Genomic DNA, 56,100 nt, shown 5'->3' on the forward strand with positions numbered 1-56,100 from the left:
AGCTCGCCTGCACTACCGCGCTCGAGCAGCCTCAGGATGCACTCCAGCAGGCCGCGATGGGCCTCGCCATGAGCGGCCAGGCAGAACAGGCCGTTGACCGTCTCGTCGGCCTGCTTCAATGGGTGCTCGGGTGTGGCCAGGGCCAGTGCGGGAACCTCGACGCTGCTTCCGCTCGAAGCCAGCCATAGCCCCTGTCCCAGGTGCAGTGGGGCGTGCTCGGCGATGGCGGCGATGAAGCCGTCGCCCACGCAGCCGAGCTGGCGCAGGCGGGCGGCACCGGCCAGGGCCAGCTCACGGGCATCGCGGGCGGGAAAGCCGAGGCACAGGGTGTCGCCGTCGAGGCGCGCATCCACGACCGCCTTCGACAGCAGGGCGGCGATCTCGTTACCCGAGCCTGCCGCGGCGAGTCGCTCGGCTACGCTGTCATCGTCGAGGACATGGGTAAGCTGGCGCAGGATGTCCAGGTGTTCGTCGCTTCTTGCGGCGATGGCCACCAGCACGTGGACGCGCTGGCCGTCGTGCCAGTCGACCCCGGCCGGGAATTGCAGTACCCGTACCCCGGTGTCCTGCACGTGTTCGCGGCTTTGTGGCGTACCGTGGGGGATGGCGATGGCGTTGCCCAGATAGGTAGAGGACTGGGCCTCTCGGGCGAACAATCCTTCACGGTAGCCGGGCGAGGTGAGCCCAGCCCGATGCAGCGCCTCGGCGGCCTGCTCCAGTGCGCCACGCCAGTCTTCGGCATGGCAGGCGAGCAGTACATCGTCCTGATGAAGGGTCAACATGGATGGCCTCCCGATAGATTTCGCGGCGACGCGACTGCCACCGAATTGGTGGTTTCAGGCTTGGCTGAATCGTGTCACCTGGTGATTTTCATGCTGGAACGATTCATACTGTTTGGCAAGGTTCTATTTCTACGACTTTGGCAGGGGTAGGGTTCCTTCGGCACTCACAGTGAGGATGTTCATGACACTCGTCGAAATCGCCCGGCTGGCCGGTGTGTCGCGTACCACGGCCAGCTACGTGATCAACGGCAAGGCCGCGGAGCGGCGCATCAGCCAGGATACCGTCGACCGGGTCATGGCCGTGGTGAGAGAGCACCGCTACCAGGTCGATGCCCAGGCGGCGGCACTACGCCGTGGCTCGAGTCGCACGCTTGGCTTGATCATTCCCGACCTGGAGAACGTCAGCTACGCGCGACTCGCCAAGCGACTGGAGCGCGGCGCGCGAGAGCAGGGCTACCAGCTGCTGATTGCAGGCTCCGAAGACCAGCCGGAGAGCGAACGCGACCTGGCACTGGCATTGCGCGCCCAGCGCTGTGAGGTACTGATCACCGCCAGTTGCCTGCCCATGGACGACCCTTTCTACGCCGAGCTGATGGCTGAAGGACTGCCGGTGGTTGCCGTGGACCGTGGCTTCGATCCCCAGCGCTTCGCCTGCGTGGTGAGCAACGACCGGGACGCCGCCGAGCGGCTGACGCGCTCGGTGCTGGGCGGTGACGTGGCCAGCGTGGCCTGGTTGGACGCGGTACCGGGACTGACGATCACGCACGAGCGCCGCGCCGGTTTCCAGCAGGCGCTATCGGGCAGCGGCGCCGCCGTGTTTGCCTGTTGCGCGGAGCGCTACGAGCGCGACGAGGGAGCCAGGCTGATGCGCGACCTGCTCGCCGAGCGTGGCCTCCCCGACGCCCTGGTCACCGCCTCCTATACGCTGCTGGATGGCGTCTTCGATGTGCTGCTGGAAGAGGGCGGGCTGCCGCCGTCGCTGCGCATGGCGACCTTCGGTGACAACCGGCTCCTCGACTTCCTGCCGCTGCCGGTCAATTCGGCGGTGCAGGACCACGACCGCATCGCTGCCGCGACACTGACCGCCGCTCTGGCCGCCGCCAGGGGCGACTATCGTCCTGGCCAGCAGATGGTTTCGCGCACCCTGCGCTGGCGCCTGCCGGAGCGGCTGCCGCTTGGCTGAGTGGTCAGCGGCGACATGAGCCAGTCGGTGCGGCTTTCTTCAGCGACGAACTTATTGCCGCAGATGTGCCAGATCTCCTCGATCAGGCAGCGCGGCATAGGCACCGGGGCGTGTCACGGCGTGGGCGCCGCAGCGACAGGCGAACTCGACGGTGCGCATGAGGAAGGCGTCGTCCTGGTGCCAGTCACCTTCGATACCCCGCTCGGCCAGTTCCGCCAGCAGGCCGCCGATGAAGGCGTCGCCCCCGGCGGTGGTATCCACGGCCTGCACCCTGGGCGGGTCGACCCGGAAGTCCCTGCCGACCCCCAATGTGCGTACCGGGCCCGCTCCATCGGTGATCACGATCAGCTTCACGCCGGCGGCGAGCCGCTCGGCCAGCCAGGCTTCCACCGGGTGATCGCCACGCAGATAGTCGAGTTCATCGGTTGAGAGCTTGACCAGCCCGGCCTGGTCGAGCAGGCGGTTGGTCAGGGTGATGTCGGCGACACCGCTCTCCCAGAGGTTGTGCCGGAGGTTGGCATCCACGCTGACCAGGCAGCCGGCACGATTGGCCATGTCGGCCATGGCCAGGGTGGTCTCGCCAATATCGGATTCGGTCAGGCTGTTGGTACAGAAGTGCACGATGGCGGGGTGGGCGAAGATCCCTGCCGGCAGGTGTTCGAGCCGATACAGCAGATCGGCGGCGGGCGGCCGGTAGAAGTCGAAGGTGCGCTCGCCCGCCGCGTCGCGGGAGACGAAGGCCAGTGCCGTGCGCGCCTCTCGGGTACGTGCCGTGCCCGAGAGGTCGACACCGTGTGCCGCAAGCTCCGCGGCGATGAAATCGCCAAAGTAGTCATCACCCAGCATGCCGAGAAAACGGCTCGGAACCCCCAGTCGGGCGCAGGCCACGGCTACGTTGGCCGGGGCGCCGCCGGCATAGGGTGTGAAGGTCTCGGGGCCCTCGGTGGCGTCGCCGAGGCGGCTGGAGAGCATGTCGACGAGGGCCTCGCCGAAGGCGATCACTGGGGTCATGGTGGTGTCCTCGATAGTGGTTCGTGGCGTCACGGTCTGGTGGTGCTGTAATTTTGGTGCGGCCGAGTCAGGCGACGTCGTGGCCCCGGGCGGCTTCGAGCAGGGCAAACCAGGCCGGGCGGTCGAGCGCGAGGCCGGCGTCCGCGGCAAGCGCCGTGAGGCGCTCGGGCTTGAGGCTGCCGACCACCGGCACAGGGCGGCCGGGGAGGGCGCGCAGCCAGGCCAGGGCCAGGCCAGCGGGGGGCACGCCGTACTCTCCGGCCAGCCTCAGTAGCAGCGGGCGCGCCGGGCCCTGGAGCACCCGGCCGCCGCCCAGGGGGGACCAGATCATCGGTGCCAGGCCGTCGGCCACCAGGGCATCGAAACTGCCGTCGAACAGCGGGGCGGAGTGATCCAGCGAGAGCTGCAGCTGGTGGGCCGCCAGGCGCCGATGCATGGCTCCCTGCAGGCGGCGCCACTGCTCAGGCAGGAAATTGGAGACCCCGGCGGCGCCGATCTTGCCCGCGGCGATGGCGTCGTCCAGCACCCGGCCGGTGGCCTCGACATCCATCAGTGGGTCGGGGCGATGGAGCAGAAAGTGGTCGAGCCGTGCTACGCCGAGCCGCGCCAGCGAGCCATCGATGGCGCGCGCCAGATAGGCCGGCGAGCTGTCGTAGTGCTTGACCCGATGAGGGGAGGTGTCGCGCTCCGGGGTGACGATGCTCGCCTTGGTAACCACCTTCACCCGGTTTGCGAGTCCGGGGCGGGCACCCAGGGCGGCGCCGAACAGCGCCTCGCCCTGGCGGTCGCCATAGATGTCGGCGTGGTCGAACCAGTCGTGCCCCTCGTCGAGGCGGGCCTCGATCCAGTCGGCCAGCCGCGCCGGGGGATGCAGGGCCGGTTCCTCGTGCAGCCGCATCATGCCCAGCAGGAAGGGCACCTCGAAGGTGGCGGCGGTGCTCATGCGTCGGACTCGCGGGCGCCCTCATCCAGAGAGAGCGTGGTTCCCAGCAGGTGCTGGGCACCGGGTACCAGCCACACCGGGTCCAGGCGGGTATTGGCCGATTCCACGCAGAGGAAGCGGCGCGAGGCTCCGGCCGGCGTATCGTCGGGTGGTGCCTCGCCCGGATGCCAGACCACGGCGGAGTCGCTGCCCTGGCGGGCGACCCGCAGGCGCCGGTTGCCATCGTCGAGAGTCAGCTCGGCATTGGTGTGGTAGATGCGGTCGAGGCCGCCACGCACGGCCAGTTCGCCCTGCTGGTCGCGCTCGGCGAAGCCGGCCAGCTTGTCCAGATAGCGGGCCCCGGCCAGCCCCTCCAGGCGACAGGCGAAGCTGTCGGTCACGGCGAGGTAGGTATGCAAGGCGCCGCTCAGCTTGACCGGGGTCTCGCCGACATGCTCGGTGATCAGCTCCACGTGCAGGCGGCGGGCGTTGGCCTGTATCACCGCACGGGGAGCCAGCTGGGTGTGCAGGGGCTCGGCGGGAGATAGGTGCAGCTCGATGCCGTCTTCGTGTTCATCCACGGCGTCCAGCCGCCAATCGGCCTTGCGTGCAGGGCCGTGGAAGGGCCCCGACCGGTCCGGCGTCTCGTCGGCGCCCCTGTCATCGGCAAACCAGGGCCAGCACAGCGGGATGCCGCCGCGAATGGCGCCGGGCAGCGGTTGCGGCGTTGGCGTCACCCACAGCCAGCCGCCGGGCACCAGCGCCTCTTCTTGCTCGACCGGGCCGGCAGCGTCGGTGTCATTGCGCGTGTCGTCGGACGCGCTAAAGAGCGGCGCCGGTAAAGAGCCCTCAGCCCGCGTGGCTTCGGACGCGTAAGGATGATAGTGAAGCACCTGGGCGCCCTGCAGGCAGACGGCAAGTTCGCCCCAGCTTTCGCGAGCCAGCCACACGGGGCGGCCGGCCCATTCGCACTGACGCTGGCCATCGGTCTCGTCGAGCAGGGCTCGCAGGCGTGACGGGATCATTCGCTCTCCTAGTTTCAGGTCATTCCACTTCTTCGTTGCGCAGGGCCTCGGCGGCGCCCAGCAGTCCCGGCCAGGGGGCGGTGACCACGTGAACCGGGATGGCGCGGGTGTAGTCGCTCATGCGCCCCTTGGCGGTGAAGGCTTCCACAAAACGGCTCTGGGGAAGCCAGTCGAGCAGCCTCGGCAGGATGCCGCCGCAGAGATAGACCCCGCCGCGAGCGCCCATGACCAGGGCCGCATCGCCACTGACGTCGCCGAGGATCTTCAGGAAACGCAGTAGCGTATCACGCGCGATGCCGTCTCCGTGCGAAGCGGCCTCGGTCACTTCGGCAGGCGTGGCATGGCACGGCGGCGCCCCCTTCAGCGAGCAGTGGGCCAGGTAGAGGTCGAGCAGCCCCTGGCCACAGAGGATGCGTTCTACCGAGACCCGCCCATAGCGGTTGCGGAAATGGCGCAGCAGGTTCTGCTCGCGTTCGTCGGTGGGGGCGAAGGTGAAGTGGCCGCCCTCGGTGGGCAGCGGTATCCAGGCGTGGCGTCCCGGGAAGATGCCGGCCACACCCAGGCCGGTGCCGGGGCCGATCACCAGCTGGACGCTGTGCTCGCGGGCCTCTCCCGGCTGGACTTCAACCAGCTCGTCGGGACCCAGGTGGGGCACGCCCAGCGCCTGGGCGGTGAAGTCGTTGATCACCTTCAGTCGCGTCAGCCCGAGTGACGCCTGGGTCTCGCGCCGGGAAAAGGCCCAGTGATTGTTGGTCATGCGCACCCGGTCGCCCTCGATGGGGCAGGCAAAGGCGAGGCAGGCCTCTTCCGGTGCCTGGGCCCCGCTCTGCTCGACCTTCGCCAGATAGTCGCGCACGGCTTCCACCACGCCGGGATAGTCGGCGCAGGGCAGGGTCTGGATGTCATGGGGCTCGAAGGCCCCTGGCGCCACCAGCGCGAAGCGCGCGTTGGTGCCACCGATGTCTCCGATCAGCGCCGGTCGGGTCATTGATCCTCCTGCTCAATCGTCTCGAGCTGCCGTGCCAGTACCTCTGCCTCGAAGCCGCCGAACACCCCGGCTCCCTCTTCGGCCTTCGCGGCCAGGTGGCGGAAACCGCTGAACAGCTCGCGGCCCATGCCGAAGTGGCTATGTTCCAGATTGATGTCGGCGCAGGGACGGCCGTTGAACTCGGCGGCATCGAGTAGCACGCGCAGCTCGCCGCTATCGGCGTCCAGGCGCACCACGTCACCGTCGCGAAGCTTGGCCAGCGGGCCGCGATCGACCGCCTCGGGGGTCACATGGATGGCAGCCGGCACCTTCCCGGAAGCGCCCGACATGCGGCCGTCGGTGACCAATGCGACCCGATAGCCGCGATCCTGAAGCACGCCCAGGAAGGGGGTGAGCTTGTGCAGCTCCGGCATGCCGTTGGCCTTGGGGCCCTGGAAGCGAACCACCACCACCACATCGCGGTCGAGTTCCCCCGACTCGAACGCCGCCTTCACCTGATTCTGGTCATCGAACAGCTTGACCGGCGCCTCGATGACGCGGTGCTCCTGCTTGACCGCCGAGATCTTGATCACCCCGCGGCCGAGATTGCCGTCGAGCACCGTGAGGCCGCCGGTGGGAGAAAAGGGGTCGGCCACCGGCCGCAGCACATCGCGGTCATGGCTCTCCGTGGGGCCTTCGCGCCATACCAGCTTGCCCTCCTCGAGGAAGGGTTCCTGGGTATAGGCGTGCAGGTCGGTGCCGAACACCGTGGGAATATCGCCATGGATGAGGCCGGCATCGAGCAGCTCGCGAATCAGCAGGCTCATCCCGCCGGCGGCCTGGAAGTGATTCACGTCGGCCTGGCCGTTGGGATAGATGCGGGTCATGCTGGGGACCACCGCCGAGAGCTCGGTGAAGTCGTCCCAGTCGATGGTGATGCCCGCCGCGCCGGCCATGGCCACCAGGTGCAGGGTGTGGTTGGTGGAGCCACCCGAGGCAAGCAGGCCGACCATGGCATTGACGATGGCGCGTTCGTCGATCTGGCGGTAGAACGGACGGTAGTCGCCGCTCTGCTCGGTGTTGCGAATCGCCTGCTCCGTGGCGTAGCGGGTCAGGGCGTCACGCAGCGGCGTGCCGGGATTGACGAAGGAGGCGCCGGGAAGGTGCAGCCCCATCATCTCCATCATCAGCTGGTTGGAGTTGGCGGTGCCGTAGAAGGTACAGGTGCCGGGGCTGTGATAGGACTGGGACTCTGCCTCCAGCAGCTCGTCGCGACCCACCTTGCCCTCGGCATAGAGCTGCCTGATGCGCGCCTTCTCGTTATTGGGCAGGCCACTGGTCATGGGGCCGCCGGGCACGAACATGGCCGGCAGGTGGCCGAAGCGGGCTGCGCCGATGAACAGGCCAGGTACGATCTTGTCGCAGATCCCCAGATAGAGCGCGGCGTCGAACATGTTGTGGGAAAGCGCTACGGCAGTGGCCATGGCGATCACGTCGCGGGAGAAGAGCGACAGCTCCATTCCCGGCTGCCCTTGGGTCACGCCATCGCACATCGCCGGCACACCGCCGGCAAACTGCGCCGTGGAACCCATTCCGCGTGCCGCTTCCTTGATGGCGGCGGGGTAGTCCTCGAAGGGCTGGTGGGCGGAAAGCATGTCGTTATAGGACGAAACGATGCCCAGGTTGGCGCTGTTCGTCAGCTTTAGCCGGTCCTTGTCGGTGGCGACATCGCAGCCGGCGAAGCCGTGAGCCAGATTGCCGCAGGAGAGCTCGCCACGATGCACGCCCTGGCTGTGCTGGGCCGCCATGTGGGCTTCGTAGAGCTTGCGCCGCTCGTGTGAACGCTTGCGAATGCGCTCGGTAACCTGGTGGACGGTTGAATGAAGAGCTGCGGATGGGCGAGCCATGGGGTACCTCGCATCGTTGAGTGGTATTTGCGGTAAGTTTACAAATTATCGCGCATTTTTCCCCGTCATGATACGTGCCTTTCGGCTACTATGTAGTTTTATTACGTATTTTTCCTCAAAACCCCATCAGCCGGTAGAGCCAGTGTCGGTAGGGCGGGTTGAGCAGCCTCACGCTGCTGCGCCTGGCCTGAAGGAAGACGCTGCGCTGGTGGCTGAAGCGCAGGAAACCGGCCTCCCCCTGGTAACCACCCATGCCGCCGAACGGCAAGTTGGGTGCGGCGTTATGCCAGAGCGTATCGTTGAAGACGACGCCGCCGGAGTGGGTGTCCTCGAGGATGCGCCTGCGCCGCTCGGGGTCGTTGGTAAAGGCGTAGAGCGCCAGCGGGCGAGGCCGTTCGTGAACGAAGGCCAGGGCATGATCCAGGTCGCCGATGCCGATGATCGGCAGCCAGGGGCCGAATATCTCCTCACGCATGATGGCCAGCTCGCCATGCGGGTCGATCACCAGCGTCGGCGGCAGCTTGGCGCCCCGGCTGAGTTCGACCGTCTCGCCCAGCGGGATCACCCTGCAGCCGTGATCCCGCGCTTCCTCCAGCATGGCATCGAGTCGCTCGCGGTGCGATTCGCCGACGATGGCGCTGTAGTCGTCGCCGGCAGCGCCGTCGGGGTGAAAGCGCTTCACCACTTGGGTCAGGGCCGCCACGAAAGCGCTCAGATGCGGCTCATGCACCAGCACATAGTCCGGGGCGAGGCGGGTCTGCCCTGCGCTCAACCATTTACCGAAGGCGATGCGCTCGGCCGCCCGTTCCAGGTCGGCATCGACGCCGATGTACACCGGGGTCTTGCCGCCCAGTTCCAGCGTGACCGGGGTGAGGTTTGCGGCGGCGGCCAGGGCGACCTCCCGCCCGGCCCGGTCGTCGCCGGTGAACAGCAGGTGGTCGAAGGGCAGGGCGGCGAAGGCCCGCCCCGTTCCCGCGTCGCCGGTGATGACCTTGAGTTCCTGTGGGGAGAAGTAGTGTTCGGCCAGCCGTGCCATCAGGGCACTGGTCGTCGGCGATCTTTCGCTGGGCTTGATCATCACCCGGTTGCCGGCCGCCAGGGCATCCACCGCGGGCAGCAGGGCCAGGCTCCAGGGCGAGTGGCTGGGGGCGATGATGCCCACCGTGCCCAGGGGCTGCCGATGCACGCGGGCACGGGCCGGCCATAGCCGCCAGGGCACGGCCGCTCGGCTGGGCCGCATCCAGCGTTTGAGGTGTCGGCGAGCATGGCGTACGGCCTGAAGCACCCGAGCAATGTCCAGCAGCCGGGTCTCGGCCTCGGGGCGGTAGCCGAAGTCCTGACGAATCGCCTTGATGATGTCCTGGCGATGCTCCCGGGTCATGTCGCCCAGTCGTCTCAGGCGGTCGCGGCGCACGGCGAGGGTCGGGTAGCGCTCGGCATCGAAGGCCTGGCGCTGCGCGTCGAGGTGCGCCGACAGCTGGCTGGCGTCGGCCATTCGCGTCTCCCTGTATGAGGGTGATGGAAGGAGCGGGTGGGTCTGGGCACAATGTAGGCGGTTTGCCGGTCGCTTGTCAGCCGGCGGTATCGGTCATCACCGAAAAAGCAGGAGTCGCATGTCCGAGCTCGTCCTGAAAAAGCTCCCCGCCATCGAGGCAGTGACAGCCGATGCGTGGAACGCCCTGGTTGGCCACGATCATCCCTTCCTGCGCCATGAATTCCTCCATGCCCTGGAGGCCAGCGGATCGGTGGGAGCCGCCACGGGCTGGGAGCCGCGCCACCTGACGCTGTGGCAGGGCGAGGCACTGGTCGGGGCCATGCCGCATTACCACAAGTATCACTCCTACGGCGAGTATGTCTTCGACTGGAACTGGGCGGACGCCTGGGAGCGCGCCGGGGGGCGCTACTACCCCAAGGGGCTGACGGCGATTCCCTTCACGCCGGCGCCGGGCCCGCGGCTGGCGCTGGCGGAGGGAGTCGACCCGTTGGCTGCCCGTGACGTCCTCGCCGGTGCCTGGGAGAACGGCTCGCTATCGAGCTGGCATCTGCTGTTTGCCGAGCGGGAGGAGGTGGACGGCTGGCTTGCGGCCAGGCCGACGCTGGTGGTCCGCCACGGGGTCCAGTTCCAGTGGCAGGACCGGGGCTACGGCGATTTTGACGGCTTCCTGGCGGCCATGACCTCGAAACGGCGCAAGTCGATCCGCCGCGAGCGACGCCTGGTCGCCGAGCAGGGACTGACGCTGCACCGATTGGAGGGCGAAGCGATCGAGGCGGAGGACCTGGCGCACTTCTATCGCTGCTACGAGATCACCTATCTGGAGCGCGGCCGCCATGGCTATCTGAATCTCGATTTCTTTCAGCGGCTGCATCGCACGTTGCCCGCGGCGCTGGTACTGGTTCAGGCGCGCCTGGAAGGCAGGCCGGTGGCTGCGGCGCTCTGCCTGCAGGGAAGCCGCACGCTCTACGGGCGCTACTGGGGCAGCGAGGTGGAGGCCGATTCGCTCCACTTCGAGGCCTGCTACTACCAGGGTATCGAGCACTGTCTCGCTCGAGGCCTGACTCGCTTCGACCCCGGCACCCAGGGCGAGCACAAGCTGAGCCGGGGCTTCGCGCCGCATCGGTTGCGCTCGTTGCACTACCTGGCCGATCCGGGTCTGCGTGCCGCCGTGGCGCGCTTCTGTGCCGAGGAGGAGCGCCATGTGGCGGCCTATAGCCGGATGGCTGAGCAGGCCCTGCCGTTCAGGACGTGAGCCGGGGGGGCGAAGGTGGCATAATGGCGACCGTTTCGAATCAGTGAGGAAGGTTCCCGATGCTAAGGTGGCTCGCCATCGCCCTGCTTGTGATGCTGGCGATGCTGCAATACCGGCTGTGGCTCGGCGACAGCGGCGTGCAGGAGTTGCGCGAGATTCGCGAGCGGGTCGCCGTGCTGGATGCCGATAACAAGCCGCTACGCGATCGCAATGCGCGTCTTGGCGCCGAAGTGGTCGACCTCAAGACCGGGCTGGACGCCATCGAGGAGCGGGCCCGCAGCGATATCGGCATGGTTCGCACCGACGAGCACTTCTACTGGGTTCCGGGCGTGGTGATCGAGGGTAGCCTTGTGGAGGCGAACGCCGGTCTGGTGCGCCAGCCCTCCTCCACTTCAGGAGCCGCTGCCGATGAGTGAAGCGCTCTGGCTGGTGGTGCCTGCCGCAGGGCAGGGGCGCCGCATGGGCGCCCAGCGGCCCAAGCAGTATCTGGCTCTGGCTGGCCAGCCGGTCATGGCTCACACCCTGTCGCGCCTGCATCAGGCCTTTCCCGCGGCGCGGCTGTGTCTTTGCCTCGACCCGGACGACACCCTGTTCGACCCGGCCTGGGTGCCCTTTGCCCACTGGCAGCGGGTGGCCGGCGGTGCCGAGCGGGCCGACTCCGTGGCTCACGCCCTGGCGGCGCTGTCTGGCCAGGCCGGCGACGAGGAGATGGTATTGGTGCATGACGTGGCCAGGCCCTGTGTCACCGTCAATGACCTGGTGCGGCTGTACGAGGCCCTGAGCAACGATGCCGTGGGTGGGCTGCTTGCGGCCCCGGTGGCCGACACCATGAAGCGTGACGATGGCGCAGGGCGGGTGGCGGCCACCGAATCGCGACAGGGGCTGTGGCACGCCATGACCCCGCAGGGCTTTCGCTATGGCCTTCTGCGCCGTGCCCTGGCGGCTGCCCGGCAGCAAGGGCTGGTCGTGACCGACGAGGCATCCGCCGTGGAGGCGCTGGGCCTTCAACCGCGCTTGGTGGCCGGTCGGCGAGACAATCTCAAGATCACTCATCCGGAAGACCTGGCGCTGGCGGCACGGATACTCGCGGCACAGCACGCCGAGGGGCCGGGGCCCGCTGCTGCGTCTTGCAGGGAGAAACGCTAGATGTTCAGAATCGGCCATGGCTTCGATGTACACCGCTTCGGCGAAGGCGACCAGCTGATGATCGGCGGCGTCGCCATTCCGTTCGAGCATGGCTTCGTCGCCCACTCCGACGGCGATGTGCTGCTGCATGCCATCTGCGATGCCCTGCTGGGTGCCTGCGCCCTGGGTGATATCGGGCGTCACTTTCCCGATACCGAGGAGGCCTGGGCGGGCGCCGACAGCCGTACCTTGCTGCGACACGTGCACGGCCTGGTCTCTGATGCCGGCTACCGGGTCGGTAATGTGGATGCCACGGTCATCGCCCAGGCGCCCAGGCTGGCGCCGCACATCACCGCCATGGTGGCGTGTATTGCCGCCGACCTCGCCCTCGAGCCGGGTTCGGTCAACGTGAAGGCGACCACGACGGAACGGCTGGGCTTCACCGGTCGTGGCGAGGGCATCGCCGCCGAGGCGGTGGTTCTGCTGCTGGCCCATGATGAGCAGGCAGCGACAGCGGGGGCCTCCCGATGACCCTGGCCGCAAATGCCGAGCCCTGGCCCCGGGTGCTGGATGCCGATTTCGGTCCTCCGCCGGCCGGCGACTATCGCGCCACCCCGGAGGATTTCGTCGTCGAGGAGATCCTCGACTTCGCCCCGGAGGGGCAGGGGGAGCATCTCTGGCTCTGGATAGAGAAGCGGGGGCTTACCACCCTGGAGGCAGTGCGCCATCTGGCTCGCGCCTGTGAGGTGACGCAGCGCGCCGTGGGTTACTCCGGCATGAAGGATCGCGTCGCCGTGACCCGGCAGTGGCTATCGGTGCACCTGCCGGGCCGCGAAGCCCCCGGTGACCTGGCCGAGCGCCTGGCGACCCATGGCGTGGAGGTGCTCGAACAGGCGCGCCATCCCCGCAAGCTCAAGCGTGGCGTCCACCGCGGCAACCGCTTCTCGCTGGTCATTACCGGGGAGGCGGTGCAGACACCAGGCCTGGAGGCGCGCTGGGAGTGGCTCTGCCGGCATGGTGCGCCCAACGCCTTCGGCCCGCAGCGCTTCGGCCCCGATGGTCGAAACCTGGCCCGGGCCCGAGCGGTGCTGGCTCGCGGCTGGCGCAAGCGGGACGATCGGGAAGGCATGATGCTCTCCACCGCTCGCAGCTATCTGTTCAATGAACTGCTGGCGATGCGTCAGGGGGACGGCAACTGGGCCCGGCTGCTGCCAGGGGAGGTGGCGATGTTGGATGGTACCGCCAGCCAATTCGCTGTCGAAACCGTCGATGCGGAGCTGGCCGAGCGGGCCACCCGACTGGATCTGCACCCCAGCGGGGTGCTCTGGGGGGTCGGCACGTCAGTTACCGCAGGGGCCGCAGCGGAGTACGAGCAGGCCCTGCGCGAGCGTCATGGCCCGCTTTGCGATGGCCTGGAGCGGGCCGGTGTGAAGCTGGCCCGCCGGCCCCTGCGCATGCGCCTGGGCGAGCCCCGCCTCACCCGCGAGCCGGACGCCCTGCGGCTCGATTTCACGTTGCCGCGCGGTAGCTTTGCCACGGCGGTACTGCGCGAGCTGATCGAGCATCCGACGCTGAGTGCGCCATTGGCGCTCGCTTGAATTGAACCTGAGACCCCTTTGAGGGCTACGAGACCCTATCGATGCGCAGACTCTTGCTATCCAATGACGACGGCGTACACGCCCCGGGACTGCGCGCTCTGTACGACGCGCTGGACGCACACGCCCGCCTTCGGGTTGTGGCGCCCGACCGCGACCGCAGCGGTGCCAGCAACTCCTTGACGCTGAACCGGCCACTGTCGCTGACGGCGCTGGACAACGGCTTTCACTGCGTGGACGGCACGCCGGCAGACTGCGTCTACCTGGGCGTCAACGCCCTGTGGGACGAGAAGCCCGACCTGGTGATCTCGGGGATCAATCATGGCGGCAACCTGGGCGACGACGTGCTCTATTCCGGTACCGTGGCGGCGGCCATGGAGGGGCGCAACCTGGGCATGGCGGCCATCGCCATGTCGCTGGTGGGCTCTCGGCATTTCGATACCGCAGGCAGGGTGGCGGCGAGCCTGGTCGGCGCGGCGGACCAGCTGTCTTTGCCGCCGCGCAGCCTGCTCAACGTCAACGTGCCGGATCTCCCCTGGGACGAAATTCAGGGCTTCCGGGTAACCCGAATGGGCTATCGCGGGCCCGCCGAGCGACCCATGGAAGTTCGCGATCCGCGAGGCCGGCTGCGCTACTGGATTGCAGCCGTCGGCAGGAATGCCGATGATGGGCCGGATACCGACTTTGCCGCCGTCGAGGCGGGCTATGTGTCTATCACGCCGCTGCAGACCGATCTGACGCGTCATGCGGCCATCGAAGACGTGCAAGGCTGGCTGGATGCATTCACCTGAACAATTGCCCGAGCTGCTGCGCGGGGTTGGCATGACATCGCAGCGGACCCGAGACCGGATGGTCGCACGCCTGGCCGATCAGGGTATCAAGGACGAGCGGGTGCTCACTGCCATGGCCAGTGAGCCACGCCATCTGTTTCTCGATGAGGCGCTGTCGCATCGGGCCTACGAGGACACGTCGCTGCCCATCGGTCTGGGCCAGACGTTGTCCCAGCCCTGGATGGTGGCGCGGATGACCGAGCTGGTACTCAACGAGTCGCCCCTGCGCGTGCTGGAGATCGGCACCGGCTCCGGCTACCAAACGTTGATTCTCGCGCGGCTGGTGCCGGAACTCTGGTCCGTTGAGCGAATCAATGCCTTGCATCACCGAGCCGCTGAGCGCCTGCGGCTGCTCAAGGCACACAACGTCCGGCTGAGACTGGCGGACGGGGGGCACGGCTGGTCCGAAGCGGCACCCTTCGACGTCATCCTGCTGACCGCCTGTGCCCAGGAGTTGCCACACGTGCTGGTGTCCCAGCTCGCCGATGGCGGCGTCATGATTCTGCCGCTGGCCGATGCCGGGGGAGAGCAATGGCTGACCCGGGTGCATCGCGTCGGCAACCGACAAGAAGTCCAGCGGCTCGAGAAAGTACGTTTCGTGCCGCTGCTGCAAGGAGTGATTCGTTGAAGCGTCAACTCAGTGTATTCCTCAAGGGCGCCGGCATGGGAGCCGCGGATGCCGTTCCCGGGGTGTCCGGTGGCACCATTGCCTTCGTCACCGGCATCTACGAGGAGCTGATCCATACCATCAAGCAGTTCGGCCCCAGTGCCTTCATTGCCTGGCGTCGTGGCGGCCTTGCCTTGCTGGCCACCCACCTCAACCTGACGTTTGTGATTCCACTGCTGCTGGGTATCGTTGCCAGCCTGGTCACGGTGGCCCACCTGGTGGTGTGGCTGATGGAGGAGCACCCGCTGCTGCTCAACGGCTTCTTCTTCGGGCTGGTGGCCGCCTCGGCCATCGTGGTCAGTCGTCACCCCGCCGACTGGAAGCTGTGGCATCTGCTGCCTCTCGTCATTGGTCTGTTGCTGGCCCATGCGCTGCCTTCGCTGATGCCGGTCATCACCCTGCTGGGCAGTGAGGCATTGATGCTGATCGTGGGTGGCGCCATCGCCATCAGCGCACTGCTGCTGCCTGGAGTCTCCGGCAGCTTCCTGCTTCTGACCATGGGGCTCTACGGCACGGTGATGGAAGGCATTCGCGGTTTCGACCTGGAGCTGCTGTCGATCTTCGCGGTGGGCTGCCTGATCGGCCTGTTCGGCTTTTCGCGCCTGCTGTCGTGGCTGCTGCACCATCATCACACCGCCACGATGCAGTTGCTGATCGGTTTCATCGTCGGCTCGCTGCCGGTGCTCTGGCCCTGGCGGGAGCTGGTACGTTACCAGCTCGGCCCCCAAGGGCAGATGATTCCCCTCGACTATCGTTACCTGACCCCTGGAGACTACGCGAATCTGACGGGGGAACCCGGACTGATGTTGCTGGTACTGGCCACGATGCTGGTTGGTGCCGTGCTGGTACTGGCCCTGGCCGGCTATCATCGCGTGAGCTCTTCCGGCAAGGTAACGGCCGGCACTCAAACTGCGCCTGACAAGGAGGATGGCTCCAATGCGTAAGGTATTTCTGGTATCCGCCGTCGCCCTGGCGATGGCCGGCTGTGCCGCTCAACAGGACCAGTCCGCTCCGCAGGTTCGCGACCTCTCCGTGAGCCGCGAGCGTGCTTCTGCGAGCCACTACACCGTGGAGGCCGGCGACACGCTCTACGGCATCGCCTGGCGTCACGAGATGGACTACCGCGATCTGGCGCGCCTCAACCAGATCAGCCCACCCTACCGGATCGAGCCCGGACAGCAGTTGGAGCTGGGCGGGAGTGGTGCCGCACGGCCCCGCACCGAGGAGCCAAACGAGCAGCGAGATATGGCCGGCGCCACGGCTACGGCCACGGCCCTGGGCGGTACCGCCGAGGCTGGCGATACCGATTGGCTGTTGCCCGATGATGAGGCCATCGAGCGCAGCCGTCGTTTGACCGCCGAGCCATTGGAGAGCGGTGAGCCGAGCACGAGCCAGGCAGCGGTGGAGAGTGCCGCCCAGGTCGCCGGGACACAGGCCGCTGTTGAGCGTCAGCCGGAACCGGAACCGGAACCGGAGGCGGAACGCCAGCCCGATCCCACACCTGAGCCCGCCGTGGAGCCTGAAGTGGCCGAGGCGCCGACGCCTGCCGAGCAGCCGGAGCCGGATGCCGGCACCGAGGTGGCGGGTGCACCGGAACAACAGCCTGAGCGTGAAGGTCGAAGCTACACGCCGGTGGACGAGGTCGACTGGCGGTGGCCAGCCGATGGCGCCTTGATCGGTCGCTTCGGTGAAGGGGGAAGTATCACCGCCGGGATTGATATCGACGGGCAAAAGGGGCAACCTGTCAAAGCAGCCGGGCCAGGTATCGTGGTCTATGCGGGGAGCGGTGTGAGAGGCTACGGCAATCTCATCCTGCTCAAGCACAACGATCAATACCTTAGTGCCTACGCCCACAACGACAGCCTCAGGGTAAAGGAGAACGATGTGGTCGAGGCCGGTGAAGTCATCGCCACCATGGGCGATAGCGACGCCGAGAGTGTCAGGCTGCATTTCGAGGTGCGCAAGGATGGCCAGCCTCAGGACCCCCTGAACTATCTGCCGGAGCGATAGACCGTCGCTTCGGGCCATCTACCGGGCGGCACGGCGACGTTAGCGTCGCCGTGAATTACATAATAATAGAACGGTGCGTGCCGAAAGATGATGTCTGGTGTAAACCGGCACCTCAGGACGAAACAACGGGGTAGCAACCGATGAGCATGCTTGAACGGGACCTTCAGGACGTGAATCTAGAGGATGTCACCGAGGCCGAGCAGGAGCTCGAAGGCGGTGAAGCCAGTGAAGAGAGTGTTGCCAGGGATGAGGAGGCGTTCGAGAAGGCGCTGAGTCGAGAGGACAAACACTACCATCACAGCCTCGATGCCACTCAGATCTATCTCAATGAAATCGGCTTCTCGCCCCTGCTGACGCCGGAGGAGGAGGTCTATTTCGGCCGCCTTGCCCAGAAGGGCGACCCTGCCGGCCGATCGAGAATGATCGAATCCAACTTGCGCCTGGTGGTCAAGATCGCCCGGCGCTATCTCAATCGCGGTCTGACCCTGCTCGACCTGATCGAGGAGGGTAATCTCGGCCTGATTCGTGCCGTCGAGAAATTCGATCCCGAGCGCGGTTTCCGTTTTTCCACCTATGCCACCTGGTGGATTCGCCAGACCATCGAGCGGGCGCTGATGAACCAGACGCGCACCATTCGCTTGCCGATCCACGTGGTCAAGGAACTCAATATCTACCTGCGTGCGGCCCGCGAGCTGACCCAGAAGCTCGACCACGAGGCTACCGCCGAGGAGATCGCCGATCACCTCGACAAGCCGGTGGAGGCGGTCAAGAAGATGATGGGCCTCAATGAGCGCGTCTCGTCGGTGGACTACCCGATGGGGGGCGAGAGTGACAAGCCGCTGATCGAGACCCTCGCCGACGATAACGATCAGGGCCCCGAGTCGAGTCTGGTCGACGTCGATGTCAAGCAGCATGTCGACGACTGGCTGGCGGAACTGACCGAAAAGCAGACGGAGGTGGTGATCCGCCGTTTCGGCCTGCGCGGACACGAGGCCGCGACGCTGGAGGAAGTCGGTGATGAAATCGGGCTGACCCGTGAACGAGTCCGCCAGATACAGGTGGAGGCGCTCAAGAAACTGCGTCGGGTACTGGAGAAGCAGGGTCTGTCGATGGACTCCATCTTCGAATAGCGGCTACTCTCCTGGATGGGCCGCTGACTCGGCAAGACTGTCTGGCGGCCCCTCCGGTCAAGTGCGGTAAGTGGGTGCACTACAACGCATACCGTCGCGCCTTGGGGTTTCAAGGCGCGTTTTGTCGTCAAGGGAACAGTCAACATGTCTCGCCCAGCCTCATCACGTTGCTTACGCAAGCGCTGGATTGCCGCGTTTGTCTCTCTGATAATGGCCGGCAGTGCGCAAGGTGCCGACCTCTGGACCATTGCCCAGGACGCCCTACAGAACGATGCCGAACTGGCCTCCGCGCGTTCCGGTTTCCTGGCGACAGAGGCAGCCCGGGACGTGCAGCGCGGCACCTTGCTACCGCAGATTTCGGTTGGCGGTAATGTCAGTCATTCGCGTATCTATTCAAGCGGCCAGGAGCAGCCAGTACCTCAAGGCCAAATAGGGGCCACCCCGCAGGACGATACCATCAATAGCGTTGGGGTGAGCCTGGAGGCAGAGCAGGCGCTCTATGATCCAGCGCGGCAGGCCCAGCTCGCCCGGGCCGAGAGAGAGATCGACCGCGATGCCGTGTCACTGGATGTGGCCAGGCAGCAGCTGCTTTTCAACGTAGCCGATGCCTATTTCGAGATTCTGCGAGCCCACGACATTCTCAGCTCACGGCGGGCACAGGAAATTGCCATCAGTCGCCAGATGGAGCAGGCCCGCGAACGGTTCGAAGTCGGGCTTATCGCGATTACCGACGTGCATGAGGCCCAGGCCTCCTTCGATTTGGCGCGCGCTCAGCGCATCGCGGCGGAAAGCGCCATGCAGGTCAGCTTCGAGGCACTGGAGCGCCTGACCGGTCATCGCTATGACAGCATCGATGCCCTGGACGACGACATCCCCATCGTGCCGCCTGTACCGGGCGATCGCGAGGACTGGGTGACGCTCGCCATGGATAACAGTCCAATGGTGCTGATGGCTCAGGCCGGCATCGAGGTTGCCAGGAGTCAGGTGGACATTTCCCGGGCCGGCCAGCGGCCGGTGGTCTCGGCCTTCGCCACTTATGGCTGGTCCGAGAGCGATCGCACGGGGACGAACCACAATTCCGAAAGCCAGGTGGGGTTGCGTGCCAGTGTTCCGCTCTATACGGGAGGATCTACAGAGGCGCAGATCCGCCAGAGCGGGTTCCTGCTCGAGGCAACCCAATACGATTTCGAGGCGCAGCGGCGTGAGACCATCCAGCAGGTACGCTCGCTCTTTACCCGTGTCAACAATGATGTGGAGACCGTCGAGGCGCGACGCCAGGCGATCGTGTCCAACCAGAGCGCCCTGGAAGCGACACGTTCAGGATACGAGGTGGGCACGCGCAATATCGTCGACGTGCTCAATGCCGAGCAGAGCCTGTTCAATGCCATCGCCGACCATGCCGAAGCTCGCTATGACTATGTTCTGGGCCTGCTGCAGCTACAGTTGCAGGCGGGGCTGCTGGGGGCGGATTCCATTCAGGCCGTCAATGCCTGGCTCTCCGAGGAGGAGAGCGTCTCCCTTGAACTGCCGGACGAGGGAAGTGACAATCCGGTCATGAACATCGGCGAGCGTCCCCGGGCGCCTTCGTGACGACTGATCGGCATGAAGGAGGTCAGCATTAATACCGACTGACATTTTGTGGAATTATAGAATCATCCCTGGAGAACCACCGATAAATCGGTGGTTCTTTTCGTGATTATGACAACCATATAGAAGATAATTCGGCGTCATTGCTTTTCGTGTTGGAGGTTTTCATGGCAAGGCCCCTGGTCGCTGACATCGATCTTGACGCCCTGCGTCACAACTACTTGCTGGCTCGAGAGCTGGCGCCTCACAGCCAGGCGCTGGCGGTGATCAAGGCCGATGCCTACGGTCATGGCAGCGTGGCCTGTGCAGCGGCGCTGGAATCCCTGCCGGACGATGTCAGGCCTCCTGCCTTTGCGGTGGCCAGCATCGAGGAGGCCGAGGCGCTGCGCCAGGGGCACATCGAAGCCCCCATTGTTCTGCTCGAAGGTATCTTCGAGGCAGCCGAACTGGCCCGCGTCGAAGCGCTTGGCCTGTGGCTGGCGGTGCACAGCGAGTGGCAGGTCAATGCCTTGCTGGCGCACCGGCCGGCGAGGCCGATTCCGGTGTGGCTCAAGGTCGACTCCGGCATGCATCGCCTGGGGTTCACGCCCGAGGAGACCGTCGGTGTTTGGCAGCGGCTTGCTAAGAGCACCGAGTGCGTTACAGCGGTGCAGTTGATGAGCCACTTCGCCACCGCCGACGCCGTCGAGCCCGATTATTTTCGTCGGCAGCTCGCCTGCATGCGGCAGTTGGCCGAGCGTCTCGATGCGCCGCTCTGCCTGGCAAATTCTCCGGCGACCCTGGCCTGGCCCGAGTCGCATGGGGACTGGGTGCGCCCCGGGGTCATGCTCTACGGCAGCGACCCTCTGGAAGTTGCCAGCGATGCGACTCGACGCTTGAAGCCGGTCATGACGCTGCGCTCGAAGATCATCGCCATGCGCGACTTGAAGACCGGCGAGGCGGTCGGCTATGCCGGCCGCTGGCGAGCGCCGCGGCCGTCGCGTATCGCGGTAGTGGCCTGCGGCTATGGCGACGGCTACGACCGCCACGCCGTGGATGGTGCGCCTGTACTGGTAGGGGGGCAGCCAGCCACCATCGCCGGCAAGGTTTCCATGGACATGCTCACCGTGGATGTCACGGACATCCCCGAGGCCGGCATCGGCTCCGAGGTGGTGCTGTGGGGACGAGCAGCCAACGGTAAGGTTCTGTCGGTGGATGCCGTGGCGCGCCATTGCGACACCATCAGCTATACGCTGCTTACCGGTGTGCTTCCCAGGGTGCCGCGCCGCTATCTTGACCTCGGCGGCGAGAGACACCTTTGACCGCCTTGCGATGTCTCGCGGGCTCGGCTTCAGCGGCAGAAAAGGGTGCGGTATGATGCGCCTTTCGTCCGAGTGGAGCTTGCATGTCCAAGCGTAACTGGCCTTCCTCCTTTGCCCACCCGCGCTTCTGGCCCGCCTGGCTGGCCATTGGTTGCATGCGAATCGGAGCCTGGTTGCCCTGGCGGTTCAAGCTGGCGATTGGGCGCGGACTCGGTCTGCTGGCCTGGTGGGCGGTGCCGCGCCGCCGTCATATCGTCGATACCAATCTGCGCCTCTGCTTTCCAGAGCTCAGCGACACTCAGCGTGACAAGCTGGCGCTCGATACCTTCAAGGCCAACGGCATCGGTGTCCTCGAAACCGCGACGGGTTGGTGTCGGGACCCCAGGCATCTACGTCACCGGGTCACTTTCAAGGGCCGGGAGCATAGAGCCCGCCTTGAGGCCGAGGGTAGGGGCGCGTTGATCCTCGGCATACACTTCTCCACCCTTGATCTGGGTGCAGCACTGCACTCGCTGTTCTTTCGTGCCGATGCGGTCTACCGGCCTCATAACAACCCGCTCTTCGACCGTTTCATGGGCCAGGCACGCAAGGAATACTTCGATGCGACCCTGGATCGCCGTGATCTGAGAGGGGTCGTGCGACGAATCAAGGCGGGCCATGCCGTCTGGTACTCACCCGATCAAGACTTTGGATCAAAGGCCAGCGTCTTTGCTCCCTTCTTCGGTATCGATGCCGCCACGGTCAAGCTGACGGCCAAGATTGCCCGTATGACGGACGCACCGGTGATACCACTCATCTTCCATCGCAATCCTGACAATGCCACTTATACCCTGGAGTACCTGCCGCCCCTGGAGGACTTCCCCAGCGGAGACGAGGTGGCCGATGCCACCCGGGTTAACGCTGTGATCGAGGCAGCGATACGCCGTCATCCGGAGCAGTACCTCTGGCTGCACCGACGCTTCAAGACCCGGCCCGAAGGCGAGCCGACACTCTATCCGCGATAGCCGAGCTGGTCGGGCAGGTCGAGGCGATGTTCTCCGCCGTTCAGTCGCGCGCTGATGAAGTCGCGATCCAGCCGATGGTGGGCGGCATCGGCTAGCGCTCCGATGACCCGCTCAGCATAGGCCTGCAGCAACCTTCGCTCCGTGCCTTCGGCGTACAGGGAGAGACTCTTCAATGCCTTGAGAAGGCTCAGGCCGATGGTCACATCGTCCTTCCCGTAATGCAGGATCGGCGTGAATACCCGGTAGATTAGGCTCTCGAAGCTTTCCACCGGCCAGGTGACGCGTACCCGATTGTGCTGATCCACCATGGCGTTGCAGGGATCGAAATCCAGCCGACGTCGCAGCAGGTCGGTCAGCTGATTGATGCACAGGCGGGCTGTGCCTGGGTCGTTGGTGCCGGGCGACAGCGCCTTGACCGCCATCTCCATCAGCTGTGTCAGGCCGTGCACGTGGATGTCCTCGATCGATTCGCCCTCGCCATACAGCAGAAGCGCCAGTAACTCGTCAGCACAGGCGCGATCGGGTTCGTCAGGCGCATCGACGTACAGCAGCGGGAAGTCAGCCAGGGTGAAGTCCCCCGGGGAGAAGTTCAGATGTATCACCCCATCGATGCTGGCGGCGATCTCGGCGATCTCGGCGAAGTTGGCGTTCTGGATGAATCCGGTCTGGCGGGAGCGAATCTCGAAACGGTGACACGACGCAGGTGCCGCCGCAGGTGTCGTGTCGGCCACCTGCATGTAGCGAGGCGATTGCTGATGATGCTTCAGGCTGGCCAGCGAACGGCTCGTGGCCAGATGCAGGCCGGCGACCACCGAGTTGACCTGAACCGTCTGGGAGGCCTTATGTATGAAGTAGACGAACAGGGCGAGGCAGTGGATGACCATGGCCACTCCCAGATAGGCGGCAAGCGAGCGCCATGTGCCGGGAGAGTCGCCGTTTTCCGGCACCATCAGAAGCATCAGGATGAACAGGATGGTACCCAGATAGTTGCCCAGCACCCATTGATGGTGGCGCTCGGTCACCAGGCCGAAGACCAGCTTGTGGGAAAACTGGCCACCGGCCTGGGAGAGCACCGACATCACCATCGAGAAGCTGAACACCACCAGCGATATCATGCCGGCAATCAGCGTCGAGAGCAGCGTGCGCAACGTGTCTTTGTCGTTGAAGCGCACGAAGTCGAGCCAGCCGGGCATGGAAATGAATCCTTCGTGCGGCACTACCGCAAGCAATCCCACCAGGAAATAGCCCAGCGCCAGCAGGCTGGGCAGGTAGGCGATACTCTGACGAAACGCCTTCGTGACCTGTAGCGGGTAGTGGAGCAGAGCGATCATTGAAACATCCTTGCAAGGCGACACGCGCGAGGGTGGACAATGGACAGCGCCAACCGGCAAGCAAAAGCCCCGCCTGTAAAGACAACAGGCGGGGCTAATGCATCAGCATGGCCAGCGGGCCATCAGGCGTCAATGCGCTTGTATTTCATGCGGTGGGGCGTGTCGTTGCCGACCCGTTTGCGATGATCCAGCTCGTAGTCGGTGTAGTTGCCCTCGAAGAAGACCACCTGGGAATCGCCCTCGAAGGCGAGCACGTGGGTGGCGATTCGATCGAGGAACCAGCGATCGTGGGAGATCACCAGGGCGCAGCCGGGGAAAGCAAGCAGGGCTTCCTCCAGGGCGCGCAGGGTCTCGATGTCCAGATCGTTGGAGGGCTCGTCGAGCAGCAGCACGTTGGCACCCTGCTTGAGGGTCTGGGCCAGTTGCAGTCGGCCACGCTCGCCACCGGAGAGATCCTTGAGGAACTTCTGTTGATCGTTTCCCTTGAAATTGAAGCGACCGACATAGGCGCGCGAGGAGACCTCGTAACCGTTGATGTTGAGCATGTCCTGGCCATCGGCAACCGCTTCCCATACCGTCTGCTTGTCGTCCAGCGCATCGCGCAGCTGTTCGACATAGGCGATGTCGACGGTATCGCCGACGACGACTTCGCCGCCATCGGGCTGCTCCTTGCCGTCGATCAGCTTGAACAGCGTCGACTTGCCGGCGCCGTTGCCACCGACGATGCCGACGATGGCACCCTGGGGCACGGTAAAGCTGAGATCCTCGTAGAGGAGCTTGTCGTCGAAGCGCTTCGAGACACCATGGAACTCGATGACCTTGTCGCCCAGGCGCGGCCCCGGCGGAATATAGATCTCGTTGGTCTCGTTACGCTTCTGGAAATCGCCTGACTGCATCTCCTCGAAGCGATTGAGACGCGCCTTGCTCTTGGCCTGACGGCCCTTGGCGTTGCTGCGCACCCACTCCAGCTCGTGCTTGATCGCCTTCTGGCGAGAGGCTTCCTGCTTGGCTTCCTGCTCTAGACGCTTCTCCTTCGATTCCAGCCACTGGGAGTAGTTACCCTCGAAGGGTATGCCCTGGCCGCGGTCGAGTTCGAGAATCCAACCGGCCACGTTGTCGAGGAAGTAGCGGTCGTGGGTGATGGCCACCACGGTGCCTGAATAGTCGTGCAGGAAGCGCTCGAGCCAGGCCACGGATTCCGCATCCAGGTGGTTGGTGGGCTCGTCGAGCAGCAGCATGTCGGGATTGGAGAGCAGTAGGCGGCACAGCGCCACGCGGCGGCGCTCGCCCCCGGAGAGGTTGCCCACCCTGGCGTCCCAGGGCGGGAGCCGGAGCGCCTCGGCGGCGACTTCCAGCTTGCGCTCCAGGTTGTGGGCATCTGCGGCCTCGATGATGTTCTCGAGCCGCGCCTGCTCGCTGGCCAGGGCATCGAAATCTGCATCCGGTTCGGCGTAGGCGGCGTAAACGGCATCGAGCTTGGCCTGTGCATCCTGGATCTCGCCCAAGGCTTCCTCCACGGTCTCGCGAACGTTCTTTTCGTCGTCGAGCTGCGGTTCCTGGGGCAGGTAGCCGATGTTGATGCCGGGCATGGGGCGCGCTTCCCCCTCGTGCTCCTTGTCGACGCCGGCCATGATGCGCAAGAGGGTCGACTTGCCGGACCCATTCAGGCCCAGCACACCGATCTTGGCGCCTGGGAAGAAGGAGAGCGAGATATCCTTGAGAATCTGTTTCTTGGGGGGTACGACCTTGCCCACCCGATTCATGGTGTAGACGTATTGCGCCATGGAATTCCACTGGGTTGAGGGTTTCAGTGGCCACGATGATAGTGGCCGGGCAGGGTAAAGGCCAGCATTGCGCCGGCCTTTGGGAAACACTGCATAAATGTCTGCGCGTGCGAATCACTGCGTTGCGCGGTGCTGGTGCGCCAGCCCGGTCGAAATCCTCACCTATACCCCATAGGCTCCGGTTGACTCGCAGCCTTCGGCTTCTCGCCCCTTCAGGGCCAGCCTACGGCTGTTTGTCGCTTCGCTCGGTTCTGCGCTCCGTGCGCCTTGTGTTTCATCCCGCTCGCCGATTTATGCAGCGCTTCCTTTTCCCCTGGGTGGCGGTCAGTCGCGGACTATTCGTCCTCTTCTTCGTCGAGCAGCATCCAGTCGTCCTCGATGGCGCGCTTCAGCCGTCGCTCCTCCAGCAGCGCCTCGACGCGGCGACGGGCACGCAGGGTCTCGTGTCGGCTGGCGGCCCTGGGGCGGGTGTAGTCGTCATCGTTGACGGCTTCGAGGAACTCCTGCTCATCCTCATGAGAATCGTTGATCAGGGGGTCTTGGCTCATGTGACATCCTCCATGGCCCGATGACGACCGACTCGACGGTCGACTCATCACAAGCATTCGCTTCGCGTCCGAAGCGACGGACCAGAAGCGCCATGGGTGCCGAGATGTCGGCACCTGACGGCTGTATATATCCCTCAGGCCTCGAGAGCAAGTCCTGTTCGACGATTTTTTGACCTGGCGAGGGATGCTGCCTCAGGAGAGGCCGTATTCAGCCTTCAGTCGCTCAAGCTCGAGCTGGGTCTCGACACGCTCGGTGACATCCTTCTGCACGCCGATGTAGTAGGTGAGCTTGTCCTCTTCATCATACAGCGGCGTGATCGACAGCTCATTCCAGAACAGGGTGCCATCCTTGCGATAGTTGCGCAGGACCTCACGGCAGGGGCGTCCCTCCTTGAGGGCCTTGCGAATGTTGACGAGGGCAGGCTGGTCTCTATCCTCGTTCTGAAGGAAGCGACAGTCGCGATAGAGGATCTCGTCGGCGCTGTAGCCCGTGAGCCGTTCGAAGCCCTTGTTGACGTAGATCAGGATATTCTCGTCGCCCTCCTGCTCGGCGACGACGATACCGTCCACAGAGGCATCGACAATGCGCTCGAGCAGTTCGGGGCTGATCAGTGGGGATCGTTTCATACAAGGCGTTCCTGTCTCGGGTCCTGGCTATCGGCTAGCCGATAACGGCTCGTTTCGATGATATATCATGGCCAGCCGGCGCCGCGTTGACAATCTTTACCCGCGGTTATCACTCGACGTCGGGCAGCCTGCTGGCGCTGAGTGCCGCTGCCAGGGCCATTGTGGCAAGAAGCACCAGCAGCCAGGTGGTACCCAGCCATTGGGCGAGGGCGCCCACCAGGCCGCCAGCCACAAGCATCATCGCGCCCGTGATGGTGTTCGAAAGAGCCACATAGAGCGCACGCCGGTCTGCCCCGGCCATGTCGACGATATAGGTCTTGCGCCCCAGTCGAACCCCGGCATGCACGATCACCAGCAGCGCATAGACCACGGCATAGGGCCATACCGTGCTCGTCCAGGCGCCGGGCAGCCAGTCGAAGCTGGCACCCAGCAGGCAGCAGCCCGCCGCTCCCAGGCCGGTATCTCGCATCACCGTGCGGCTGGATGCATCGGATCGCTTGCCCCAGACGGGGCTTGCCACCAGACCGGCGACGCCGGATACCACGATCAGGATGCCCAGCCCGCCAAGCTCGGCGCCGCTCTGCTGCTGGCCCAGTAGTGCCACATAGGGCAGTGCCAGGGCACTGGCGAGCAGCAGCGCCCGGGAGAGGTTGAAGTGCAGGAAGTTCCGGTCATCGCGCAGCAAGCGTAGCCCCAACTTGATGCTGTCCCAGGCGTTCTCGCCTCCCTCCACGGCACCCGGCGTTTCGCGAATACGTGCCGCGCACAGCGCATTCAACCCCCAGCCGAGCGCCGCCACGCCGAGCAGGGCGGCCAGCGCCAGCTCGCCGGGGCGATCCTCGAACAGGATCAACACCGCACCCGCCGCCAGGGTGGCGGCACCGGCCACGCTACCGCTCCAGCCCAACAGGGTGCCGCGGCGGCCCTTGGCGATGGTCTTGCCCAGCACGTCCTTGGTGGCGATCGACGACAGCCCCCTGGCCAGTGACAGGGCCACCAGCACGACCAGTACCAGGGCGCCGCCAATGGCACCGCTGCTGAACAGGGCAAGCAGTGCCAGTGCCGCGGCGGCCAGGGCCTGCAGTGCTCCGCCGACCGCCCAGGCCCACTTGCGCTCCGGCTTGAGCCGAATGAAGCCCGCCACGAACAGCTGCGGTAGCAGGGCGCCTGATTCGCGGATCGGGACCAGCAGCCCTACCATCCACACCGGGGCCCCGATCACACCGAGCAGCCAGGGCAGTACCAGGCGGGCGCTGGAGAGCTCGTCGGCCAGCTTGTTCCCCAGCGATGCGAACAGGTGCAGCAAGAAGTTGCGGGGCTGTTCGTCACATGCCGCGTCGGGAATGTCACGACACATCCTGCTGTCCTCGTCACCGGTCAACCACTCGTAGAGGCGGGACTGACTGATCTCGCGTTCAGCCATGCAGGCTCCTTGGCTGTTATCATCGGAGCCATCATTGTTGCGACAGGGAGGCCGACATGTCACGTATCCGCATTCACTACTGCACCCAGTGTCAGTGGTTGCTGCGCAGTGCCTGGCTGGCCCAGGAGCTGCTTTCCACCTTTGGTGAAGACCTTGAGGAGGTGGCGCTGGTGCCGTCCCATGGCGGTTATTTCGAGATATTCTTCGACGACGACTCGCTGTGGGAGCGCAAGCGAGACGGCGGTTTCCCCGACAGCAAGCAGCTCAAACAGCGGGTCCGGGACCGGCTCGAACCGGGGCGCGATCTCGGGCATATCGACCGGTGAGGGCGGCTGAACCGAACCGCGATCGCCAGGCGATACTGTTTGGCCTTGGCGCCGTGGCGTTATGGTCCACGGTGGCCACGGCGTTCAAGATTGCGCTTGCCTACATGTCGCCACTGGAGCTGATCTGGCTCGCCTCGCTGGTCTCCTGGGCGCTGATCGGCATTCTGATGGTGCGCCAGGGCCGCCTGGACCAAGCGCTATCGCAGGGGTGGCGAACGGCCGTCTGGGCCGGATTGATGAACCCGGTGGCCTACTACCTCCTGCTGTTTGGCGCCTACGACCGGCTGCCGGGACAGGAGGCGATGGCGCTCAACTATACCTGGGCGCTGGCCATGGCCTTCCTGGCGGTACCGATTCTCGGCCAGCGCTTGACCCGGATCGACATCCTTGCCGGACTGATCGCCTACGCCGGGGTCTGGGTCATCGCGACACGGGGGGCGGTCTTCGACGTCGCCTTCGCCGACCCACTCGGCGTGGGCATGGCGCTGGCGTCGACGCTGCTCTGGGCGCTGTACTGGTTGCTAAATGCCCGCGATCATCGACCGCCTCTGGTGGCCCAATGGCAGAACTTCACCGTCGCGCTGCCCGTGCTTACCCTGCTGATGTTGCTCGGGCCCGGTTTCTCCTGGCTGGGTTGGAAGGGGCTGGCAGCGGGGGTCTATGTGGGGCTGTTCGAGATGGGGATCGCCTTCGTGCTGTGGCAGCTGGCGGTACATCGAGTGTCGCGTACCGCCAGGGTGTCCAACCTGATCTTCCTTTCGCCCCCGGTATCGCTGCTGCTGCTGTTCCTGGTAGTCGGCGAGCCGATCCTGCCCTCCACCCTGGTGGGGCTGGTGCTGATTCTTGGCGGGCTGGGACTTCAGCAGTGGCAGAAAAGCCCGGTGCCGGCGACGTCATGAGAGATCTGCTCGCACAGGGCCAGGTCAACCGCCGGCCAAGGAGCCGGCTACGCCGTTGCGCTCCAGCAGCGGTACGAGCTCGGGCCAGACGTTGTCGAGGATGATCGGCTGGGCGATGCCGGTGGGGTGAATGCCATCGGACTGCATCATCCCCTCCTCCAGGGCCACCCCGTCGAGCAGGAAGGGGAGCAGGGCCAGCTCGTAGGTTTCGGCGAGCCGGAAGAACACGCCGGTAAAGGCATCACGGTAGGCCTGGCCGTAGTTGGGGGGGATATCGATGCCGAGCAGCAGCACCTCGGCACCGACCTGGCGGCTTGCCTCGATCATGGCGCCGAGGTTGGCCTCCAACTGGTTCGGCGGCAGGCCACGCAGGCCGTCGTTGCCGCCCAACCCGAGCAGAACGATGTCGGGTTCATGCTGTCCGAGTAGGTCGGGAAGTCGGCTCGCGCCGCCACTGCTCGTCTCACCGCTGATGCTGGCATTGACCACTTCCGCCTTTCCGTCGAGACGCGCTTCCAGCAGACTGACCCAACCTTCATCCTGCTCGATGCCGTATGCGGCGCTGAGGCTGTCGCCCATGACCAGCAGCGTCGGGGAATCGTCGGCTAGTGCCGCCGGTGACATAGCGAGTGCCAACAAGGCCAGCACACAGGCGCCACGGCCGTGGCGCCACCGCCGGCCCAGATGATCGGAAATAGACAGCAGCACAGGGATACCTCTAGACATGTCAGACTCCTCGAGAACCAGCTCATCCACGATTCTACACGCCCGTGGACTGGGCAAGCAGGTAACCAGTGGCGAACGACCGCTGACCATTTTGAGTGCCCTTGACCTCGAAGTGTTCCCGGGGGAGACGCTGGCGATCCTCGGGGCCAGCGGCGCTGGCAAGTCGACCCTGCTTGGGCTGCTGGCAGGGCTCGACCAGCCGACCAGCGGCGAACTCACCTTGTTTGGCGAGTCGCTGGCGAGCCTCGACGAGGATGGCCGTGCGGGCCTGCGCGCCGGCAAGGTGGGTTTCGTGTTCCAGAACTTCCAGCTGTTGCCGACCCTCACGGCGCTGGAGAACGTGCTGCTGCCGCTGGAGTTGGCGCCGCTTCCCGACAGCGAACAGCGCGGTCGCGACTGGCTGGCCCGGGTCGGCCTCGGCGAGCGCCTGGGCCATCTGCCCAAGCAGCTCTCCGGCGGCGAGCAGCAGCGCGTTGCACTGGCGAGGGCCTTCGTCACCGAGCCGCAATTGGTCTTTGCCGACGAACCAACCGGCAACCTCGATCACGCCACGGGTGGACGCATCATCGACCTGCTGTTCGCCCTGAACCGTGAGGCGGGCACCACTCTGGTGCTGGTGACCCACGATTACGCCCTGGCGCGGCGCTGCGACCGCTGCCTGCAACTGGAAGAGGGGCGACTAACGCCACTGGTGCTGGACGAGGTAGGGGCATGAGCGACGCGGTCGGCACTGCACCAGCCCAGCCCGAGGCGCGCCGCGGGATGGGTGCCCTGGCCCTGTCGCTACGCGGCATGCGTCGCGACCTGCGTGCCGCCGACGTGCGGGCACTGTTCGTGGCGCTGGCCCTGGCGGTGGCCGCCTCGACCATGATCGGCTTCTTTCTCGACCGACTGGAGCGCGGGCTGGAGCGCCAGGCTGGACAGCTGCTGGGTGGCGACCTGGTGCTCGAGCAGGCGCGGCCTTTCGAGGATGCCCTGCGACAGACGCTGCAAGAGGCCGGGCTGACCCTTAGCGAGCAGGTTGGCATGGTGTCCATGGCCAGCCACGAAGAGGCCTTCCAGCCAGCCAGTCTCAAGGTCATCGACGATAACTATCCCCTTTACGGCGAGGTCCATGTCGACCGTGGGGCGGGTGTCGAGCGGCTGGGTCGGGGTCCTGCGCCGGGCGAAGCCTGGCTGGCGCCGCGCCTGGCGCAGCTGCTGGAGGTCGAGCTGGGTGATCGCGTGCAGGTGGGACAGACCCACCTTGAGGTCACCGCCCTGGTCGAGCGCGAACCGGACCAGTCCGGCGGATTCGCCAATTTCAATCCGCGATTGATGATGCATCAGGCCGATGTCGAGGCGAGCGGCCTGGTGCAGCCCGGCTCTCGTATCGAGTTCTCGCTGCTCGCCCAGGGGGCGCCGGGTGCGGTCGATGCGGTGCTGCCTCGGTTGCGGGAGCTGACTGCCGATGGCGTCGAGGTGCGTGACGTTCGACGCGATCGACCGCAGCTGGGCAATGCGCTGTCGCGGGCCGAACAGTACCTGAGCCTGGCCGGGCTCGCCGCGGTGCTGCTGGCTGGGGTGGCGGTGGCCATGGCCACGCGGCGCTACGTGGAGCGCCATCTGGATACCGCGGCACTGCTGCGCTGCTTCGGTGCCACCCAGCGTCAGTTGACCCAGCTATTTGCCCTGCAGCTGCTGTGGCTCGCCCTGGCCGCCTCCGTGGTGGGGGCCCTGTTGGGCCTGGTCGGTCAGGCCGGGCTGCTGTGGCTGCTCACCGCTTTCCTGCCCATGGAACTGCCGCCCCCGGGCCCGCTGCCGCTGCTGCTGGGGGTGCTGACGGCACTGGCGGTACTGGTCGGCTTCGCCGGACCGACGCTGCTGCGCCTCAAGCGCGTCAGCGCGCTCAAGGTGTTGCGTCGCGAGCTCGATCCGCTACCCGCCTCGGCGTGGCTGGTAGTGGGGGTGGCCAGCCTGGTGTTCGGCGGCTTGCTGTGGCTCTACTCCGGCGACCCGCAGCTGGCCTTTGGCCTGCTGGTGGGTGGCCTGGTGATGCTGGTGTTGCTGTGGGGGCTGGGCTGGCTTCTGCTGTCCCTGGTGCTGCGCCTGGTGGCACGGATGCCGTCTGCCGGTGGTGGCAAGCGTCAGGCGCTGCGCCTGGGAGCGCGCCAGCTGGCGCGGCGCCGCAGCGCCAGCCTCGGGCAGCTGCTGGCCTTCTCGGTGACCTTTGCCGCCATGGCGATGATCGCCCTGGTGCGCGGCGACCTGCTGAGCACCTGGCAGGACCAGCTGCCCGCGGATACCCCGAACTACTTCGCCATCAATATCCAGCCCGGTGAGCGCGACGCCTTCATCGATACCCTGGACGATGCCGTGGACGAGCGCACCACACTTTATCCGATGGTGCGCGGCCGCATCACGGCGATCAACGACCAGGCACCGCGCGATGCGGTGCCGGCCGATGCCCGGGGCGACGGTTCGCTGCGCCGTGAGCTCAACCTCACCTGGCGCGAGACGCTGCCGGTGGGCAATCGCCTGGTTGCCGGTCAGTGGTTCGATCGGTCACCCACGCTTGCCGAAGGCCGGGTACCGATCTCGGTGGAAGATGGCCTCGCTGAACGCCTTGGCCTCTCCCTCGGCGATACCCTGACCTTCACCATCGGCAGCGACGAGATCGTCGGCGAGCTCACCAGCCTGCGCAATCTCGACTGGGACAGCTTCCGCCCCAACTTCTTCGTGATCTTTCCCCCTGAAGTGCTGGAGCGCTACGGCCATAGCTATATCACCGCCTTCCATCTCGACCGCGAGCGTGACGACATCAGCCGCGCCCTGGTGAGCGAGTTCCCTGGTGTCTCGCTGCTCAATGTCGAGGCGATCCTCGGCCAGGTGCGCGAGCTGTTGACCCAGGTGACCCGGGCGGTGGAGTTCGTGCTCGGCTTCGTGCTGTTGGCCGGTATCAGCGTGCTCTATGCGGCCCTTACCGCCAGCCGTCCGACCCGTGCCCACGAGAGTGGCTTACTGCGCGTATTCGGTGCCGGTGACCGCCTGATCTCGCGAGTGCAGGGGGCCGAGTTCGCGATCCTCGGCTTCGCCAGCGGGCTGATGGGGGCGCTGCTTGCCGAGCTGGCCGCGGCGGGAATCTATCTTGCCTGGTTCGACCTGGCGCCGCGGATCCACTGGGGGCTGTGGCTGTCCTTGCCGCTGGGCGGTGCGCTGGTGATCGGCGTGATCGGCCATGCGCTGTCGCGCAGCGTGCGCCGGCAGACACCGATGGAGAGCCTGGGCCTGCTCGGAGAAGCGTGAATGAAGGCGTTGGCGGGGCATTGACAGTTCCCGGCGGCAAGGGAGGCCAATGGGCGTTTTTCTGGTTACACTATGTAAAGGCGCTGGCTGTACGGCACGCTGTTTTTTTCTTTCACATAGGAGGTGACGTCGATGAATGCACCATGTCCGGGGGCATCGCGCCTTGGTTCAGCCCTGGTTTTCGCCACGCTGACGGGGGCGTCCGGCGCGGCATTTGCCGACGCAGAACGGCTCGAGACCGAGCTTCGCTCCCTGTTCGGGGGCTACGGCAGCGTCGAGATCGGCGAGGTCTCCAGTGCCATGATTCGCTCCCGCGTGACGGCCAAGGACTTCGTCTTCGAGTCCGAGGAGGGCGAGCGGCTGCTCATCGACAGTTATGAGGTCAGCGGCAACTACGACAGCCCTGACGAGGTCACCCTGAAAGGGGTTCGCATCGAGGATGGGCTGACCGAGCTGATGCTGATGAGTGCGGAGCGTATCGTGCTCGGCAAGCCTTCACGCGCGGTCTTTCCCCTGGACGACAGCCTGGCGGCAGACGAGGTGCAGATCGGCAGCCTTGCGATCGATGGCATCGTGATTGACATGGCCTCCGAGATTGCCGAGGACTTTTTCCATGGCACGCCGTTCAACCGTAGCCAGGGCCGCATGACCATCGAACAGATTCGCGGCCAGTCGCTGGCCCATGACGGCATCGGCATGTTGGAAATCAGCGGCGTGGCAGGCTCGGGGGAAGACCTCGACGAGTTCGGCTCCGGCTCCTTCACGCTGGCTTCCCTGCGCTTCGAGGGGCTGACCGGGCTGGATGTCGACGGTGAGGAGCAGCTGGACTCACTGATCCTGCGTGACTTTGCCGTCGAGTCCGATCAACTGGTCGGCAGCCTGTCTCTGCTGGATGTCGACGGCGATTTCTCCGATGGCGAGGGTGGGGTGCGCCTCGAGGATTTCTATATGGACCTGGCGCGAATGATCGAAATGGCCCCGGAAGACGAGCGGACCGAGCTGCGCATGGCCAGCAACGTCCTGACGGACGGTACCGGTGAGCTGCGCCTCGATGCCACCTTCCTGGGGAGCTGGAAGGAGGGGAGCGAGCACAGTGTATTGATCAGTGACAGCCGTATCGAGCTGCATGATGCGCTACGCCTGATGCTCGACATCAACCTGCCCGTTGTGTTGCCGAATGGGGTGGAGCCTGCCGATGTCTTTGCCGATAGCGATTGGCTGGAGGCCGCAACATTGCTGGGAGGCGATTTCAGGCTGTCCATCTCCAATGAGGGGATATTCGGCCGCTTGGCCACCCTGGGGGCGGCCATGGAGGGGGTGACCGAGTCGCAATACATAGAGCAGGCACGCACCCAGGCCCAGGGCTTCGGCATGATGTTCGGCCCCCAGGTGCAGTCGATCCTGATGGGGCTGGTGGAGCTGCTGGATGGTTCAGCCGAGGAGCTCGAGATCAATGTCACCTTGCCTCCCGAAAGCAATATGGCTACCTACACGACGGACCCACTGGGCCTGCCGGATAAGCTTTCCATGAAGGTGGAAACACGCTGATGCTGCAGCAGAGCTATAGCCTGCATGAGAAATGGTGGTGCTGCCCATGACGGCCTTTCAAGTGAAAGCCGCCATGGGCTGGGGTATCATTGCGCATCCTGATTCTCCCCGTGATGCGAGGTTCCCCGCCGATGTTCAGCCGTGACATGCAGATTGCCGGTTTCGATGATGTCCTGTTCGATGCGATGCAGAAAGAGGTCGGTCGCCAGGAGGCACACATCGAGCTGATCGCCTCCGAGAACTATGCCAGCCCCCGCGTTCTCGAAGCCCAGGGCAGCCAGCTCACCAACAAGTACGCGGAAGGCTACCCCGGCAAGCGCTATTACGGTGGCTGCGAGTACGTGGATATCGTCGAGCAGCTGGCCATCGACTATGCCAAGCAGCTGTTCGATGCCAGCTACGCCAACGTTCAGCCTCACTCCGGGTCCCAGGCCAACAGCGCCGTGTTCCAGGCGCTGGTCAAGCCGGGCGACACGGTGCTGGGCATGAGCCTCGACGCCGGCGGCCACCTGACCCATGGCGCCAAGCCCAACTTCTCCGGCAAGCATTACAACGCCGTGCAGTATGGCATCGACGACAGCGGTCGCATTGATTACGAGGAAGTCGCGAAGCTCGCCAGGGAACATCAGCCGAAGATGATCATCGCCGGCTTCTCCGCCTACTCCCAGATTATCGACTGGGCGAAGTTCCGCGAGATCGCCGACGAAGTAGGTGCCTACCTTCTGGTCGACATGGCCCATGTGGCCGGCCTGGTGGCCGCTGGCGTCTACCCGACACCGCTGCCCCACGCCCACGTGGTCACCACCACCACCCACAAGACCCTGCGCGGCCCCCGCGGCGGCCTGATCCTCTCCAGCGAGGGCGACGCCGAGATCGAGAAAAAGCTGCAGTCCGCGGTCTTCCCCGGCGGCCAGGGCGGCCCGCTGGAGCACGTCATCGCCGCCAAGGCGATCTGCTTCAAGGAAGCCATGGAGCCGGAATTCAAGGCCTACCAGCAGCAGGTGGTCAAGAATGCCCAGGTAATGGCGGGTGTGTTCATCGAACGCGGCTACGACATCGTTTCCGGCGGTACAGAAGACCACCTCTTCCTGCTCTCGTTGATCAAGCAGGGCCTGACCGGCAAGGACGCGGACGCCGCCCTGGGGCGCGCCCACATCACCGTCAACAAGAACGCCGTGCCCGGCGATCCCCAGAGCCCCTTCGTCACTTCCGGCCTGCGCATCGGCACACCGGCGGTCACCACCCGCGGCTTCGGTGAAGCCGAGTGCAGTGAATTGGCCGGCTGGATCTGCGACATCCTCGATGCCATGGCAAAGGGTGACGATACCGCCGCTCTGGAAGCCGAGGTAAAGGGCAAGGTCGAGGGCGTCTGCGCTCGCTTCCCCGTTTATCGCTGAGTACAGCTCTCGGCGGTAGCTAGCTTCAGTCTGGTACCTGAATCGAAAAGCCCCATTCTGGTCGCACCAGAGCGGGGCTTTTGTGCACTATTTCTGTGCATACGATACCGCTTTGGTGGCAATTCGACATTGCCAGCACGCCTGCCATCAGGCAGGGACGGGCCGCGCTGGACGCCAAGCTGGATTGGCACGGCTCATGCAGAGGGTTTCCATGCACAGGGTTTTCCAATCCCGATCGCGCTGGAGCCACCATGACGATGAAGCCGCTTCTTCTGGACCCCGCCCTGCAGCCGCGCCTGGTCTTCACCGACCTCGACGGCTCCTTGCTCGACCATGACAGCTATCAGTGGCAGCAGGCCAAGCCCTGGTTGAAACGGCTCAAGACCCTGGGGGTCCCGGTCATACCGGTTACCTGTCGCACCCGCGGAGAGCTGCTGCCACTGCGAGAGCGGCTGGGTCTCGGCGATACCCCCTTCATTGCCGAGAATGGCAGTGTGGTCGGCTTGCCCCCGGCCTGGCGGCATGCCCATCTGGAGCGTGATGCCAGCGAATCGGAGGGTGTCGCCATGCGCAACCTGGGGCTGGATATCGCCTTCATTCGCAAGCGTCTCAGCGTGTGGCGGGAACGGCTTGGCGTCGCATTCAGGACCATGGGCGAGATGACCCTCGAGGAGGTCATGGCGCTGACCGGGCAGGAGGCGGACGAGGCCCGGTTGGCTCGTGTGCGCCAGGGTAGCGAACCCCTGGTATGGCAGAGTGATGCCTCGTCGCTGGCCTCCTTTCGCGAGGCGCTGCAGGGCGATGGCCTGAACCTGGTCCAGGGGCGACGCTTCTGGCACGTTACCGGCGGCCTCGACAAGGGTGGGGCCGTGACCTGGCTGGTGGATCGCTTCAAGTCACTGCGGGGGTGTGAGCCGCTGACCCTGGGGCTAGGCGATGGCCCCAACGACCAGTCGTTGCTGGAAGCGGTGGATCAGGCGGTAGTGATTCGAGGCGGCGGGGTATCGACCTTGGCCCCGCGTCAGTCGACGCTCTATCGCAGCCAGGCGGCAGGAACCCAGGGCTGGGTCGAAGGTATCGCCTACTGGTGGGGAGGGCAGGACCTCCGCATGATGCCCAAGGGAGCAGTGAGCTCCTGAGGGGCCCTGAATCTCTGGGGCAGTCTCCGATCCAACCGCTCGATTCTGCCTGCGCTTGTCCGGCGTGAACCACGCCAGGGGCGCTGCCTTCCGGTATGCTGAGGGCAGAAGTCCCTAGACGAGCAAGGATCGAGATGCCATGTCGACATTGACCTTTCAGGGAGCGGTCGGGGAAGTGACCGGCTCTCGCTATCTTCTCGAAGTGGATGGTGACCCGCGTTCCCATAAGCTGTTGTTGGAGTGTGGCCTTCACCAGGGCGGGCCAGATGCCGATGAGGCCAATGCCAGGCCCTTCGGGAAGCTGGCACGGGAACTCGAAGGAGTGGTGATCTCCCACGGCCACCTGGACCATGCGGGCCTGCTGCCCAAGCTGGTACGCGAAGGCTACAGTGGTCCGATTCACTGCACCCGAGGCACCCGTGACCTGTTGGAGATCATGCTGCAGGACGCCGCCTTCGTCATGGCCAAGGATGTGGAGTGGGAGAACAAGTGGCGCAAGCGGCAAGACAAACCATTGGTCGAACCGCTCTATGACCTGGATGACGTGGAACGCACCTTGTCGCTCTGCGAGTCCCACCCTTATGGACAGCCGGTCAACCTGCCCGGCGGCGCCATCCTGGTGTTCCGTGATGCCGGCCATATCCTCGGCTCGGCGATCGTCGAGCTGACCGTCCCCTCCGGCGGCCAGCAGAAGCGGCTGGTATTCTCCGGCGACCTGGGCAACCCCAGCTCGGTGCTGATGCGCGACTCCGACAAGGTCTATGAGGCCGATGTGGTGTTGATGGAGAGCACCTACGGCGATCGCGACCACCGACCTCTTGACGAAACCCTGGAGGAGTTCGCCCAGGTGCTGGAGAAGGCTCATGAGGCGGGAGGTAATGTGTTGATTCCCGCCTTTGCGGTGGGGCGTACCCAGGAGATCCTCTACCATCTCAGCGTGCTCTACCATGAGGGGCGACTGCGCCAGCAGATGGTCTTCCTCGACAGCCCCATGGCGATCAAGGTCACCGAGCTCTACCACCGGGCACGCAAGAGCCTCGACGCTGAGGACCTCAAGGTGCTTAACATCGCCGCCAGCGGTGACACCAGCCAGTATCTGCCTATCCTGCGTATGACCCGCACGGTGGAGGAGTCCATGGCGATCAACCGCATTCATGGCGGAGCGATCATCATCGCCGGTGCCGGCATGTGTACCGGCGGGCGCATCATCCACCACTTCCGCTATAACCTGGAGAAGACCAACACCCGCCTGGTGATCGTTGGCTTCCAGGCCGCCGGTACTCTGGGTCGCCAGATCGTCGACGGGGCCGAGCGGGTACGCGTACTGGGCCAGGACCTGGCGGTCAAGGCGAAGGTACATACCATCGGCGGATTCTCGGCCCACGCCGGCCAGACCGACATGATCGGCTGGGCCGGCGCCTTTCGAAACAACCCTCGCTTCTATTTGGTCCACGGCGAGCCTGGGACGCAGGAGGCCTTCAAGACCGCCCTGGCCGAGAACGGCATTCAGGCGAAAGTGCCGGTCTACGGCGATCGGATCGAGCTCTAGAGCAACACGACGCTTTTCTTCCCGGGCCGCTTTCAAGCGGCCTTTTTTTCATGCCTCTCTGATGCTTCGCGATCGGCTTTCTCTTGCTTGGTGGAATAGAGACGCGTTGCGCTGGGATCTTGCGTGCCTGGCAAGCTTTATGCTGAAAAATAGTTGACTGATGTCAAGATGCGACTCGATGCCGCATGGCAGTTCTAGGGTTTTAGGCTAATCTTGTCTTACTAAGATATTGTTATTAAATTATTCCATATAGTTATTAACCCTGTTGAAAAAATGGTCCTCAGAACAGCTTTCTGGACCCATCCAACGAAATAAATCACATCAGAGGTGAGCAGATGAGCATCAAGACAACTCTTACCCTGGCCGCCGTTGCTACCGGCCTGGGTCTATCGGGTGCGGCGCTTGCCGCCAGCCACGGCGACGATCACGGCCATGAAGAGCGCGCCGAGCGTGCCCTGGTGATCCTCACCAGCGATTCCCTGCAGACCCAGGGCATGGCGATGATCCTCGCCAACGCCATGCAGCAGCAGGGAACTACGCTTCAGATTCTGCTCTGCGACGCCGCTGGCGACCTGGGGTTGGAGGGCTATAGCAGCGAGGGCATCAACACGCCGCCGGGCCATCCCATGGAGCAGGTCACACCGGAAGCTATCATGCAGATGATGATGCGCGAGGGTGCCAGCGTGGATGTCTGCGCCATCTACCTGCCCAACAGTGACCATGGCGAAGACGACTTGCGCGAAGGCGTCGGCGTCGCCGCTCCCGGCCCCATGGCCGAGATGATGCGTGATCCGACCATTCCGGTTTTCAGTTTCTGAAGTCCTTTACGTCACGAGGTGACAGCCATGAAGCGTAACGTGGGAAGCATCGACAAGCTTGCGCGCATCGTCATCGGTGCGCTGCTGATTGGCCTGGCGCTCACCGGGATCATCGGTGCCTGGGGTTGGATCGGCGTGCTACCGCTGGCCACCGGGCTGTTCAACTTCTGTCCGGCCTACCGGCTCTTGGGCATCAATACCTGCAGGCTGAGGAAGTAAGGCCAGGATTTCAGAGTCATAGGCCCATCGCCACGGCGATGGGCCTCGTTCGTTGTGATGGTGTGGCTATCGTTATTGGTAACGGAGTCTCAAGCTGTAAATAACAAACAAGTATATAGTTATAACTGTGATTGCGATATAATGTATCGCAACCTGGAAGGCATCGACACTCATTGGAGGTAATAGCCCATGTCCACGCCGATCGTGACCCACTTCTTCGACGAGCCCACCAACACCTTCAGCTACGTGGTGAGGGATCCCGACAGCAAGTCCTGCGCGATCCTCGACTCGGTGCTCGATTTCGATTACGCCGCGGGGCGCACCGATGTTCGCTCCGCCGACGAGATCATTGCCTTTGTGCGCGAAAATGATCTGCGGGTGGAGTGGATCCTCGAGACCCACGTCCACGCCGACCACCTCTCTGCCGCGCCTCACCTGCACGAGACGCTGGGCGGCAAGACCGGCATCGGCGCCAACATCACCGTGGTACAGGATGTCTTCGGCAAGGCGTTCAACGCCGGCACCAAGTTCGCCCGCGACGGTAGCCAATTCGACCGTCTGTTCGAGGAGGGCGACACCTTTGCCATCGGCAGCCTGGAAGGGCGTGTGCTGCACACACCGGGCCATACACCGGCTTGTCTGACCTATGTGATCGGCGATGCCGCCTTCGTTGGTGACACCCTGTTCATGCCCGACTATGGCACCGCCCGGTGTGACTTCCCCGGCGGTGATGCGCGCACCCTCTATCGCTCCATCCAGAAAGTACTGGCCCTGCCGGGCGAGACCCGCCTTTTCCTGTGCCACGACTACAAGGGGCCGGACCGCGAGGAGTACCAGCACGAGACCAGCGTCGCGGAGCAGCGCGCCCGCAACGTGCATGTGCACGAGGGGATCAGCGAGGAGGAATTCGTGAAGATGCGAACCGAGCGCGACGCCACCCTCGACATGCCACGGCTGATCCTGCCCTCGGTCCAGGTCAACATGCGCGCGGGCCATATGCCGCCGCCCGAGGACAACGGCCAGGTCTACCTCAAGGTACCGATCAACAAATTCTGAGTGGTCCAGGAGACGAAGCGCATGCATATTCAAGAGCTGGAGACCGGTTTTTCCATCGCCGATGCCGTGACCCCGGCCGACCTCGACGAGGTCGCCCGTCGCGGCTTTCGCTCGGTGATCTGCAACCGCCGACCGGGAGAGGCCGACGACCATCCGGATGACCGGGCGCTGAGCAAGAGGGCCGCCGAGCTGGGGCTCGAGTGGCGCTGTATTCCGGTCACCCCGGGTGAGTATGGCGAAGCCGACATCGAAGCCTTCGGCGAGGCGCTGGAGAGCTTGCCTTTGCCAATCCTGGCCTTCTGCAAGACCGGCAAGCGTGCCATTCATCTCTGGGCTCATGCCCGCAGCCAGGGGGAGAGCTGCGATATTCCCGCGCTGCTGTCGGCGGCGAGCGCCGCGGGTCATGATCTGGAGGAGCGACGTTCGCTGCTGGAAGCTGCCAGGAAACGCTGATCGATGGACCCTAAGCGCTACCTGCCCATCCTGCAGTGGCTGCCCGGCTATGGCCGCGCCACCCTGGGGAGCGACCTGTTGGCGGCGGTGATCGTCACCATCATGCTGATCCCGCAGTCGCTGGCCTATGCCATGCTGGCAGGGCTGCCGCCGGAGGTGGGGCTCTATGCCAGCATCGCCCCGCTGGTGGTCTATGCGGTATTCGGCACCAGCCGTACCCTGGCGGTGGGGCCGGTGGCGGTGGTCTCGCTGATGACCGCAGCCGCAGTGGGGCAGCTGGCGCCTCAGGGCTCGCCGGAGTATCTGGGTGCGGCCCTGGTGCTGGCGCTGATGTCGGGGCTGATTCTCACCCTGATGGGGGCGGCGCGGCTGGGCTTTCTGGCCAACTTTCTCAGTCACCCGGTGATCTCAGGTTTTATCACCGCCACCGGCCTGATCATCGCCGCTGGTCAGCTCAAGCACGTGCTGGGGGTGGAGGCCGCCGGCCACAACCTGGTGGAGCTGGGAGCGAGCCTGGCCACCAGCCTGGGCGGGGTGAATGCGCCGACCCTGGTGATCGGTGTCGGGGTGCTGGCATTTCTATACGCCGCACGTCGCTGGCTCAAGGGCGGGCTGGTCAAGCTCGGCGTGCCGGCACGGCCAGCGGACATGCTGACCAAAGCCGCGCCGATTCTCGCCGTGGCGATGACGACGCTGGCCACCTGGTGGCTGGGGCTGGACGAACTTGGCGTCGCCGTGGTGGGCGAGGTGCCTGCGGGCCTGCCACCACTGACCCTGCCCGGCTTTGACAGCGGGCTGTGGAGCCAGCTATTCGTGGCGGCCCTGCTGATCAGTGTCATCGGCTTCGTCGAGTCGGTGTCGGTGGGTCAGACTCTCGCCGCCAAGCGCCGCCAACGCATCGATCCGGACCAGGAACTGGTAGGGCTTGGCACTTCTAACATTGCCGCCTCGTTCACCGGCGGCATGCCGGTCACCGGTGGCTTCGCTCGCTCGGTGGTCAATTTCGATGCCGGCGCCGAGACACCGGCGGCAGGAGCCTTCACCGCCGTGGGCATTGCCGCCGCGGCGCTGCTGTTGACCCCGCTGATCGCCTACCTGCCCATCGCCACCCTGGCAGCCACCATCATTGTGGCGGTGCTGTCTCTGGTGGACATCGCTGCCATCAAGCGCACCTGGGCCTATTCACGCTGTGATGCCGCGGCCATGCTGGCCACCATCCTGGTCACATTGGGGCATGGGGTCGAGAGCGGCATCCTGGCCGGGGTGACCCTGTCGCTGGCGCTGCATCTCTACTACACCAGCCGACCCCACAGCGCGGTGGTGGGGCGGGTGCCGGGCACCGAGCATTTCCGCAACGTGCAGCGTCATGCGGTGGAGACCGACGAGCGGCTGGCCATCCTGCGTGTCGACGAGAGCCTCTACTTCGCCAACGCCCGCTACCTGGAAGACACCGTGATGGCGCTGGCGACGCGGCAGCCGAGCCTTGAGCATATCGTGCTGGCCTGCCAGGCAGTCAATGTCATCGATGCCTCGGCGCTGGAGAGCCTCGAGGTCATCAACGCCAGGCTCAAGGATGCCGGCGTGACGATGCATCTCGCAGAGGTCAAGGGGCCGGTAATGGACCGCCTGTACAACACCGATTTCTGTCGTGAACTGACCGGCCAAGTGTATCTGAGTACCTATGACGCCTGGCAAACGCTACACGGTGATGGGGGAGAGCGGGGGACCGTTTGCGGCAAGTCGGTTGATCGACCCGCATCGGCCTGAGGCGCTCCTTTCTGAATTATTGAAGTACCACTCTGGAGGATATCTACGTGGATTGGATCGCAAATCTGCAAGGGCTTATTGGTGGGGTCATGATCGGGCTGTCGGCCGTATGGCTGATGGCAACACTTGGTCGTATCGCAGGTATCAGCGGTATCGTCGGCAGCCTGGTGACGACCCTACCCAAGGGCGACAGCGCCTGGCGCGGGGCCTTCGTGCTGGGCCTAGTCAGCGGTCCACTGCTACTTATGCTGCTGGGCGGTGGCCTGGGTAACGTGGCCGGCGCGCCTGGCGAAGTGGTCGGCCAGCCCGCCGGTGGGGTGGGGCTGATGCTCGTTGCAGGCCTTCTGGTCGGCGTGGGCACCGGACTGGGCAGTGGCTGCACCAGTGGGCACGGCGTGTGCGGGCTGGCACGGCTGTCGCCGCGTTCATTGGTGGCCACGGTGACCTTTCTGGCATGCGCTATCGTTACCGTCTATATCGTGCGGCACGTGTTCGGGGGTGGAGCATGAAGACGCTGATGGGTTATATCGCCGGGCTGATTTTCGGCCTGGGCCTGGCGCTCGCCGGCATGACCGACCCGGCGCGCGTGCTCGGTTTTCTCGACATTTTCGGCGCCTGGGACCCGACGCTGATGTTCGTGCTCGGGGGCGCCGTGGTGACAACCTTCATTGGCTACCGGATCGTTTTCCGCCAAGAGCAGCCGTTGATTGGCGCGACCTTCCAGCTGCCTACTCGTCAAGACCTCGATGCCCGGCTGATTGGTGGTTCTGCCCTGTTCGGTATCGGCTGGGGGCTTTCCGGATACTGTCCCGGTCCGGCCATCGCCTCCATTGCCGGGCTGACGGCACCGCTGTTTGCCATGCTTGTCGCCATGGTGGCGGGCTGGTTCCTGGCCAGGGCGATTCCTGCCCGCAGTTGACCTTGCGGATATCGTTCCTGAGCGCGCAGGAAGGCCGGGGCAACTCGGCCTGATAGGCACTTCGTTCACCTCGGTCGCCAGGAAGCCCTAAATGCACGTATTGCTAGTCGAGGATGATCCCCTCGTTGCCTCTGGGATCCAGGCCGGTCTCGCAGTCTGCGACTTTGTCGTCGATCTCGCCACGACGCAGGCCCAGGCACGATCGATGGTGGCGCTCGTCGCCACCGACGTGGTGATCCTCGACCGAGGCTTGCCCGACGGTGATGGTCTTCAACTGCTCGAGGAATGGCGTGAAGAGGGTGTCGATGTGCCGGTGCTGGTGCTCACCGCCCGGGATGATGTGGCGGATCGTATCGCTGGCCTCCAGTGTGGGGCCGACGACTATCTGATCAAGCCATTCGATCTGGATGAGCTGGTGGCCCGGCTCAATGCGTTACTGAGACGTGCGTCCGGGCGCTCTCGGGACAGGGTAGAGCATGGGTCGCTGTGTCTCGATCCTGTCTCCCGGGAAGTGTCCCTGGAGGGGCAGCTGGTCCCCCTGTCACGGCGTGAGCTGGTACTGCTGGAGTCGTTCCTGCAGGCCCCGCGCAGCGTGCTCAGCATCGATCAGCTAAAGGATAGCCTGTATGGCATGAGCGATGAGGTAGAGAGCAATGCACTCACCGTGCATATCCATCACCTGCGTCGCAAGCTGGGCGTGGGCGTGATCGAGACCGTTCGCGGCATTGGCTACCGGCTTGGAAAGCCCGAAGCCGTTGGCCAATTCGCTCGACAGCGTCCGCAGCGATGAGCCTGCGCGCACGGCTATTGCTCACCCTTGGGGTGACCTTGATGCTGCTGTGGAGCCTTGCCGCGGCCTGGCTGATGCGCGACCTCGAGGAACAGTTTGTTGCCACCCTGGACCAGCGTCTGGCCCAGTCGGCTCGCATGGTCTCAGGGCTAATGGCCCAACTGCCCGAGGAAGCTTGGCTGCAGGCTGACCAGCGAGCGCTGTCGATTCCTCCAATCGAGGGGCTTGCCTGCCAGGTCCACTCTCCGCGTGGCGAGATCCTCGCCCGCACCCATACCGACCTGGAGAACATTCTCCGTGTCGGCGAGCGGGGCCACAGTTACCGTGAAGCCGACGGCGTCACCTGGCGGGTCTTCGTGTACGAGCGAGACGGCCTGACTATCACCACCGCCGATCGCATGGATGAACGAAACCGATTGCTGCGCGACGTGATCAAGGTGGCGGTGGTCCCTTTTTTGGTGGCTCTGCTGGGCAGCCTGGTAGCTCTGTGGTTCGGTGTGGTCCGCGGCCTGGCGCCGTTGGACCGGCTGCGCGAGTCGCTGGCGCAGCGCCATCCCGATGCCTTGGAGGCGGTTGCCGTCTCTGGAGTACCGTCGGAAATTCGCCCCCTCGTCGACTCGCTCAATGGACTGCTGGCCAGGTTGAACGCGGCGTTCATTCGTGAACAGCGCTTCACCAACGACGCCGCCCATGAGCTGCGAACCCCCCTGACGGCGACCCGCACCCACCTGCAGGTGGCCCAGCGCGTGGAAGGTCCGGCAGCAAAGGCGGCCATGGTCCATGCTGAGCAAGGGGTCGTTCGCCTCTCACGTACCCTGGATCAATTGCTGTTGCTGGCACGGGTCGAAGGTCGAGTGGATTTCGAGGCTGGAGAACCGTGCCGGTTGCGGGAGGTATTTACCCTGGCGCTTCAGGATGCAGACCCGACGGGTAAGGCCGATGTCGAACTGCTTGACAACCTGCCTGAATGGGAGCTGGCCGTGCCGCGTGAGTTGGCAATCACGGCCTTGCGTAACCTGATCGAGAATGCGCTGCGACATGGCGTGAGCGCTCGCCCATTGGTGCTGGGTGTCGATACCGTACCGGCCGGTGTGCAACCGCCGACCAGCGTCACCTTCCGAGTACGTGATCACGGTACGGGGGTAGAGGCCGAGGCGCTCGGGCAATTGACCGGGCGTTTCTGGCGAACCAGCAAGCATCAGGGAAGCGGCCTCGGGCTGGCCATCGTGGCGGCCATCGTCGAGCGCTTCGGCGGTGGCCTTCAGTTCGTACGCCCCGATGATGGCGGGCTGGAAGCCCGTTTGACGCTGCCGGTCAAACGGCGGCAGGAGGTCTGGCACCCCCAGGCCGGTAGCGTCCTGCAAGGGATGCAAAACAATGACGAGAGTGATGCGAAATGAACAGCCTGAGTATTGCAACTAGTCTCGGCCTGTTGCTGGGCCTGACTGCCTGGCCCGCCTTGGCGCAGGAGGCAGACCCGGAGCGTGGCAAGGCCGCAGCTGCTGTGTGCGGGACGTGTCACCAGCCGGATGGCAGCGGACGGCATGTCGCCGATGGAGAATCCTGGCCGAGACTGTCGGGACTGAATGCTGGTTATATTGCCAACCAACTTCATGATTACAAGGAGGGCCGGCGGCGTAACGCCAGCATGCAACCGTTTGCCAATATGCTCGATGATCAGCAGATCGTCGACGTGGCGGCTTACTACGCTAAATTACCCGTTACCGATGGCCAGGGTGGTGATGAGGCCGATGAGGCCCAGCTGGCGCGGGGGGAGCAGCTGGCGTTGCGAGGTGACTGGAACGCCTACATCGTCTCGTGCAAGAGCTGCCACGGGCCCGGCAACGAGGGTGTCGGCAGTACGTTCCCCGGAATTGCCGGCCAGCACGCTGGCTATATCGAGAAACAGCTTCTCGCGTGGCAAGCGGGTGAGCGTGACAATGACGCTCAGAACCTCATGGGAGCTATCGCCAAACGCATGAATGACGAAGACATTCGTGCCGTTGCGGTCTGGCTCTCACGCCAGCCCGTGGCGTCCGAATAAAGGAAAGCCGACATGACGATTCGACGCAAGACAATGGCCCTGGCCGGCGCAACCTTGGTCGCGGGTATCAGCCTGGCCGCCCTGGCGGAATATGAGACCCTGGTGGAACTGGGTTACCCGGCGCCGCGGGAGGGTGAGCTGGTTCATGTGCCGCCAACCATGCAGGACCTCGACGAGGCCGATATTCATCCCGAACTGAAGCAGGTCATCCGTCGAGGCCACGATCTCTTCACCAATACCCAGCAGTTGCGCGGCGAGAATGTCTTCAACGACATGAATTGCTCAAGCTGTCACCTGGGGGAGGGGCGGCTGCCGTTCAGCGGCCCGGTATGGCCTGCCGCCGTCACGCTGCCAGACTTTCGTGGCAAGAATCAGCACGTCAACAGCTTGGAGGAGCGCCTCGCCGGTTGCTTCGCCTACTCCATGAACGGTGCGCCGCCGGCCTATGGCAGTGACGACATGCTGGCGCTATCGGCCTACCATCAATGGTTGGCCAAGGGAGTGCCCATGTACCCGGACCAGCCGATCTATGGCCGTGGTTTCCCACGTCTCGACGAGCCTGAGCAGGCGCCGGACTACGCCCGAGGCGAGCAGGTCTACCTCGAGCAGTGCGCAATCTGTCACAGTAAGGATGGTTCCGGCCACTACCAGGATGGAAAGTATGTCTTTCCCTCTCCCTGGGGTGATGGTTCCAACAACTGGGGGGCAGGGATATCGCGCACCTTCACCATGGCCAGCTTCATCAAGTACAACATGCCACTGGGTCAGCCGATGAGTCTGACCGACCAGGAAGCCTGGGACGTTGCCTACTACATCAATAGTCAGGAGCGACCGCAGGATCCGCGCTATACCGGTGACGTACGAGAAACTCGCGAACGCTTTGAGGCGACCTTCCACAAGCACACACTTTACGGTACCGAACGCCAGCATGACGGGACGCTGCTGGGGGATCATGCCAACATGGGTGAGAAGAAAGAAATGCTGCCCTGGAACCTTGGTGTCCCACGCTTCGAGGATCTGAAAGACTAAGCTTGGGGAGGAATGTGGTCGTCAAGGCCCTGCCCGGTAAACCGCGCGGGGCCTTTGCTCTTGAGCCGGTTCAGTGCGCCTCGCCGCTCATCATCTCGAGCAGTCGTGACTCCTGTGGCATGCCGTCGACTCGTTGCAGGCGCTCTTCATGCCGATAGATTGTGGACGGGGTGGCATAGAGTCCCAGCTCTTCGAAAAGCTGGTTGTTGCGATACACCTGGTCCTCGATATCGCGGGGCTGGGCCGATGGGTCGACATCGTCGCCGCCACTGTGGTCATGCAGGGCGGCTTCGGGATCTTCGGCGCCCAGAAGGGCGGCTGCCTTGGCAGGACTGTCCTGACTAAGGATGCCCACCATGATATGGCGCAGTTGAACTTCACCGGTCTCGACCCAGGGGCGAACTTGCTCCCAGAACTGCCGGCAATAGGGGCAGTTGGGGTCGGTGAAGGTATACAGCACACGGGGAGCCTCCGGCTGGCCATCCTGAATCCAGTGACTCTCTTCCAATTGTTGCCATACCTCGCCTTCCTGGGGCGCCCTCACAAGTTCATCGAGAGGGGCTTCGGAGAGATCGTTGCCCTCGGCATCGATCATGGTGCCGACAATGGCATGATTGCCGTCGGAAGTGACAAAGACGGTCATCTCACGTCCCTGGTGGCTGGCGGCGTAGCCGGTAAGCCCGCTGGGGGCTTCGAATTCGCCGTGAACCTCGAGCCCCTGCTCGGTCAGTGCACGAACCGGGCCCGGCCAGTCGCCGGCATAGACCATCTGGGCTGTGGCAATAGCTGTCAAGCTGGTAGCGAGTAGTGATAATCGAAAAGCCATGTCGATTCCTTGAAATGGGTAGGAAGTTGCATGTTGTACGTGGCGTCAGCGCAGGCGCTCGAGGCCGTTGTGCAAGGTGGCTCGCGACAGTTCGCCAAAGTGCGTATTGCTCAGGCGGCCATCGGCGTCGTAGAAAAGCGTCGTGGGCATGGCCATGGACCCGGTAACCTCGCCAAGTGCATTGGTCGCATCGAGCAGCACATTGTCCAGATCAAGAGAGTGCTCCGTGAGGAATCGGTTCACATGCCGGGCGTTTTCTCCCTGGTTGACGAAGACAAAGGTGATATCGTCGATTTCCTTCTGGGCCTGCTCGAAGACTGGCATTTCGCGGATACAGGGCGGGCACCAGGTGGCCCATAGGTTCACCACCATCGGCTGACCCTCTGTTGCTGCCAGCGACGGCAGGTCAGTAGGGTTGCCCCCAAGGGTGGCCAGGGACGTATCCGGAATCGGTCGCGCGCTTTTCTCCATCAACATCAGGGGGCCGGCGATGAAGCCCCAGGTAAGGGCGCCGGTTAGCAGCGCGCCGGCCAGGGGCACCCGCTGGGCAGGAAGTCGCCACATCAACCAGAGAGCGTAGGCCAGACCCACCACCAGACCGCCAAGTGGATCGAAACCGCCGTCTCGAATATCCAGCATCGAGATCATGTCGTCGTAGCTGCCCCAGTAGCGAGTCACGAACAGCACTCGAGCTCCAGCCAGGCTGAGAAGAAGCAGGGTGAACAGTGTATCGGCCACCGGGGTGCGATGGCGTCGTCCGATCAGGGCTCCGGCCAGCAAGGCCATCCCGAAGGCCAGCATGACCAGCACCTGGCCCAGTGAGAACCCCAGCGGACCCAGGGCGATGCTCTGTTGCAAAGCGTTCATGCAGCGCAGTCCTCCTATGACGAGCAGTCCGTCGCAATGGACTCGCCAGTGTGTCAGCTCTCGATTAACTGCCGGTTAACGCCGGACTGTGTCGAGTTGACGCAGCCTGGCTCCGAGGCAGGTAACGGCATAGTATGCTGCTCGTTTCCCCTCTGTCGTACAGCGTAACGAAACAACAAGGAGCCCCGCATGATGTTGCCCCGTACTCTTCTACTCGCTACCGGCCTTTCGTTGGTATCGCTTGCGGCCTTTGCCGACCCGCTGACCGTCGAAGACGCACAGGTTCGCGCCGTTCCGCCTGGCTCGGAAACCTCGGCAGCTTTCATGACGCTGCATAATACCGGCAACAAGGATATCACCCTGGTGGATGCCAGCTCGCCCGCCGCCGAGGTGATGGAGTTGCATAATCACGAAGATATCGATGGCGTGATGCAGATGCGCAAGGTGTCGAGCATCATCGTTCCCGCCGGTGAAACGGTGGCGCTGGCACCCGGCGGACTGCACATGATGTTGATCGGTTTGATTTCGCCGCTGGTGGAGGGGGAGCCGGTTGAGATCGAACTCCGGTTCGAGTCGGGCACGTCCCAGCGATTCGAGGCGCCGGTTCAGCGTATCGTCGTGGACAGCGGGGGGCGGCATGGCCATGAACCTGAACCTGAACATGAACTTGAACATGGGCACAAGCAGGAGCACGCCCACTGAAGGATTGGTCCGCCCGGGATGTTCTGGAAAGGGCTGAGCTGTGCGGCCAGCGGGGGAGCGGGTACACTATCGTATCAACTAGCTCACACTTTTTGACACACGAGCGACCCAGTGGTCGCCCCGCTTCGCATTCGGATCGATACCATGCATTGCCCCTTCTGTGGCGCCCATGATACCCGTGTGACCGACTCCCGCCTGGTGGCCGAGGGCGATCAGGTGCGCCGTCGCCGCCAGTGCACCGACTGCGGCGAGCGCTTCACCACCTACGAAACCGCCGAACTGGTAATGCCCAGGGTGGTCAAGGCCGATGGCTCCCGCGAAACCTTCAATGAGCAGAAACTGCGTGCGGGCATGCTGCGGGCGCTGGAGAAGCGTCCGGTCAGCGCCGAGTCCATCGAGGCCGCCGTGGAGCGGATTCGCCAGCGGCTGCGAGCCAGTGGCGAACGCGAGATCCAGGCTCGGGATATCGGCGAGGCGGTCATGCAGGCACTCAAGCGTCTCGATCAGGTTGCCTTCATTCGCTTCGCTTCCGTCTATCGCCGCTTTCAGGATATCGACGAATTTCGTGCCGAGATCGACCGCCTGTCGCGAGAGCCCGGGTTCCCGCCGGGAACCGCCGACGATGGCGAGCGCTGATTTCCGTTTTTCCCCTTCTGCCAGGGAGTGATATGGCCAAGACCACCGCTGCCGCCTGGATGGCTCGGGCGCTACAGCTGGCCCGCCGAGGCCTCTATACCACCGACCCCAACCCCCGCGTGGGCTGTGTCCTGGTCAAGGATGATCGCCTGGTGGGGGAGGGCTGGCACGCGCGTGCCGGCGAGCCCCATGCCGAGGTTCATGCCCTGCGGATGGCGGGCGAGACGGCTCGAGGCGCGACCGCCTATGTGACCCTGGAGCCGTGTTCCCACCAGGGGCTTACCGGTCCCTGTGCCGTGGCCTTGATCGATGCAGGCGTGAAACGGGTGGTGGTGGCCATGACCGACCCCAACCCGGAGGTGGCCGGCCGCGGCATCGCCATGCTGTGCGAGGCGGGTGTCGAGGTGGAGGTCGGGCTGCTGGAGGAAGAGGCCAGGGCGATCAACCCCGGTTTCCTGTCGCGCATGACCCGTCATCGCCCCTTTGTGCGCCTGAAGATGGCCATGAGCCTGGATGGGCGCACGGCGATGGAATCGGGCGAATCGCAGTGGATCACCGGCCCCCATGCCCGTGCGGAAGTCCAGCGACTGCGCGCTCGCTCCAGCGCGGTGGTGACCGGCGTCGATTCGGTCATCTTCGACAATTCACGCTTGACCGTGCGGGCGAGCCAACTGGGCCTGGACGATGCTGACGTCATCGCTCGGCGCCAGCCGCTGCGGGTTGTGGTCGACACCCAACTGCGCTTGCCCCAGGCCGCAGCCTGCCTGCGAGAGCCCGGGCGCACCCTGGTAGCCACGGTGGCGGGCTACGATGGCGAGCGGCGTGCCCGCCTGGAATCCGCCGGTGCCGAGATACTGGTGCTGCCGGCGGATGAGAACGGCCGGGTCGATCTTGTCGCCCTGCTGCATTACCTGGCCGAGCAGGAGCTGGTCAACGAGGTGCTGCTGGAAACCGGCGCTACCCTGGCCGGTGCGATGCTCGATGCCGGCCTTGTCGACGAGATGCAGCTGTTTGTGGCACCGACTCTGCTGGGTGGCGAGGCGCGGCCGCTATTCGCCTTGCCGGGACTGACCCGTATGGCCCAGCAGCGTCCTCTGGAGATTCTCGATATCCGCGCCATTGGCCGAGACTGGCGAATCACTGCGCGGCCCGGGCGGCTTCAGGGCTGAGTTCATCAGGGCGCCGGGAACAACTCGGGGAGGAGGTCTTTTTCCAGGGATGGAAAAAGTAGCGTCCAGGGAAGGATTCACAGCGCCTCCTCACCGAGTTTTGTTCCCGGGACAGCCCGCTCGCTACAGGAGTTAGCGCCGAACCAAGGGTGCTCACTACTGGCGCCCGACGCCGAGCCAAGGTACCCTGACGCCCATTCGAGGCGGGGCATAGAACTTTAGTAACCTACTTTCATAACGTACTTTGGCAACGTGCTTTGGCAACGTCCCTGTTGCAGTGCCGCGACGCCTTTTCGCTGAATCATTCGGAGATTCCATGGTGCAATCTTCCCAAGGGGGCCTGGCTCCCATCGAAGACCTGATAGAGGACATTCGTCAGGGCAAGATGGTGATCCTCATGGATGATGAGGATCGTGAGAACGAGGGTGACATCATCATGGCCGCCGAGAAGGTGGGGGCCGAGCACATCAATTTCATGGCACGCCATGCCCGCGGCCTGATCTGCATGCCGATGACGCGCGAGCGCTGCGAGCGCCTCAAGCTGCCGCTGATGGTAAGCGACAACGGGTCGGGCTTCGGCACCAAGTTCACCCTCTCCATCGAGGCCGCCGAGGGGGTCACGACGGGCATTTCCGCCGCCGACCGGGCACGCACCGTGCAGGCGGCAGCGGCGCGCAACGCCCGGGCCGAGGATATCGTCCAACCCGGTCACATCTTTCCGCTGATGGCCGAGCCAGGTGGCGTGTTGCGTCGTGCCGGACATACCGAGGCGGCCTGCGACCTGGCAGCATTGGCTGGCTGTGATCCCAGCGGTGTGATCTGCGAAGTCATGAACGACGATGGCAGCATGGCCCGTCGTTCCGAGCTCGAGCAGTTCGCCGCTGAGCACGGTTTGAAGATGGGTACCATCGCCGACCTGATTCACTATCGCATCCATAATGAGCAGACAGTGGAGCCGGTTGAGTCGACCCCGGTCAACACGGCCGTGGGCGAGTTGACGCTGCATGTCTTCCGCGATCGTATTCAGGGGGCGCATCACGTGGCGCTGGTCAAGGGCAACCCCACCCCCGAATCGCTGACCACTGTGCGAGTCCATCTGGCCGATACCATGCGGGACCTGCTCGGCTTGCAGAAGGGTGAAGGCACAAACTGGACCACCCACAGTGCACTGGAGGAAGTGGCCCGCGTCGACCAGGGTGTCTTCGTCCTGCTCGACGATGGACGGCCGCATCAAGACTTTCGAGACCAGCTCGAGGTATTCCTGGAGCGTCGTCGTCTGCCTCGTACCAGCGATTCGGATGGTGCCGGCAACTACCTCACCATTGGCACGGGTTCCCAGATCCTGCGCCACCTCGGGGTGGGGAAGATGCGGTTGCTCAGCTCGCCGTGGAAGTTCTCCGCCCTGTCTGGCTTCGATCTCGAAGTGGTCGAGCTGATTGCGCCGGGCGACAGTGAGGCCGATGCCGAGACCTGAGACGGCCGCCGTCTGGCGCTAAGATGAAAGTCTGCCCACCCTCGGGTGCGCCCAGTGGATTCAGCAGGATCTAAAACCGAATTTCAGCAGGATTAATCCGATGCATACCTTGTCTCAGTTGGAAGGCAACTTCGTCGATGTCGACGGTCGCTATGTGATCGTGGTGGGGCGTTTCAACCATCATGTGGTCGACAGCCTGGTAGAGGGCGCCGTGGATATCCTGATGCGCCACGGCGTGGATGCCGACCACATCGATATCGTCCATGTGCCGGGTGCCTGGGAGCTGCCGCTGGCAGTGAAGCGGGCCCTGCAGGTAGCCAAGCCCGATGCGGTGATCGCACTCGGTGCAGTGATTCGTGGCGGTACGCCGCACTTCGAATATGTGGCGGGGGGCTGCAATTCGGCACTCGGCAGCCTGCAGCTGGAGTTCGATACACCGATATCCAACGGGGTGCTGACCGTCAACTCCATCGAGCAGGCCATCGAGCGTTCCGGCACCAAGGCCGGTAACAAGGGCGCCGAGGCGGCCATGGCGGCCATGGAGATGGTGTCGCTGCTGCGCGGCTTCGGTGATGTCGGAGAAAATCATGAGTGAACCACGCCCCAAGCGCGCCCCGTCGACGGGCCAGCAGGCGAGGCGTGCTGCCCGCGAGCTGGCCATCCAGGGGCTCTATCAGTGGCACATGACAGGCAAGTCCATCTCGGCGGTGGAATCGGAGTTCCGTAGCCAGTTGCCCGACGAGGACATGGAGGACCATGAAAACTGGGCCAAGGTGATGGAGATCGCCGACCTGGCGCTCTTTCATGACCTGCTGCATAACGTCGCTCGCTATCGCGGCGACCTGGATGCCGCTATCGGGCCGTTGCTCGACCGGCGTATCGAGGAGTTGGATCCCATCGAGCTGACCATCCTGCGGCTCGGAGCCTACGAGCTGTCGCATCGGCTGGATGTCCCCTACCGGGCGGTGATCAACGAGGGGGTCGAACTGGCCAAGTCCTTCGGTGCCACCGACGGCCACAAGTACGTCAACGGTATCCTCGACAAGCTTGCCTCACGGTTGCGTAGCGCCGAGGTCAGCGCGCGTCGCCGCTGAAGGTATCCAGTGACCAGTGAATTCGAGCTGATCGCCCGTTACTTTACTCCGGCCGCCCCAGGCTCACGGGCCGGTGTGGCCTTGGGCGTGGGCGATGACTGTGCGTTGCTGGTGCCACGGCGTGGGTCACGGCTGGCTGTCAGCGTCGATACGTCGGTTGCTGAAGTGCACTTTCCCACGGCTGCCCCGGCCGAGTCGATCGGCCACCGGGCGCTGGCGGTCAGTCTCAGCGACCTGGCTGCCATGGGGGCCGAGGCCCGCTGGTGCCTGATGGCATTGGCGATGACCGATGCCGATGACACCTGGCTGTCCAACTTCGCCCGCGGCTTTCATGGTCTCTGTGAGGCCTCCGGTACGAGCCTGGTTGGCGGTGACGTGACCCGGGGGGAGCTGGCGATCGGGGTAACGGTCATGGGCGAGGTGCCCGAAGGGCAGGCCCTGACCCGTGGCGGATCGAGACCCGGCGACGTTCTGGCGGTGACCGGGGCCCTGGGAGGAGGCGCCGGTGGCCTGGCGCTATGGCAGCGGGGCGAGAAGGATCTGGAGCATCCCCTGCTGGTGCGCTACCTTCGCCCCCAGCCTCGCCTGGGCGCGGGCCAGGCGTTGCGTGGCCTGGCCACTGCGGCCATCGATATTTCCGATGGACTGCTGGCCGATCTGGGCCATGTGCTGGCCGCTTCCGGGGTGGGCGCGAGGGTCGATGTGGAGGCGCTGCCCCTGGCAGAAGGGCTGCTCCATGCCTTGGGCCCTGAGCGGGCCCAACAGGCGGCACTGGGTGGCGGCGATGACTACGAGTTGCTGGTCAGCCTGCCCGCCGACGCCTTGGAGGAGGCCACTCGTCGCCTGGACGGGCTTGGGCTGGCCCTGACACCGATCGGAACGATCACGGCCGAACCTGGCCTCTCCGGGGTGGCCGACACGGCACTCGTTGGCTGGCAACACTTCGGGGCAGCGGACGTGAAGAGAGGCGCCACATGAATCGCGCTCCCCAGAGCGTCTGGCGGCGCCCCGTTCATTTCTTTGCCTTTGGCCTCGGCAGCGGGGCCGTGCCCTGGGCCCCTGGCACCTTCGGTACCCTGGCGGCCATTCCGTTCTACTGGCTGATGTCCGAGCTGCCATTGAACTGGTATCTGATGTTGGTGACGGTCTCCTTCGTCGCGGGCATCTGGCTGTGTGACAAGACCTCACGCGACCTCGGCGTTCACGACCACTCCGGCATCGTCTGGGACGAATTCGTCGGCTACTGGATCACCATGGCCGCGGTGCCCTTCTCATGGGAAGCGGCGCTCTGGGGGTTCATCCTGTTTCGCATCTTCGACGTCTTCAAGCCGTGGCCCATTCGCTGGGCGGACCGTCGTGTTGCGGGGGGGTTCGGCATCATGATCGATGATGTCCTGGCCGGAATCTACGCCTGGAGCACCATGCACCTATGGCTTTGGTTACACTGAGTTACTGGTGATGCGATAGTTGGTGAGAAAGTTGGTGAGAAAGTTGGTGAGAAAGTTTCCGCGATAATTGGCGCGATAATTGGCGCGATAGCGGGTGCGGTAGTTGATGTAATGCCGTTGTGATAGCCGGTGTAATCGTTGATGCGATAGTCAAGGAAACGACAAGGAGGCGGAGCTGTGCGCAAGGAACGTCTCATCGTCCCGCTGCTGGTGCTGCTATTGCTGGCCTGGCTGGCAGGACAGGCCATTTCCAGCTATTTCTTCGAACGTGAAATGGTACGAACGCTCGATGATCTCGAGGCCAGGGGAGAGCTGGTCGTGACGCGCTCGGAGGTAGAGCAGGGCTGGTGGTCCTCGACCGGACGCATTCACCTGGCGCCGCTGCTGGGGGACGTATGGCAGCTGGAGTTCACC

General features: G+C 64.5%; 57 protein-coding genes (2 of these 57 running past the window's edge). 42 read left to right on the forward strand and 15 right to left on the reverse strand.

Annotated features, from left to right (window positions below; translation table 11 throughout):
* Window positions 1–782 carry the 5' portion of a phosphoenolpyruvate--protein phosphotransferase gene (ptsP, locus tag DU505_RS01335; RefSeq protein ID WP_114477189.1) on the reverse strand. 2,098 nt of this gene lie to the left of the window's left edge, so 782 of the gene's 2,880 nt are visible here — the first part of the coding sequence; its start codon is at window positions 780–782; its stop codon lies off the left edge, out of view.
* A 181-nt stretch (window positions 783–963) separates the two neighbouring features.
* On the opposite strand from ptsP, the gene cra reads away from it, so the two are divergent.
* Window positions 964–1,965, forward strand: a complete 1,002-nt coding sequence (gene cra, locus DU505_RS01340; protein ID WP_114477190.1) for a catabolite repressor/activator — start codon at window positions 964–966, stop codon at window positions 1,963–1,965.
* A gap of 51 nt (window positions 1,966–2,016) precedes the next feature.
* Here the strand turns inward: cra and DU505_RS01345 are convergent, their stop codons facing one another.
* From DU505_RS01345 to DU505_RS01370, 6 genes are all read right to left on the reverse strand, one after another.
* On the reverse strand, window positions 2,017–2,976 hold the full coding sequence (locus DU505_RS01345) for a carbohydrate kinase family protein (RefSeq protein WP_114477191.1): 960 nt from the start codon (window positions 2,974–2,976) through the stop codon (window positions 2,017–2,019).
* A gap of 67 nt (window positions 2,977–3,043) precedes the next feature.
* On the reverse strand, window positions 3,044–3,919 hold the full coding sequence (locus DU505_RS01350) for an aldo/keto reductase (RefSeq protein WP_114477192.1): 876 nt from the start codon (window positions 3,917–3,919) through the stop codon (window positions 3,044–3,046).
* Window positions 3,916–4,923, reverse strand: coding sequence for an aldose epimerase family protein (locus DU505_RS01355; RefSeq protein WP_181872696.1), 1,008 nt, complete (start codon window positions 4,921–4,923; stop codon window positions 3,916–3,918). Before DU505_RS01355 ends, DU505_RS01350 begins: the two co-directional genes overlap by 4 nt.
* Window positions 4,924–4,942: 19 nt before the next feature.
* A complete protein-coding gene (gene glk / locus DU505_RS01360; RefSeq protein WP_114477193.1) occupies window positions 4,943–5,911 on the reverse strand; it encodes a glucokinase in 969 nt (322 codons plus the stop codon).
* Window positions 5,908–7,797 (reverse strand): phosphogluconate dehydratase, encoded by a 1,890-nt coding sequence (gene edd, locus DU505_RS01365; RefSeq protein ID WP_114477194.1) that lies wholly within the window; start codon window positions 7,795–7,797, stop codon window positions 5,908–5,910. The genes glk and edd overlap by 4 nt, the downstream gene beginning before the upstream one ends.
* A gap of 115 nt (window positions 7,798–7,912) precedes the next feature.
* The gene (locus tag DU505_RS01370) at window positions 7,913–9,292 is read right to left on the reverse strand and encodes an aldehyde dehydrogenase family protein (RefSeq protein ID WP_114477195.1); all 1,380 of its coding nucleotides are present in this window, start codon (window positions 9,290–9,292) and stop codon (window positions 7,913–7,915) included.
* Between the two features lie 118 nt (window positions 9,293–9,410).
* On the opposite strand from DU505_RS01370, the gene DU505_RS01375 reads away from it, so the two are divergent.
* The 13 genes from DU505_RS01375 (at window position 9,411) to lpxL (ending at window position 21,793) form a co-directional block, all read left to right on the forward strand.
* Window positions 9,411–10,544 (forward strand): GNAT family N-acetyltransferase, encoded by a 1,134-nt coding sequence (locus tag DU505_RS01375; protein ID WP_114477196.1) that lies wholly within the window; start codon window positions 9,411–9,413, stop codon window positions 10,542–10,544.
* A gap of 59 nt (window positions 10,545–10,603) precedes the next feature.
* The gene (gene ftsB / locus DU505_RS01380; RefSeq protein ID WP_114477197.1) at window positions 10,604–10,960 is read left to right on the forward strand and encodes a cell division protein FtsB; all 357 of its coding nucleotides are present in this window, start codon (window positions 10,604–10,606) and stop codon (window positions 10,958–10,960) included.
* The gene (gene ispD, locus DU505_RS01385) at window positions 10,953–11,690 is read left to right on the forward strand and encodes a 2-C-methyl-D-erythritol 4-phosphate cytidylyltransferase (protein WP_114477198.1); all 738 of its coding nucleotides are present in this window, start codon (window positions 10,953–10,955) and stop codon (window positions 11,688–11,690) included. Before ftsB ends, ispD begins: the two co-directional genes overlap by 8 nt.
* A complete protein-coding gene (gene ispF / locus DU505_RS01390) occupies window positions 11,691–12,200 on the forward strand; it encodes a 2-C-methyl-D-erythritol 2,4-cyclodiphosphate synthase (protein WP_114477199.1) in 510 nt (169 codons plus the stop codon).
* Window positions 12,197–13,267: a tRNA pseudouridine(13) synthase TruD gene (gene truD, locus DU505_RS01395; RefSeq protein ID WP_114477200.1), complete on the forward strand. Its 1,071-nt coding sequence runs from the start codon at window positions 12,197–12,199 to the stop codon at window positions 13,265–13,267. The genes ispF and truD overlap by 4 nt, the downstream gene beginning before the upstream one ends.
* Before the next feature lie 41 nt (window positions 13,268–13,308).
* Window positions 13,309–14,055, forward strand: a complete 747-nt coding sequence (gene surE, locus DU505_RS01400; RefSeq protein ID WP_114477201.1) for a 5'/3'-nucleotidase SurE — start codon at window positions 13,309–13,311, stop codon at window positions 14,053–14,055.
* On the forward strand, window positions 14,042–14,722 hold the full coding sequence (locus tag DU505_RS01405) for a protein-L-isoaspartate(D-aspartate) O-methyltransferase (protein WP_114477202.1): 681 nt from the start codon (window positions 14,042–14,044) through the stop codon (window positions 14,720–14,722). The genes surE and DU505_RS01405 overlap by 14 nt, the downstream gene beginning before the upstream one ends.
* Window positions 14,719–15,705 (forward strand): DUF368 domain-containing protein, encoded by a 987-nt coding sequence (locus DU505_RS01410; RefSeq protein ID WP_114477203.1) that lies wholly within the window; start codon window positions 14,719–14,721, stop codon window positions 15,703–15,705. Before DU505_RS01405 ends, DU505_RS01410 begins: the two co-directional genes overlap by 4 nt.
* Entirely contained in the window at window positions 15,698–16,771 is a 1,074-nt protein-coding gene (locus DU505_RS01415) for a peptidoglycan DD-metalloendopeptidase family protein (protein WP_114477204.1), read from the forward strand. The genes DU505_RS01410 and DU505_RS01415 overlap by 8 nt, the downstream gene beginning before the upstream one ends.
* A 140-nt stretch (window positions 16,772–16,911) precedes the next feature.
* Window positions 16,912–17,901, forward strand: a complete 990-nt coding sequence (gene rpoS / locus DU505_RS01420; RefSeq protein WP_114477205.1) for an RNA polymerase sigma factor RpoS — start codon at window positions 16,912–16,914, stop codon at window positions 17,899–17,901.
* A gap of 144 nt (window positions 17,902–18,045) precedes the next feature.
* On the forward strand, window positions 18,046–19,491 hold the full coding sequence (locus tag DU505_RS01425) for a TolC family outer membrane protein (protein WP_114477206.1): 1,446 nt from the start codon (window positions 18,046–18,048) through the stop codon (window positions 19,489–19,491).
* Between the two features lie 164 nt (window positions 19,492–19,655).
* Window positions 19,656–20,789, forward strand: coding sequence for an alanine racemase (alr, locus tag DU505_RS01430; RefSeq protein WP_114477207.1), 1,134 nt, complete (start codon window positions 19,656–19,658; stop codon window positions 20,787–20,789).
* A gap of 83 nt (window positions 20,790–20,872) precedes the next feature.
* Window positions 20,873–21,793, forward strand: coding sequence for an LpxL/LpxP family Kdo(2)-lipid IV(A) lauroyl/palmitoleoyl acyltransferase (gene lpxL, locus DU505_RS01435; protein ID WP_114477208.1), 921 nt, complete (start codon window positions 20,873–20,875; stop codon window positions 21,791–21,793).
* On the opposite strand, the gene DU505_RS01440 is transcribed toward lpxL, so the two are convergent.
* From DU505_RS01440 to DU505_RS01460, 5 genes are all read right to left on the reverse strand, one after another.
* Window positions 21,781–23,124, reverse strand: coding sequence for a DUF2254 domain-containing protein (locus tag DU505_RS01440; RefSeq protein ID WP_114477209.1), 1,344 nt, complete (start codon window positions 23,122–23,124; stop codon window positions 21,781–21,783). The genes lpxL and DU505_RS01440 overlap by 13 nt on opposite strands.
* 122 nt (window positions 23,125–23,246) lie before the next feature.
* Complete coding sequence (ettA, locus tag DU505_RS01445) at window positions 23,247–24,908, reverse strand: energy-dependent translational throttle protein EttA (RefSeq protein ID WP_114477210.1); 1,662 nt, start codon at window positions 24,906–24,908, stop codon at window positions 23,247–23,249.
* A gap of 335 nt (window positions 24,909–25,243) precedes the next feature.
* Window positions 25,244–25,456 (reverse strand): PA3496 family putative envelope integrity protein, encoded by a 213-nt coding sequence (locus tag DU505_RS01450; protein WP_114477211.1) that lies wholly within the window; start codon window positions 25,454–25,456, stop codon window positions 25,244–25,246.
* Window positions 25,457–25,648: 192 nt separating this feature from the next.
* Window positions 25,649–26,083 (reverse strand): PAS domain S-box protein, encoded by a 435-nt coding sequence (locus tag DU505_RS01455; protein ID WP_114477212.1) that lies wholly within the window; start codon window positions 26,081–26,083, stop codon window positions 25,649–25,651.
* Window positions 26,084–26,192: 109 nt separating this feature from the next.
* On the reverse strand, window positions 26,193–27,506 hold the full coding sequence (locus DU505_RS01460; RefSeq protein WP_114477213.1) for an MFS transporter: 1,314 nt from the start codon (window positions 27,504–27,506) through the stop codon (window positions 26,193–26,195).
* A gap of 56 nt (window positions 27,507–27,562) precedes the next feature.
* Between DU505_RS01460 and DU505_RS01465 the strand changes: the two genes are divergently transcribed.
* Both DU505_RS01465 and DU505_RS01470 read left to right on the forward strand, forming a co-directional pair.
* On the forward strand, window positions 27,563–27,832 hold the full coding sequence (locus DU505_RS01465) for an Rdx family protein (RefSeq protein WP_114477214.1): 270 nt from the start codon (window positions 27,563–27,565) through the stop codon (window positions 27,830–27,832).
* Window positions 27,829–28,731: a DMT family transporter gene (locus DU505_RS01470; RefSeq protein ID WP_245947734.1), complete on the forward strand. Its 903-nt coding sequence runs from the start codon at window positions 27,829–27,831 to the stop codon at window positions 28,729–28,731. The genes DU505_RS01465 and DU505_RS01470 overlap by 4 nt, the downstream gene beginning before the upstream one ends.
* 24 nt (window positions 28,732–28,755) lie before the next feature.
* On the opposite strand, the gene DU505_RS01475 is transcribed toward DU505_RS01470, so the two are convergent.
* Window positions 28,756–29,457, reverse strand: a complete 702-nt coding sequence (locus DU505_RS01475; protein ID WP_114477215.1) for an arylesterase — start codon at window positions 29,455–29,457, stop codon at window positions 28,756–28,758.
* Here DU505_RS01475 and DU505_RS01480 point away from each other — a divergent pair.
* From DU505_RS01480 to DU505_RS01560, 17 genes are all read left to right on the forward strand, one after another.
* Entirely contained in the window at window positions 29,456–30,172 is a 717-nt protein-coding gene (locus DU505_RS01480) for an ABC transporter ATP-binding protein (RefSeq protein WP_114477216.1), read from the forward strand. The genes DU505_RS01475 and DU505_RS01480 overlap by 2 nt on opposite strands.
* 47 nt (window positions 30,173–30,219) lie before the next feature.
* Window positions 30,220–32,742, forward strand: coding sequence for an ABC transporter permease (locus tag DU505_RS01485; RefSeq protein WP_114477453.1), 2,523 nt, complete (start codon window positions 30,220–30,222; stop codon window positions 32,740–32,742).
* 132 nt (window positions 32,743–32,874) lie between these two features.
* Entirely contained in the window at window positions 32,875–34,290 is a 1,416-nt protein-coding gene (locus tag DU505_RS01490) for a hypothetical protein (RefSeq protein ID WP_114477217.1), read from the forward strand.
* A 131-nt stretch (window positions 34,291–34,421) separates the two neighbouring features.
* Window positions 34,422–35,687: a serine hydroxymethyltransferase gene (glyA, locus tag DU505_RS01495; protein WP_114477218.1), complete on the forward strand. Its 1,266-nt coding sequence runs from the start codon at window positions 34,422–34,424 to the stop codon at window positions 35,685–35,687.
* A 257-nt stretch (window positions 35,688–35,944) separates the two neighbouring features.
* On the forward strand, window positions 35,945–36,826 hold the full coding sequence (locus DU505_RS01500; RefSeq protein WP_245947735.1) for an HAD-IIB family hydrolase: 882 nt from the start codon (window positions 35,945–35,947) through the stop codon (window positions 36,824–36,826).
* Window positions 36,827–36,965: 139 nt separating this feature from the next.
* Complete coding sequence (locus tag DU505_RS01505; protein ID WP_114477220.1) at window positions 36,966–38,375, forward strand: MBL fold metallo-hydrolase RNA specificity domain-containing protein; 1,410 nt, start codon at window positions 36,966–36,968, stop codon at window positions 38,373–38,375.
* A gap of 335 nt (window positions 38,376–38,710) precedes the next feature.
* A complete protein-coding gene (locus DU505_RS01510) occupies window positions 38,711–39,193 on the forward strand; it encodes a DsrE family protein (protein ID WP_181872697.1) in 483 nt (160 codons plus the stop codon).
* Between the two features lie 27 nt (window positions 39,194–39,220).
* Window positions 39,221–39,412, forward strand: coding sequence for a YgaP family membrane protein (locus tag DU505_RS01515; RefSeq protein WP_114477221.1), 192 nt, complete (start codon window positions 39,221–39,223; stop codon window positions 39,410–39,412).
* Window positions 39,413–39,601: 189 nt separating this feature from the next.
* Complete coding sequence (locus DU505_RS01520; RefSeq protein ID WP_114477222.1) at window positions 39,602–40,468, forward strand: MBL fold metallo-hydrolase; 867 nt, start codon at window positions 39,602–39,604, stop codon at window positions 40,466–40,468.
* Window positions 40,469–40,489: 21 nt separating this feature from the next.
* The gene (locus DU505_RS01525) at window positions 40,490–40,921 is read left to right on the forward strand and encodes a protein tyrosine phosphatase family protein (protein ID WP_114477223.1); all 432 of its coding nucleotides are present in this window, start codon (window positions 40,490–40,492) and stop codon (window positions 40,919–40,921) included.
* Between the two features lie 3 nt (window positions 40,922–40,924).
* Window positions 40,925–42,688 (forward strand): SulP family inorganic anion transporter, encoded by a 1,764-nt coding sequence (locus DU505_RS01530; protein ID WP_114477224.1) that lies wholly within the window; start codon window positions 40,925–40,927, stop codon window positions 42,686–42,688.
* A gap of 47 nt (window positions 42,689–42,735) precedes the next feature.
* On the forward strand, window positions 42,736–43,197 hold the full coding sequence (locus DU505_RS01535; RefSeq protein ID WP_114477225.1) for a YeeE/YedE family protein: 462 nt from the start codon (window positions 42,736–42,738) through the stop codon (window positions 43,195–43,197).
* Entirely contained in the window at window positions 43,194–43,607 is a 414-nt protein-coding gene (locus DU505_RS01540) for a DUF6691 family protein (protein WP_114477226.1), read from the forward strand. The genes DU505_RS01535 and DU505_RS01540 overlap by 4 nt, the downstream gene beginning before the upstream one ends.
* Window positions 43,608–43,698: 91 nt before the next feature.
* Window positions 43,699–44,397 (forward strand): response regulator, encoded by a 699-nt coding sequence (locus DU505_RS01545; RefSeq protein ID WP_114477227.1) that lies wholly within the window; start codon window positions 43,699–43,701, stop codon window positions 44,395–44,397.
* Window positions 44,394–45,797, forward strand: coding sequence for an ATP-binding protein (locus DU505_RS01550; protein WP_114477228.1), 1,404 nt, complete (start codon window positions 44,394–44,396; stop codon window positions 45,795–45,797). The genes DU505_RS01545 and DU505_RS01550 overlap by 4 nt, the downstream gene beginning before the upstream one ends.
* The gene (locus DU505_RS01555) at window positions 45,794–46,441 is read left to right on the forward strand and encodes a c-type cytochrome (RefSeq protein WP_114477229.1); all 648 of its coding nucleotides are present in this window, start codon (window positions 45,794–45,796) and stop codon (window positions 46,439–46,441) included. The genes DU505_RS01550 and DU505_RS01555 overlap by 4 nt, the downstream gene beginning before the upstream one ends.
* Before the next feature lie 12 nt (window positions 46,442–46,453).
* Window positions 46,454–47,470: a c-type cytochrome gene (locus tag DU505_RS01560; RefSeq protein ID WP_114477230.1), complete on the forward strand. Its 1,017-nt coding sequence runs from the start codon at window positions 46,454–46,456 to the stop codon at window positions 47,468–47,470.
* 70 nt (window positions 47,471–47,540) lie between these two features.
* On the opposite strand, the gene dsbG is transcribed toward DU505_RS01560, so the two are convergent.
* Window positions 47,541–48,296, reverse strand: coding sequence for a thiol:disulfide interchange protein DsbG (dsbG, locus tag DU505_RS01565; protein ID WP_114477231.1), 756 nt, complete (start codon window positions 48,294–48,296; stop codon window positions 47,541–47,543).
* 45 nt (window positions 48,297–48,341) lie between these two features.
* The gene (locus tag DU505_RS01570) at window positions 48,342–49,163 is read right to left on the reverse strand and encodes a TlpA family protein disulfide reductase (RefSeq protein WP_114477232.1); all 822 of its coding nucleotides are present in this window, start codon (window positions 49,161–49,163) and stop codon (window positions 48,342–48,344) included.
* Between the two features lie 189 nt (window positions 49,164–49,352).
* On the opposite strand from DU505_RS01570, the gene DU505_RS01575 reads away from it, so the two are divergent.
* From DU505_RS01575 to DU505_RS01615, 9 genes are all read left to right on the forward strand, one after another.
* Window positions 49,353–49,865 carry a copper chaperone PCu(A)C gene (locus DU505_RS01575; RefSeq protein WP_114477233.1) on the forward strand — a complete coding sequence of 171 codons (513 nt, stop codon included), beginning with the start codon at window positions 49,353–49,355 and terminating at the stop codon, window positions 49,863–49,865.
* 144 nt (window positions 49,866–50,009) lie between these two features.
* Window positions 50,010–50,501 (forward strand): transcriptional regulator NrdR, encoded by a 492-nt coding sequence (gene nrdR / locus DU505_RS01580; protein WP_114477455.1) that lies wholly within the window; start codon window positions 50,010–50,012, stop codon window positions 50,499–50,501.
* A gap of 32 nt (window positions 50,502–50,533) precedes the next feature.
* Entirely contained in the window at window positions 50,534–51,670 is a 1,137-nt protein-coding gene (gene ribD, locus DU505_RS01585) for a bifunctional diaminohydroxyphosphoribosylaminopyrimidine deaminase/5-amino-6-(5-phosphoribosylamino)uracil reductase RibD (RefSeq protein ID WP_114477234.1), read from the forward strand.
* A gap of 316 nt (window positions 51,671–51,986) precedes the next feature.
* Window positions 51,987–53,144 carry a bifunctional 3,4-dihydroxy-2-butanone-4-phosphate synthase/GTP cyclohydrolase II gene (gene ribBA, locus DU505_RS01590; protein ID WP_114477235.1) on the forward strand — a complete coding sequence of 386 codons (1,158 nt, stop codon included), beginning with the start codon at window positions 51,987–51,989 and terminating at the stop codon, window positions 53,142–53,144.
* A gap of 100 nt (window positions 53,145–53,244) precedes the next feature.
* Window positions 53,245–53,739 (forward strand): 6,7-dimethyl-8-ribityllumazine synthase, encoded by a 495-nt coding sequence (gene ribH, locus DU505_RS01595; RefSeq protein WP_114477236.1) that lies wholly within the window; start codon window positions 53,245–53,247, stop codon window positions 53,737–53,739.
* On the forward strand, window positions 53,732–54,238 hold the full coding sequence (gene nusB / locus DU505_RS01600) for a transcription antitermination factor NusB (protein ID WP_114477237.1): 507 nt from the start codon (window positions 53,732–53,734) through the stop codon (window positions 54,236–54,238). Before ribH ends, nusB begins: the two co-directional genes overlap by 8 nt.
* A 9-nt stretch (window positions 54,239–54,247) precedes the next feature.
* On the forward strand, window positions 54,248–55,216 hold the full coding sequence (gene thiL / locus DU505_RS01605) for a thiamine-phosphate kinase (RefSeq protein WP_114477238.1): 969 nt from the start codon (window positions 54,248–54,250) through the stop codon (window positions 55,214–55,216).
* Window positions 55,213–55,686: a phosphatidylglycerophosphatase A family protein gene (locus DU505_RS01610; protein ID WP_114477239.1), complete on the forward strand. Its 474-nt coding sequence runs from the start codon at window positions 55,213–55,215 to the stop codon at window positions 55,684–55,686. Before thiL ends, DU505_RS01610 begins: the two co-directional genes overlap by 4 nt.
* Before the next feature lie 177 nt (window positions 55,687–55,863).
* Window positions 55,864–56,100, forward strand: the 5' portion of a protein-coding gene (locus tag DU505_RS01615; RefSeq protein WP_114477240.1) for a DUF945 family protein. The gene runs 1,002 nt beyond the window's last position; the window shows 237 of its 1,239 coding nt (coding positions 1–237); it begins with the start codon at window positions 55,864–55,866; the stop codon falls past the right edge of the window.

The sequence above is a fragment of the Billgrantia montanilacus genome (assembly GCF_003336675.1).
Lineage (GTDB): Bacteria > Pseudomonadota > Gammaproteobacteria > Pseudomonadales > Halomonadaceae > Halomonas > Halomonas montanilacus.

Bases quoted from the DNA above. Each gene is read 5' to 3' on its own strand.
- cra (WP_114477190.1), top strand. From the start codon at position 964: ATGACACTCGTCGAAATCGCCCGGCTGGCCGGTGTGTCGCGTACCACG.
- DU505_RS01345 (WP_114477191.1), bottom strand. From the start codon at position 2,976: ATGACCCCAGTGATCGCCTTCGGCGAGGCCCTCGTCGACATGCTCTCC.
- DU505_RS01350 (WP_114477192.1), bottom strand. From the start codon at position 3,919: ATGAGCACCGCCGCCACCTTCGAGGTGCCCTTCCTGCTGGGCATGATG.
- DU505_RS01355 (WP_181872696.1), bottom strand. From the start codon at position 4,923: ATGATCCCGTCACGCCTGCGAGCCCTGCTCGACGAGACCGATGGCCAG.
- glk (WP_114477193.1), bottom strand. From the start codon at position 5,911: ATGACCCGACCGGCGCTGATCGGAGACATCGGTGGCACCAACGCGCGC.
- edd (WP_114477194.1), bottom strand. From the start codon at position 7,797: ATGGCTCGCCCATCCGCAGCTCTTCATTCAACCGTCCACCAGGTTACC.
- DU505_RS01370 (WP_114477195.1), bottom strand. From the start codon at position 9,292: ATGGCCGACGCCAGCCAGCTGTCGGCGCACCTCGACGCGCAGCGCCAG.
- DU505_RS01375 (WP_114477196.1), top strand. From the start codon at position 9,411: ATGTCCGAGCTCGTCCTGAAAAAGCTCCCCGCCATCGAGGCAGTGACA.
- ftsB (WP_114477197.1), top strand. From the start codon at position 10,604: ATGCTAAGGTGGCTCGCCATCGCCCTGCTTGTGATGCTGGCGATGCTG.
- ispD (WP_114477198.1), top strand. From the start codon at position 10,953: ATGAGTGAAGCGCTCTGGCTGGTGGTGCCTGCCGCAGGGCAGGGGCGC.
- ispF (WP_114477199.1), top strand. From the start codon at position 11,691: ATGTTCAGAATCGGCCATGGCTTCGATGTACACCGCTTCGGCGAAGGC.
- truD (WP_114477200.1), top strand. From the start codon at position 12,197: ATGACCCTGGCCGCAAATGCCGAGCCCTGGCCCCGGGTGCTGGATGCC.
- surE (WP_114477201.1), top strand. From the start codon at position 13,309: ATGCGCAGACTCTTGCTATCCAATGACGACGGCGTACACGCCCCGGGA.
- DU505_RS01405 (WP_114477202.1), top strand. From the start codon at position 14,042: ATGCATTCACCTGAACAATTGCCCGAGCTGCTGCGCGGGGTTGGCATG.
- DU505_RS01415 (WP_114477204.1), top strand. From the start codon at position 15,698: ATGCGTAAGGTATTTCTGGTATCCGCCGTCGCCCTGGCGATGGCCGGC.
- rpoS (WP_114477205.1), top strand. From the start codon at position 16,912: ATGAGCATGCTTGAACGGGACCTTCAGGACGTGAATCTAGAGGATGTC.
- DU505_RS01425 (WP_114477206.1), top strand. From the start codon at position 18,046: ATGTCTCGCCCAGCCTCATCACGTTGCTTACGCAAGCGCTGGATTGCC.
- alr (WP_114477207.1), top strand. From the start codon at position 19,656: ATGGCAAGGCCCCTGGTCGCTGACATCGATCTTGACGCCCTGCGTCAC.
- lpxL (WP_114477208.1), top strand. From the start codon at position 20,873: ATGTCCAAGCGTAACTGGCCTTCCTCCTTTGCCCACCCGCGCTTCTGG.
- DU505_RS01440 (WP_114477209.1), bottom strand. From the start codon at position 23,124: ATGATCGCTCTGCTCCACTACCCGCTACAGGTCACGAAGGCGTTTCGT.
- ettA (WP_114477210.1), bottom strand. From the start codon at position 24,908: ATGGCGCAATACGTCTACACCATGAATCGGGTGGGCAAGGTCGTACCC.
- DU505_RS01450 (WP_114477211.1), bottom strand. From the start codon at position 25,456: ATGAGCCAAGACCCCCTGATCAACGATTCTCATGAGGATGAGCAGGAG.
- DU505_RS01455 (WP_114477212.1), bottom strand. From the start codon at position 26,083: ATGAAACGATCCCCACTGATCAGCCCCGAACTGCTCGAGCGCATTGTC.
- DU505_RS01460 (WP_114477213.1), bottom strand. From the start codon at position 27,506: ATGGCTGAACGCGAGATCAGTCAGTCCCGCCTCTACGAGTGGTTGACC.
- DU505_RS01465 (WP_114477214.1), top strand. From the start codon at position 27,563: ATGTCACGTATCCGCATTCACTACTGCACCCAGTGTCAGTGGTTGCTG.
- DU505_RS01480 (WP_114477216.1), top strand. From the start codon at position 29,456: ATGTCAGACTCCTCGAGAACCAGCTCATCCACGATTCTACACGCCCGT.
- DU505_RS01475 (WP_114477215.1), bottom strand. From the start codon at position 29,457: ATGTCTAGAGGTATCCCTGTGCTGCTGTCTATTTCCGATCATCTGGGC.
- DU505_RS01485 (WP_114477453.1), top strand. From the start codon at position 30,220: ATGGGTGCCCTGGCCCTGTCGCTACGCGGCATGCGTCGCGACCTGCGT.
- DU505_RS01490 (WP_114477217.1), top strand. From the start codon at position 32,875: ATGAATGCACCATGTCCGGGGGCATCGCGCCTTGGTTCAGCCCTGGTT.
- glyA (WP_114477218.1), top strand. From the start codon at position 34,422: ATGTTCAGCCGTGACATGCAGATTGCCGGTTTCGATGATGTCCTGTTC.
- DU505_RS01500 (WP_245947735.1), top strand. From the start codon at position 35,945: ATGAAGCCGCTTCTTCTGGACCCCGCCCTGCAGCCGCGCCTGGTCTTC.
- DU505_RS01505 (WP_114477220.1), top strand. From the start codon at position 36,966: ATGTCGACATTGACCTTTCAGGGAGCGGTCGGGGAAGTGACCGGCTCT.
- DU505_RS01510 (WP_181872697.1), top strand. From the start codon at position 38,711: ATGAGCATCAAGACAACTCTTACCCTGGCCGCCGTTGCTACCGGCCTG.
- DU505_RS01515 (WP_114477221.1), top strand. From the start codon at position 39,221: ATGAAGCGTAACGTGGGAAGCATCGACAAGCTTGCGCGCATCGTCATC.
- DU505_RS01520 (WP_114477222.1), top strand. From the start codon at position 39,602: ATGTCCACGCCGATCGTGACCCACTTCTTCGACGAGCCCACCAACACC.
- DU505_RS01525 (WP_114477223.1), top strand. From the start codon at position 40,490: ATGCATATTCAAGAGCTGGAGACCGGTTTTTCCATCGCCGATGCCGTG.
- DU505_RS01530 (WP_114477224.1), top strand. From the start codon at position 40,925: ATGGACCCTAAGCGCTACCTGCCCATCCTGCAGTGGCTGCCCGGCTAT.
- DU505_RS01540 (WP_114477226.1), top strand. From the start codon at position 43,194: ATGAAGACGCTGATGGGTTATATCGCCGGGCTGATTTTCGGCCTGGGC.
- DU505_RS01545 (WP_114477227.1), top strand. From the start codon at position 43,699: ATGCACGTATTGCTAGTCGAGGATGATCCCCTCGTTGCCTCTGGGATC.
- DU505_RS01550 (WP_114477228.1), top strand. From the start codon at position 44,394: ATGAGCCTGCGCGCACGGCTATTGCTCACCCTTGGGGTGACCTTGATG.
- DU505_RS01555 (WP_114477229.1), top strand. From the start codon at position 45,794: ATGAACAGCCTGAGTATTGCAACTAGTCTCGGCCTGTTGCTGGGCCTG.
- DU505_RS01560 (WP_114477230.1), top strand. From the start codon at position 46,454: ATGACGATTCGACGCAAGACAATGGCCCTGGCCGGCGCAACCTTGGTC.
- dsbG (WP_114477231.1), bottom strand. From the start codon at position 48,296: ATGGCTTTTCGATTATCACTACTCGCTACCAGCTTGACAGCTATTGCC.
- DU505_RS01570 (WP_114477232.1), bottom strand. From the start codon at position 49,163: ATGAACGCTTTGCAACAGAGCATCGCCCTGGGTCCGCTGGGGTTCTCA.
- DU505_RS01575 (WP_114477233.1), top strand. From the start codon at position 49,353: ATGATGTTGCCCCGTACTCTTCTACTCGCTACCGGCCTTTCGTTGGTA.
- nrdR (WP_114477455.1), top strand. From the start codon at position 50,010: ATGCATTGCCCCTTCTGTGGCGCCCATGATACCCGTGTGACCGACTCC.
- ribD (WP_114477234.1), top strand. From the start codon at position 50,534: ATGGCCAAGACCACCGCTGCCGCCTGGATGGCTCGGGCGCTACAGCTG.
- ribBA (WP_114477235.1), top strand. From the start codon at position 51,987: ATGGTGCAATCTTCCCAAGGGGGCCTGGCTCCCATCGAAGACCTGATA.
- ribH (WP_114477236.1), top strand. From the start codon at position 53,245: ATGCATACCTTGTCTCAGTTGGAAGGCAACTTCGTCGATGTCGACGGT.
- nusB (WP_114477237.1), top strand. From the start codon at position 53,732: ATGAGTGAACCACGCCCCAAGCGCGCCCCGTCGACGGGCCAGCAGGCG.
- DU505_RS01610 (WP_114477239.1), top strand. From the start codon at position 55,213: ATGAATCGCGCTCCCCAGAGCGTCTGGCGGCGCCCCGTTCATTTCTTT.